General features: G+C 54.2%; 56 protein-coding genes, 1 tRNA gene and 3 pseudogenes. 34 read left to right on the top strand and 26 right to left on the bottom strand.

Features of this window, described 5'->3' with window-relative positions:
- Nucleotides 1–141: 141 nt before the first annotated feature.
- Nucleotides 142–1,059, bottom strand: a complete 918-nt coding sequence (locus QN378_RS21790) for an SGNH/GDSL hydrolase family protein (RefSeq protein ID WP_323550569.1) — start codon at nt 1,057–1,059, stop codon at nt 142–144.
- A gap of 431 nt (nt 1,060–1,490) precedes the next feature.
- On the opposite strand from QN378_RS21790, the pseudogene QN378_RS21785 reads away from it, so the two are divergent.
- Both QN378_RS21785 and gmd read left to right on the top strand, forming a co-directional pair.
- Nucleotides 1,491–1,895 (top strand): annotated as a pseudogene (locus QN378_RS21785) (IS66 family transposase); the annotation flags it as partial.
- A gap of 459 nt (nt 1,896–2,354) precedes the next feature.
- Nucleotides 2,355–3,401, top strand: coding sequence for a GDP-mannose 4,6-dehydratase (gmd, locus tag QN378_RS21780; protein WP_323550570.1), 1,047 nt, complete (start codon nt 2,355–2,357; stop codon nt 3,399–3,401).
- A gap of 13 nt (nt 3,402–3,414) precedes the next feature.
- Here the strand turns inward: gmd and QN378_RS21775 are convergent, their stop codons facing one another.
- On the bottom strand, nt 3,415–4,398 hold the full coding sequence (locus QN378_RS21775; RefSeq protein WP_322204948.1) for a GDP-mannose 4,6-dehydratase: 984 nt from the start codon (nt 4,396–4,398) through the stop codon (nt 3,415–3,417).
- A 217-nt stretch (nt 4,399–4,615) separates the two neighbouring features.
- Entirely contained in the window at nt 4,616–4,774 is a 159-nt protein-coding gene (locus tag QN378_RS21770) for a hypothetical protein (protein ID WP_322204947.1), read from the bottom strand.
- A 259-nt stretch (nt 4,775–5,033) separates the two neighbouring features.
- Here QN378_RS21770 and QN378_RS21765 point away from each other — a divergent pair, with 259 nt between their 5' ends.
- The 3 genes from QN378_RS21765 to fabF all read left to right on the top strand — a co-directional run bounded on the left by QN378_RS21765 (nt 5,034) and on the right by fabF (nt 7,692).
- On the top strand, nt 5,034–5,372 hold the full coding sequence (locus QN378_RS21765) for a helix-hairpin-helix domain-containing protein (RefSeq protein ID WP_323550571.1): 339 nt from the start codon (nt 5,034–5,036) through the stop codon (nt 5,370–5,372).
- A gap of 222 nt (nt 5,373–5,594) precedes the next feature.
- On the top strand, nt 5,595–6,392 hold the full coding sequence (locus tag QN378_RS21760) for an SDR family oxidoreductase (RefSeq protein ID WP_323550572.1): 798 nt from the start codon (nt 5,595–5,597) through the stop codon (nt 6,390–6,392).
- Between the two features lie 25 nt (nt 6,393–6,417).
- Nucleotides 6,418–7,692, top strand: coding sequence for a beta-ketoacyl-ACP synthase II (gene fabF, locus QN378_RS21755; RefSeq protein ID WP_323550573.1), 1,275 nt, complete (start codon nt 6,418–6,420; stop codon nt 7,690–7,692).
- Between the two features lie 73 nt (nt 7,693–7,765).
- On the opposite strand, the gene QN378_RS21750 is transcribed toward fabF, so the two are convergent.
- A complete protein-coding gene (locus QN378_RS21750) occupies nt 7,766–8,335 on the bottom strand; it encodes a TetR/AcrR family transcriptional regulator (RefSeq protein WP_323550574.1) in 570 nt (189 codons plus the stop codon).
- A gap of 156 nt (nt 8,336–8,491) precedes the next feature.
- Nucleotides 8,492–9,940, bottom strand: coding sequence for an NCS1 family nucleobase:cation symporter-1 (locus QN378_RS21745; RefSeq protein WP_323550576.1), 1,449 nt, complete (start codon nt 9,938–9,940; stop codon nt 8,492–8,494).
- A 337-nt stretch (nt 9,941–10,277) separates the two neighbouring features.
- Between QN378_RS21745 and QN378_RS21740 the strand changes: the two genes are divergently transcribed.
- The 3 genes from QN378_RS21740 (at nt 10,278) to QN378_RS21730 (ending at nt 13,432) form a co-directional block, all read left to right on the top strand.
- The gene (locus tag QN378_RS21740) at nt 10,278–11,009 is read left to right on the top strand and encodes an aspartate/glutamate racemase family protein (RefSeq protein ID WP_322204941.1); all 732 of its coding nucleotides are present in this window, start codon (nt 10,278–10,280) and stop codon (nt 11,007–11,009) included.
- A 120-nt stretch (nt 11,010–11,129) separates the two neighbouring features.
- Nucleotides 11,130–12,662, top strand: coding sequence for a catalase (locus tag QN378_RS21735; RefSeq protein ID WP_322204940.1), 1,533 nt, complete (start codon nt 11,130–11,132; stop codon nt 12,660–12,662).
- Between the two features lie 125 nt (nt 12,663–12,787).
- Complete coding sequence (locus QN378_RS21730; RefSeq protein WP_322204939.1) at nt 12,788–13,432, top strand: ankyrin repeat domain-containing protein; 645 nt, start codon at nt 12,788–12,790, stop codon at nt 13,430–13,432.
- Nucleotides 13,433–13,545: 113 nt separating this feature from the next.
- On the opposite strand, the gene QN378_RS21725 is transcribed toward QN378_RS21730, so the two are convergent.
- The 3 genes from QN378_RS21725 to QN378_RS21715 all read right to left on the bottom strand — a co-directional run bounded on the left by QN378_RS21725 (nt 13,546) and on the right by QN378_RS21715 (nt 15,872).
- Nucleotides 13,546–14,085 carry a PaaI family thioesterase gene (locus tag QN378_RS21725; RefSeq protein ID WP_322204938.1) on the bottom strand — a complete coding sequence of 180 codons (540 nt, stop codon included), beginning with the start codon at nt 14,083–14,085 and terminating at the stop codon, nt 13,546–13,548.
- 186 nt (nt 14,086–14,271) lie between these two features.
- Nucleotides 14,272–14,829, bottom strand: a complete 558-nt coding sequence (locus QN378_RS21720) for a DUF1003 domain-containing protein (RefSeq protein WP_322204937.1) — start codon at nt 14,827–14,829, stop codon at nt 14,272–14,274.
- Nucleotides 14,830–15,560: 731 nt separating this feature from the next.
- On the bottom strand, nt 15,561–15,872 hold the full coding sequence (locus tag QN378_RS21715) for a cupin (protein WP_322204936.1): 312 nt from the start codon (nt 15,870–15,872) through the stop codon (nt 15,561–15,563).
- A gap of 183 nt (nt 15,873–16,055) precedes the next feature.
- Between QN378_RS21715 and QN378_RS21710 the strand changes: the two genes are divergently transcribed.
- On the top strand, nt 16,056–17,429 hold the full coding sequence (locus QN378_RS21710; protein ID WP_323550577.1) for an IS1182 family transposase: 1,374 nt from the start codon (nt 16,056–16,058) through the stop codon (nt 17,427–17,429).
- Nucleotides 17,430–17,846: 417 nt separating this feature from the next.
- Here QN378_RS21710 and QN378_RS21705 read toward each other — a convergent pair whose 3' ends face one another.
- A complete protein-coding gene (locus QN378_RS21705) occupies nt 17,847–18,299 on the bottom strand; it encodes a helix-turn-helix domain-containing protein (protein ID WP_322204935.1) in 453 nt (150 codons plus the stop codon).
- Nucleotides 18,300–18,426: 127 nt separating this feature from the next.
- On the opposite strand from QN378_RS21705, the gene QN378_RS21700 reads away from it, so the two are divergent.
- From QN378_RS21700 to QN378_RS21680, 5 genes are all read left to right on the top strand, one after another.
- Nucleotides 18,427–18,669, top strand: coding sequence for an NAD(P)-binding domain-containing protein (locus QN378_RS21700; protein WP_322204934.1), 243 nt, complete (start codon nt 18,427–18,429; stop codon nt 18,667–18,669).
- A 61-nt stretch (nt 18,670–18,730) separates the two neighbouring features.
- On the top strand, nt 18,731–19,189 hold the full coding sequence (locus QN378_RS21695) for an NAD(P)H-binding protein (protein ID WP_322204933.1): 459 nt from the start codon (nt 18,731–18,733) through the stop codon (nt 19,187–19,189).
- Nucleotides 19,174–19,671: a hypothetical protein gene (locus QN378_RS21690; RefSeq protein WP_322204932.1), complete on the top strand. Its 498-nt coding sequence runs from the start codon at nt 19,174–19,176 to the stop codon at nt 19,669–19,671. Before QN378_RS21695 ends, QN378_RS21690 begins: the two co-directional genes overlap by 16 nt.
- A gap of 96 nt (nt 19,672–19,767) precedes the next feature.
- Nucleotides 19,768–20,271: an NADPH-dependent F420 reductase gene (locus tag QN378_RS21685; protein ID WP_322204931.1), complete on the top strand. Its 504-nt coding sequence runs from the start codon at nt 19,768–19,770 to the stop codon at nt 20,269–20,271.
- A 205-nt stretch (nt 20,272–20,476) separates the two neighbouring features.
- Nucleotides 20,477–20,728, top strand: a complete 252-nt coding sequence (locus QN378_RS21680; RefSeq protein ID WP_322204930.1) for a hypothetical protein — start codon at nt 20,477–20,479, stop codon at nt 20,726–20,728.
- Nucleotide 20,729: 1 nt separating this feature from the next.
- Here QN378_RS21680 and QN378_RS21675 read toward each other — a convergent pair whose 3' ends face one another.
- Nucleotides 20,730–21,650 (bottom strand): LysR family transcriptional regulator, encoded by a 921-nt coding sequence (locus tag QN378_RS21675; RefSeq protein ID WP_322204929.1) that lies wholly within the window; start codon nt 21,648–21,650, stop codon nt 20,730–20,732.
- A gap of 59 nt (nt 21,651–21,709) precedes the next feature.
- Between QN378_RS21675 and QN378_RS21670 the strand changes: the two genes are divergently transcribed.
- The 5 genes from QN378_RS21670 (at nt 21,710) to QN378_RS21650 (ending at nt 26,368) form a co-directional block, all read left to right on the top strand.
- On the top strand, nt 21,710–23,062 hold the full coding sequence (locus QN378_RS21670) for a serine hydrolase domain-containing protein (RefSeq protein ID WP_323550578.1): 1,353 nt from the start codon (nt 21,710–21,712) through the stop codon (nt 23,060–23,062).
- Nucleotides 23,063–23,093: 31 nt separating this feature from the next.
- Nucleotides 23,094–23,957: an NmrA family NAD(P)-binding protein gene (locus QN378_RS21665; protein ID WP_322204927.1), complete on the top strand. Its 864-nt coding sequence runs from the start codon at nt 23,094–23,096 to the stop codon at nt 23,955–23,957.
- 59 nt (nt 23,958–24,016) lie between these two features.
- Entirely contained in the window at nt 24,017–24,862 is an 846-nt protein-coding gene (gene lepB / locus QN378_RS21660) for a signal peptidase I (RefSeq protein WP_322204926.1), read from the top strand.
- Between the two features lie 47 nt (nt 24,863–24,909).
- Nucleotides 24,910–25,734 carry an aldo/keto reductase gene (locus QN378_RS21655; protein WP_322204925.1) on the top strand — a complete coding sequence of 275 codons (825 nt, stop codon included), beginning with the start codon at nt 24,910–24,912 and terminating at the stop codon, nt 25,732–25,734.
- 139 nt (nt 25,735–25,873) lie between these two features.
- Nucleotides 25,874–26,368: an SDR family NAD(P)-dependent oxidoreductase gene (locus tag QN378_RS21650; RefSeq protein ID WP_322204924.1), complete on the top strand. Its 495-nt coding sequence runs from the start codon at nt 25,874–25,876 to the stop codon at nt 26,366–26,368.
- A 186-nt stretch (nt 26,369–26,554) separates the two neighbouring features.
- Here the strand turns inward: QN378_RS21650 and QN378_RS21645 are convergent.
- Nucleotides 26,555–26,949 (bottom strand): annotated as a pseudogene (locus tag QN378_RS21645) (RidA family protein).
- 416 nt (nt 26,950–27,365) lie between these two features.
- Here QN378_RS21645 and QN378_RS21640 point away from each other — a divergent pair.
- Nucleotides 27,366–27,926 carry a LysE family translocator gene (locus QN378_RS21640; RefSeq protein WP_323550579.1) on the top strand — a complete coding sequence of 187 codons (561 nt, stop codon included), beginning with the start codon at nt 27,366–27,368 and terminating at the stop codon, nt 27,924–27,926.
- A gap of 83 nt (nt 27,927–28,009) precedes the next feature.
- Here the strand turns inward: QN378_RS21640 and QN378_RS21635 are convergent, their stop codons facing one another.
- Entirely contained in the window at nt 28,010–28,915 is a 906-nt protein-coding gene (locus tag QN378_RS21635; RefSeq protein ID WP_322204922.1) for an AraC family transcriptional regulator, read from the bottom strand.
- A gap of 99 nt (nt 28,916–29,014) precedes the next feature.
- Here QN378_RS21635 and QN378_RS21630 point away from each other — a divergent pair, with 99 nt between their 5' ends.
- The gene (locus QN378_RS21630; RefSeq protein ID WP_323550580.1) at nt 29,015–29,770 is read left to right on the top strand and encodes an SDR family oxidoreductase; all 756 of its coding nucleotides are present in this window, start codon (nt 29,015–29,017) and stop codon (nt 29,768–29,770) included.
- Between the two features lie 21 nt (nt 29,771–29,791).
- Here QN378_RS21630 and QN378_RS21625 read toward each other — a convergent pair whose 3' ends face one another.
- On the bottom strand, nt 29,792–30,238 hold the full coding sequence (locus QN378_RS21625) for a helix-turn-helix domain-containing protein (protein ID WP_322204920.1): 447 nt from the start codon (nt 30,236–30,238) through the stop codon (nt 29,792–29,794).
- A 131-nt stretch (nt 30,239–30,369) separates the two neighbouring features.
- Between QN378_RS21625 and QN378_RS21620 the strand changes: the two genes are divergently transcribed.
- The gene (locus QN378_RS21620; RefSeq protein WP_322204919.1) at nt 30,370–31,137 is read left to right on the top strand and encodes an SDR family oxidoreductase; all 768 of its coding nucleotides are present in this window, start codon (nt 30,370–30,372) and stop codon (nt 31,135–31,137) included.
- A gap of 110 nt (nt 31,138–31,247) precedes the next feature.
- Here the strand turns inward: QN378_RS21620 and QN378_RS21615 are convergent.
- From QN378_RS21615 to QN378_RS21600, 4 genes and pseudogenes are all read right to left on the bottom strand, one after another.
- A pseudogene (locus QN378_RS21615) lies at nt 31,248–31,391 on the bottom strand (GNAT family N-acetyltransferase); the annotation flags it as partial.
- Between the two features lie 6 nt (nt 31,392–31,397).
- On the bottom strand, nt 31,398–31,595 hold the full coding sequence (locus tag QN378_RS21610) for a hypothetical protein (RefSeq protein WP_299827741.1): 198 nt from the start codon (nt 31,593–31,595) through the stop codon (nt 31,398–31,400).
- Between the two features lie 132 nt (nt 31,596–31,727).
- Nucleotides 31,728–32,222, bottom strand: coding sequence for a transcription elongation factor GreAB (locus QN378_RS21605; protein WP_322204918.1), 495 nt, complete (start codon nt 32,220–32,222; stop codon nt 31,728–31,730).
- Nucleotides 32,223–32,228: 6 nt separating this feature from the next.
- On the bottom strand, nt 32,229–32,639 hold the full coding sequence (locus QN378_RS21600) for a hypothetical protein (protein ID WP_323550581.1): 411 nt from the start codon (nt 32,637–32,639) through the stop codon (nt 32,229–32,231).
- A 119-nt stretch (nt 32,640–32,758) separates the two neighbouring features.
- Between QN378_RS21600 and earP the strand changes: the two genes are divergently transcribed.
- On the top strand, nt 32,759–33,892 hold the full coding sequence (earP, locus tag QN378_RS21595; RefSeq protein ID WP_323550582.1) for an elongation factor P maturation arginine rhamnosyltransferase EarP: 1,134 nt from the start codon (nt 32,759–32,761) through the stop codon (nt 33,890–33,892).
- 47 nt (nt 33,893–33,939) lie between these two features.
- Nucleotides 33,940–34,509 (top strand): elongation factor P, encoded by a 570-nt coding sequence (locus tag QN378_RS21590; RefSeq protein ID WP_322204915.1) that lies wholly within the window; start codon nt 33,940–33,942, stop codon nt 34,507–34,509.
- A gap of 93 nt (nt 34,510–34,602) precedes the next feature.
- Here QN378_RS21590 and QN378_RS21585 read toward each other — a convergent pair whose 3' ends face one another.
- Nucleotides 34,603–35,022, bottom strand: a complete 420-nt coding sequence (locus tag QN378_RS21585; RefSeq protein WP_322204914.1) for an organic hydroperoxide resistance protein — start codon at nt 35,020–35,022, stop codon at nt 34,603–34,605.
- A gap of 277 nt (nt 35,023–35,299) precedes the next feature.
- A complete protein-coding gene (locus tag QN378_RS21580; protein ID WP_322204913.1) occupies nt 35,300–35,785 on the bottom strand; it encodes a MarR family transcriptional regulator in 486 nt (161 codons plus the stop codon).
- A 224-nt stretch (nt 35,786–36,009) separates the two neighbouring features.
- Here QN378_RS21580 and QN378_RS21575 point away from each other — a divergent pair, with 224 nt between their 5' ends.
- Nucleotides 36,010–36,741 carry a sulfite exporter TauE/SafE family protein gene (locus QN378_RS21575; protein WP_407074111.1) on the top strand — a complete coding sequence of 244 codons (732 nt, stop codon included), beginning with the start codon at nt 36,010–36,012 and terminating at the stop codon, nt 36,739–36,741.
- 38 nt (nt 36,742–36,779) lie between these two features.
- Nucleotides 36,780–37,997, top strand: coding sequence for a winged helix-turn-helix domain-containing protein (locus QN378_RS21570; protein WP_322204912.1), 1,218 nt, complete (start codon nt 36,780–36,782; stop codon nt 37,995–37,997).
- 86 nt (nt 37,998–38,083) lie between these two features.
- Here QN378_RS21570 and QN378_RS21565 read toward each other — a convergent pair whose 3' ends face one another.
- Entirely contained in the window at nt 38,084–39,433 is a 1,350-nt protein-coding gene (locus QN378_RS21565) for a class II 3-deoxy-7-phosphoheptulonate synthase (RefSeq protein WP_323550583.1), read from the bottom strand.
- A 130-nt stretch (nt 39,434–39,563) separates the two neighbouring features.
- Between QN378_RS21565 and QN378_RS21560 the strand changes: the two genes are divergently transcribed.
- Nucleotides 39,564–40,319, top strand: coding sequence for a spermidine synthase (locus QN378_RS21560; RefSeq protein ID WP_322204911.1), 756 nt, complete (start codon nt 39,564–39,566; stop codon nt 40,317–40,319).
- Between the two features lie 415 nt (nt 40,320–40,734).
- Complete coding sequence (locus tag QN378_RS21555) at nt 40,735–42,450, top strand: DEAD/DEAH box helicase (RefSeq protein WP_322204910.1); 1,716 nt, start codon at nt 40,735–40,737, stop codon at nt 42,448–42,450.
- Between the two features lie 196 nt (nt 42,451–42,646).
- On the opposite strand, the gene QN378_RS21550 is transcribed toward QN378_RS21555, so the two are convergent.
- Nucleotides 42,647–43,414 carry a class III extradiol ring-cleavage dioxygenase gene (locus QN378_RS21550; RefSeq protein WP_322204909.1) on the bottom strand — a complete coding sequence of 256 codons (768 nt, stop codon included), beginning with the start codon at nt 43,412–43,414 and terminating at the stop codon, nt 42,647–42,649.
- A 103-nt stretch (nt 43,415–43,517) separates the two neighbouring features.
- On the opposite strand from QN378_RS21550, the gene QN378_RS21545 reads away from it, so the two are divergent.
- Nucleotides 43,518–44,183, top strand: coding sequence for a thiopurine S-methyltransferase (locus QN378_RS21545; RefSeq protein WP_323550584.1), 666 nt, complete (start codon nt 43,518–43,520; stop codon nt 44,181–44,183).
- On the opposite strand, the gene QN378_RS21540 is transcribed toward QN378_RS21545, so the two are convergent.
- From QN378_RS21540 to QN378_RS21530, 3 genes are all read right to left on the bottom strand, one after another.
- Nucleotides 44,160–44,810 (bottom strand): DUF2959 domain-containing protein, encoded by a 651-nt coding sequence (locus QN378_RS21540; protein WP_323550585.1) that lies wholly within the window; start codon nt 44,808–44,810, stop codon nt 44,160–44,162. The two genes, QN378_RS21545 and QN378_RS21540, sit on opposite strands and share 24 nt — an antisense overlap.
- 71 nt (nt 44,811–44,881) lie before the next feature.
- Nucleotides 44,882–45,769 (bottom strand): protease HtpX, encoded by an 888-nt coding sequence (htpX, locus tag QN378_RS21535; protein WP_322204906.1) that lies wholly within the window; start codon nt 45,767–45,769, stop codon nt 44,882–44,884.
- 226 nt (nt 45,770–45,995) lie between these two features.
- Nucleotides 45,996–47,207, bottom strand: a complete 1,212-nt coding sequence (locus QN378_RS21530; RefSeq protein WP_322204905.1) for a pyridoxal phosphate-dependent aminotransferase — start codon at nt 47,205–47,207, stop codon at nt 45,996–45,998.
- Between the two features lie 192 nt (nt 47,208–47,399).
- On the opposite strand from QN378_RS21530, the gene msrB reads away from it, so the two are divergent.
- Complete coding sequence (gene msrB / locus QN378_RS21525) at nt 47,400–47,795, top strand: peptide-methionine (R)-S-oxide reductase MsrB (RefSeq protein WP_323550586.1); 396 nt, start codon at nt 47,400–47,402, stop codon at nt 47,793–47,795.
- A 114-nt stretch (nt 47,796–47,909) separates the two neighbouring features.
- A complete protein-coding gene (locus tag QN378_RS21520; RefSeq protein WP_322204903.1) occupies nt 47,910–48,395 on the top strand; it encodes a glutathione peroxidase in 486 nt (161 codons plus the stop codon).
- 37 nt (nt 48,396–48,432) lie between these two features.
- Here the strand turns inward: QN378_RS21520 and QN378_RS21515 are convergent, their stop codons facing one another.
- Nucleotides 48,433–50,751, bottom strand: coding sequence for a response regulator (locus QN378_RS21515; RefSeq protein ID WP_323550587.1), 2,319 nt, complete (start codon nt 50,749–50,751; stop codon nt 48,433–48,435).
- 84 nt (nt 50,752–50,835) lie between these two features.
- Here QN378_RS21515 and QN378_RS21510 point away from each other — a divergent pair, with 84 nt between their 5' ends.
- On the top strand, nt 50,836–51,726 hold the full coding sequence (locus QN378_RS21510) for an ATP-binding protein (RefSeq protein ID WP_323550588.1): 891 nt from the start codon (nt 50,836–50,838) through the stop codon (nt 51,724–51,726).
- A complete protein-coding gene (locus tag QN378_RS21505; protein ID WP_322204900.1) occupies nt 51,723–52,208 on the top strand; it encodes a GAF domain-containing protein in 486 nt (161 codons plus the stop codon). Before QN378_RS21510 ends, QN378_RS21505 begins: the two co-directional genes overlap by 4 nt.
- A 51-nt stretch (nt 52,209–52,259) precedes the next feature.
- Here QN378_RS21505 and QN378_RS21500 read toward each other — a convergent pair whose 3' ends face one another.
- On the bottom strand, nt 52,260–53,030 hold the full coding sequence (locus QN378_RS21500) for a hypothetical protein (RefSeq protein ID WP_322204899.1): 771 nt from the start codon (nt 53,028–53,030) through the stop codon (nt 52,260–52,262).
- 265 nt (nt 53,031–53,295) lie between these two features.
- Here QN378_RS21500 and QN378_RS21495 point away from each other — a divergent pair.
- Nucleotides 53,296–53,371 (top strand) — tRNA-Glu (locus QN378_RS21495).
- The last annotated feature ends 2 nt before the right edge of the window (nt 53,372–53,373 follow it).

Below are 53,373 nucleotides of genomic sequence, written 5' to 3'. Positions count from 1 at the left end.
GGAGCCGTATGCGGTAGTTCCGCACGTACGGATCTGGGCGGGGGGCGGCAGGCAACTGCCGTCCCTACCGCGACCAATACAACGAGCCCGCGAGGCAATGGCGGTCGCAGGCATGATGGATATTATTTCTGAGACAGCACACTAGTTGATGTCTTGGCGGATGCGGGGAGCGAGTATTTCAGTTATTTTTTGATAGCCTTCGATATTGGGGTGAAGTCCAGTATCCCAAAAATATTTATGTTGGTCTGGTAACTTACGAAATTCTTTGTCCAAGTCTATCACTTTGCAATTACAGCCTTTACCATTCCACGCTAAGATTGCCTTATTAACTTTTTCGTTCCGTGCGTCGTGCTTGTCGAGCCGTGGCAAAAGAGTAGAAATAAGGACTTTCCCGCCTCTCTTACTAAGAGTTTTGGCAATAAGCTTGAGATTATTAATCGTGATCTCTGGAGTTGCGAATATCCAGTCGTTTGTTCCGGCAAGTATGAAGTAATAATCAGTAGGCTTGATTTTATTCAGGCGATCAATTATGTTCTTTGTAGTATTACCGCCTTCCCCGGCATGCCCATAACCGAAAGGATCGGTATGTGGTCCTACGAATTGAACACCCGGTAACTCTGGAGCGAGCATGCACCGGAAATACCGACCGTAGCTCCACCATGTAATAGAGTCTCCTATCATTGCAAGCGTTTTAGAAGCCTTCAATGGCGCTGTTTTAAGGACGTAAAACTTGTATGGGCCGGGCATGTTTAAAACCTTTCCTGATTCCCATTCAATGTTGCCTAGATAGGAGAACCCTTTTGTTAAGAAAGTCTCGCCAATCCTGAATCGTGCCGATGACGTCGTGGAGTCCATTTCATATAGCGCATCAAAGTCGAATACGGAATTTTTACCGGTGATATTTCCGGTGTTTCGCGAAAATTTAATGCTGCTAGGAGTAATAGCTGCTACGTCAAACAAATTAATAAGCTGCTTGCTAACTATTTTCGCTGGCTGAAGCTCACATGAAGCGTTCGCTGTCGAGGTACACAGCACGAATAAGAGGAGGAGTTTCAACATTGCGGATTGAATTCTTAATAGGGCCCATAGTGCAGCAAGTCTACAGTCAATCGCCCGTAATGTCAGGATGACATGCGCTTGTCAGGGGAACTGATGATCAAGACGTTCATCGCGAAGTTTTTTGGCATCACGAATACTATTTGCATATACGGATAGCGATGCCTTGACATTTTTTCAGACATGGCTAAGGCGCAACCGTGGCAAGCCGATTCCGACGCAGGCGCTGCAGAAAGATCAGGCAGTATGCGGCGATGTGCATTTTCGCAATCAGCACCGCGAGGCTCTGGGCATGAATTCAAGCGTGGCCTTTTGATTACGTCGGCGCCATCCATAGGCTCTAGGGAGGTTTGAAGTAATGCCTCTTTTTCCGTCAGGCGAGTCTCAGCGCCCAGAAAAGAAAGCACATCACTAAAATTCAAAAATATTGACACCGTCAGGAAAAGAACCTGCCGATTCTGGCGAAGTTTAAAAATTGCTGGAGAAAACGTAGCCTCAAAAGCTACTGCAAAGCGTGCTGGGTAACGCGGTTAATTATCTGGCCAATAATTTGGAGCCGACAGGAACATTGCGTAGAAGCCGGTTTTTACCCATAGACAACAACATGGCCGAGCGCGCAGTAAAACCGTTTGTCAGGTCGCAAGGCATGGCTGTTCAGCGACCTGCCCAAAGGCGCAGCGGCCAGCGCTCAACATTACAGCCTGGTCGAGACGGCAAAGGTCGAAGGCCAAGAGTCCTATACGTGGTTGCGCCAAGTATATGAGCGTTTGCCGCATGCGCAGACGGTAGAAGACTGTGAAGCCTTACTGCCGTGGAACTGTTCACCGGAAATGCCACGTAAACCGTTACCCCATACTGAAGTAGATGGGGTTCATGGATCGCATACGATGCCGTTATCCGAAGCGGAAGGCGATGTGTGCATTACGATAATCTCAAGCCATGTTTCACGCCCGCGCGGTCTTAAACTCTGCGCATGCTGGGAAATCAACTGGACGGAAGCTGAGAGTTCTCATTCGTGTCTGGTTGTGACGCGCCAGAGGTCCGCCAATGATTTAAAGCCTCACCTTAGTCGCACATTTACGTTGTCCGGCAACGGAAAACGGGCCACGGCACCATTAGTTTGATCTAATCGGCACGCCTAGCCGCCGTATAATCATCATGCTCACTGGAAGGAAGTGCTCACGCGTCTATCTAGGCATTAGGTGGGTGAGGCTTTAGAGTTGCTGCCGCAAAAATGTCAACAGGTTTACTTGCGCAACACGGGATCTGCAGACGCATACGGAGCGGAAAGCCAACCAATGAATACGCACCTCAAAACAGCAGTCGTCACCGGCGTCACAGGCCAAGACGGCGCCTACCTCACCCAACTGCTCCTCGAAAAGGGCTACAGGGTTTTTGGCGCCTACCGACGCACCAGCTCAGGCAGCTTTTGGCGCCTCGAAGAGTTGGGCGTCGCGAACCACGAAAATCTGGAGTTGGTCGAACATGACCTCACAGATTTGGGCGCTAGCATTCGGTTGCTGCAAAAAGCCGGACCGTCGGAGGTTTACAATCTGGCGGCTCAGAGCTTTGTCAGCGTGTCGTTTGATCAGCCACTGACCACCGCTCAAATTACCGGGGTGGGAGTTGTTGTGTTGCTCGAAGCGATCAGAATCGTTAACCCCATGATCCGCTTTTATCAGGCGTCCACGTCGGAGATGTTCGGTAAGGTCCAGCAGGTTCCTCAAACGGAGGAGACGCCATTCTATCCACGCAGTCCTTATGGCGTAGCCAAGTTGTATGGGCACTGGATGACAATCAACTACCGCGAGTCTTATGGGATTTTTGGTGTCAGCGGCATCCTGTTCAATCACGAGTCGCCGTTGCGTGGCAAAGAGTTCGTGACGCGTAAGATTACCGACGCCGTGGCGCGAATCTCCATGGGCTTGCTCGACTGTCTGGAGCTGGGCAATCTTGACGCGAAGCGCGACTGGGGTTTTGCCAAGGAGTATGTCGAAGGCATGTGGCGGATGCTTCAAGCTGACGTTGCAGACTCGTTTGTGTTGGCGACTAACCGCAGCGAAACGGTTCGGGAGTTCGTCAATATTGCGTTCAAAGCGGTGGATATCACCTTGGAGTGGAAGGGTGTTCAAGAAAATGAATACGGTATTGACGTCGCTACCGGCAAGACTATTGTCCGGGTTAACCCTCAGTTCCGTCGCCCCACTGAAGTCGAACTATTGGTCGGTTCAGCGAAGAAAGCCCGTGATGTTCTGGGTTGGAAGTCAACGACAAGCCTGGAAACACTTTGTCAATTGATGGTAGCAAGGGATATTGAGCGGGTTAAAAGCGGCAAGTTGTTTTAATGTAATGAAAGCGTTAACGGGCATTAATTCTGGGCTGACGGTTCGTTGTCGAACTTACCTGTAAGCGCCAGTAATCCAATAAGTCGTGCAGGGTTTGCTCCAGCGCAATCACGGGTTTCCATCCAGTAGCTTCTCTGAGACGCTGGTTGTCGCCTGCAGCTATCTGAATGTCCGATGGGCGCAGCTTTTCTGAATCAACTTCAACCCTGATTTTCGCAGTGCTTAAAGAGAGCAACAAACCCAACACATCGCTAATTTTATGCGGCTGTCCACTGGCTATATTCATGCAGCGTGGGTAGTCGCGGCTGCCGGCTAACGTCAATACGGCGAGATAGGCGCTACAGACATCCTGAACGTCGAGAAAGTCTCGGCTTGCTTCGAGATTACCCACCTTAAGCACTGGTACTTGCTGGCCTGATTCGATCAAGGCGATCTGTCGAGCAAAGGATGCAGTGACGAAGTCTGGCGATTGTTGCGCACCAATGTGATTGAACGGGCGGGCGATTACGCCTTTGATGCCTTGACGAAAATACTCTTGGAATGCGCTTTCTGCGGCCAACTTACTCGCCGCGTAAGGATTTAGTGGTTCGCAGCGAGTTTGTTCGTCAACTGGCTGGCCCGACTTGAAGGCCGCGCCGTAGACTTCCGAGGAACTCGCGAATAGGACGAACGCGTCGGGCACATGCAATCGGATGGCTTCGAGCAAATTCATGCTGCCCATCACATTGGTCTGCCAAGTCCGCAACGGCTCGCGGAAGCTGGTAGGCACATGGGAAATCGCTGCCAAATGTACGATATGAGTAGGTTGAGCTTGGGCAACGGCTCGTGCGAGGTCTTGGGGATCTCGTATGTCAGCGGTGATCTGCTCATCGGCGGCGATCTCAGCAAGCGGTGAGTGACCGGTGAGGGCGATAACCTGGTGGCCGGCCCTTCGCGCTCGGTCTATTAAAAACTTACCAACGAAGCCGTTAGCGCCGGTCAACAGCAAGCGAGGCATGGGTATCTTCTCCATCAGCGAGACTACGCAGGTCAGCGGCAATTATGATCTGTTCTTTCTGGCGTGCGGTTAACCAATAGATCGATTGCCACTTGAGTTGATGGCGTTCAGTTCACGAGTCAGTAGGCAAAGAAAGATACCGAAGGTTTAATACTGTTACGGATGATTGTCGAATGACAGCTAATGCCTAGCTGAATGGAACAACCATCGCCATCAGCTATTTAATCGGTGCCGTCTGAGCATCGGCATGGGCGCGCTGGGCATCCGCATCCGCATCCGCTTTACGACTATTACGTTTTCCACTTTGGATCAGGCTTAACGCAATAAATGTTCCTATTACTGAAATAATGCCCCACCACAGAAAAAAATTCAGCATAGTGACTCCAGAAATTCCCTACCGCTCTGGTCGATTTCGCGCAGATATAAGGCATCGCGCACGGTAATGCTCTGCGTAAATTTAGCCTTAAAATTCAGTAGTTCAAGTTATATATTCAAAAACGGCTAAGCGAATAATTATTTCAAGGCTGTTTAATATTTGGTAACCCATCCCCTTTTGACGTTCCGCTCCCCTCGACTACCTTTGAAAAGCAGCCTCGGAATGCTGTTTCTCACTTTAACTGTATGGAGCGTCACCTATGCGCAGTGCTTTTCTCTCATCCATTCTGTTTGCATTCTTCACTACCGCCTCAGTGGCTGTCAGTGCGGCGCCGGTTGCACAACCGGCGCCGATGCCGCCGACGTCGGTCAATGCCGTTGCCACGCAGGCCGAGCCTTCCGCCAAAATCAATCTCAACACCGCAGATGCAGAAACCCTACAAAAGGAGCTCAGTGGAATCGGCAGTGCGAAGGCCAACGCGATTGTCGCTTACCGTGAAGCGAACGGCGAGTTCGCCTCGGTCGATGAGCTGCTAGAGGTGAAAGGCATCGGTAAAGCGATTCTGGACAAAAACCGTGAGAAGCTGGGCATCAATTAAATATCAAGGTTCACACAATGGCTGGTCATCGCGACCGGCCATTTTTTTGTCTGTCATAACGCATTTGCTCTGCACTGGTGACGCTGCTCAGACGGTCTATGCTTCTATGTCGAATATCCGTTCAGCTCGGGCTTCTTGACACGCTTCATGGCGGCCATCATATTATCTGGCTTGATTATGATCGTAATATAAATCGTCTAATTTCCCGCAGGAGTCTTCACTATGACCACCTCCAACCCTAAAGGCACCGCCCTCATCACAGGCGCCTCTTCCGGCATTGGCTTCACTTATGCTGATCGTTTGGCCAAGCGCGGTTTCGATTTGTTATTGGTTGCTCGCGATCAGGAGCGCCTGGAGACCATGGCCTTCCGGTTGCGTGAGGAAACCGGTGTAACGGTCGAAGTGCTCAAAGCCGACTTGATCGACAGAGCTGATCTGCAAAAAGTTGAACAGCGCCTGCGCACCGATACGTCGATTTCGCTGTTGCTTAACAATGCCGGTGTGGCTTCGGTCGGTACGCTGGCGGAGTCCGACCTGAGTGGTCTGGATCGAATGATCCAACTCAACGTGGTCGCGCTGACCCACTTGGCGTCAGCCGCAGCGGACGGTTTTTCCAGAGCCGGGCGTGGTTCGATCATCAATATTGCATCGGTTGTGCCGCTTGCACCGGAGATGTTTAACGCCACCTATACCGCAACCAAGGCCTATGTATTGAGCCTGACACAATCATTGAATGCTGAGCTCAAAGAATCGGGCGTGCGCGTGCAGGCGGTCATGCCGGGCGCTACACGCACCGAAATTTTTGATCGCAGCGGTATGGATTTGAGCCAGTTTCCAGCCGAGTGGGTGATGGACGTTGGTGAAATGGTCGACGCCGCATTGGCCGGTTTTGATCAGGGTGAATTAGCGACTATCCCGTCGTTGCCGAACGCAGCCGATTGGGATGCCTTTATGACCGCCCGAGCTGCGCTGACACCTAATATGTCCTTAAGCAGCGCAGCGTCTCGTTTCAAGGCTTGAGATCTTTTACGTGGAGGTTTATTACATGAGTAAACGCCGGGTTGTTGTTACAGGTATGGGCCTGGTCTCGCCATTGGGCACCGGCGTGGAAGCTGTGTGGAAGCGTTTATTGGCGGGTCGATCTGGATTAATTCGGTTGTCTGAAGACGTTGTAGGCGATTTGCCGGGCAAGGTCGGTGGAGTTGTTCCGCTATTGGCCGATGATGTTGAGGCCGGGTTCGATCCAGATACCGCTGTTGCGCCTAAAGAACAGAAAAAGATGGACCGTTTTATCATGTACGCGCTGGTTGCAGCCAAGGAAGCAGTGGCTCAAGCCGGTTGGGTCGCCAACACCGCGGACGCTCAAGAGCGAACGGCGACCATTATTGGATCGGGCATCGGTGGGTTTGGTGCTATTGCCGATGCTGTACGTACTACTGACGCTCGCGGTCCGCGGCGTTTGTCGCCGTTTACGATCCCGTCGTTTTTAGTAAATCTGGCGGCGGGACATGTGTCGATTCAACACGGCTTCAAAGGTCCGTTGGGTGCCCCGGTAACTGCCTGCGCTGCGGGGGTGCAGGCGATTGGCGATGCCGCGCGGTTGATTCGTTGCGGCGAAGCGGACATCGCTATCTGTGGAGGGGCCGAAGCTGCCATCGATAAAGTCAGTCTTGGCGGCTTCGCAGCGGCCAGGGCATTGTCCAGTGCATTCAATGACACACCGCAAAAGGCTTCGCGTCCGTTTGACCGTGATCGTGATGGATTTGTCATGGGGGAGGGCGCGGGTATTTTGGTGATTGAATCACTTGAACACGCGTTGGCACGCGGGGCAAAACCTATTGTTGAATTGGTAGGTTACGGCACCAGCGCCGACGCTTATCACCTCACTGCGGGTCCGGAAGACGGCAGCGGGGCGCGACGTTCCATGCAAGCAGCCCTAAGTCAGGCTGGCATTCAGCCGTTCCAGATCCAGCACCTCAATGCGCACGCTACGTCCACGCCCGTGGGTGATAAAGGCGAGATGGCGGCGATCAAGTCGCTGTTTGGAGATCAAAAATCAATCGCAGTGAGTTCGACCAAATCAGCCACCGGGCACTTGCTCGGAGCGGCCGGCGGAATTGAAGCAATCTTCACGGTGCTGGCGATTAGAGACCAAATCGCGCCTGCCACTCTTAACTTTGAAAACCCCGACGAAGCGGCGCAGGGGCTGGATATCGTCCATGGTACTGCTCGGCCGATGAAGATCGAATACGCTTTATCTAACGGGTTCGGTTTTGGCGGGGTCAATGCCAGCGTGTTGTTTAAGCGCTATCAGGATTGATTGGCGGCAGATATAGCTTCCCGAAGCTATTCGGGAAGCTGTGCGTCAGGCACCCCGCGTCATTCCTGTTGTTCTAGCTTTTCGTCTGCTGCTTCAACCACTCACGAGTGTCTTCAAGAATCCGGTCGGACAACTCGGGGTCCAGTGCGCTGCGCGACAGCACCAGTGCACCTACAAGTGCCGATAACATGACGGTGCTCAGTTCTGGCGCATTCGTGTGAGCGACGGATAGACCACGCTGGATGGATTTCAAGCGGTTTTTGATCACCTCGTCGGTGATCATGCTGGCTTGACCGCGCTGGCCTAGCTCAGCCGACATGGTCGGTAGCGGGCAACCTTCTGCGGGAGATGCGCGATGTGCCGCTGACAGGTAATGATCAACAAAAGCCGCCAGCGGGTTGTCGGCTTTTTCGAACAATGCATTGCAATGAGCGGACAGGCTGTCGGCTGCCTGGCGTAACGATTTTTCTACCAGTTCATCTTTGGATTTGAAGTGTGCATAAAAGCCGCCGTGGGTCAGCCCCAGGGACTTCATCAGCGGTTGTAGACCGGTAGCGCCAATGCCATCGCGGCGAAAGCGCGCTGACGCCTCGTTGATAATTCGTTGGTGGGTTTGAGCTTTATGGTCTTCCGAATAACGCATTGCCGGAGCTCCCGAGCGTGGCTCTATAAAATGCTGACTATAATTTTGTCATGGATCCACATACCCCGGCAGCACTCATTTGCGGTTCGACCTGCCGTCGGTCAGATCAAATGAGTGTTGCCCGATAGTCAACAGAACTTAAGGATGCGCAGCGATCTACGCTGCCTCTCTGCTACCCGTCGCTGCAAACACCGCTGGCGAGCGCTGTTCCAGTAGGTAATAAAACCCACCGCCGAGTATGCAGCCGGTGAACCAGGCAAAGTTGGCGATTGGCTGGAACCACGGCACGAAGCTGAAACACAGACCGATGAGGCCCGCTGCCACTAGCGCTTTGATAGCTGTCCAGTTGAAGCCGTTTCTGTACCAATATCGGCCAGCGGGTGTGTCATCGAACAACGCGTCGACATCGATCTGCTGACGTTTCACCAAGTAATAGTCCACTAACAAGATGCCAAACAAGGGGCCGATGCAGGCAGCCAGCACGTCTAGGGTGTAGTGGATCACTGCAGGGTTATTGAACAGATTCCAAGGCGTGATAAATACCGAGAGCACGGCGGCGATCATGCCGCCCAGGCGCCAGCTGATTTTGCTCGGTGCCAGGTTGGCGAAATCGAACGCCGGCGAGACGAAGTTGGCGACGATGTTGATGCCAATGGTCGCGGTGACAAAGGCGAAGGCGCCTAACAATACGGCGGTGGTGTTATCGATGCGGGCGACGGTCGCGATAGGGTCGTGGATCATTTCCCCAAAGATTGGCAACGTCCCGGACACAATTACCACAGTGACCAGTGAGAAGGCCAAAAAGTTAACCGGCAAACCCCAGAAATTGCCGCGACGTACGTCCGCCATGCTCCGTGCATAACGGCTGAAGTCGCCGAAATTCAGCGTCGGGCCTGAGAAGTAAGACACTACCAGGGCCGTTGCCATCACTGTTTGGCCAAAAGCTTCCCAGCCCGACAGTTGCTTTTCAGCCAAGGCAAAACTGATATTGCTCCAACCGGCGCGCCAAACAATCCAGGCAGCCAGCAGTAACATCACTGCATACACTGCAGGGCCGGCCCAATCGATAAAGCGTCGGATCGAATCCATGCCGGTCCAGAACACTACCGCCTGCAAAACCCATAACGTCAGAAAACCGAACCATCCCAAGTAAGAAAGTCCTGCGAACGTCACCTGCTGGTAAGCCGCCAATTGCGGGAAGAATCGCAGTACCACGATGATCAGTGCGCTGGATGCGAGGTAGGTTTGGATCCCATACCAAGCCACAGCAATCAAGCCGCGAATCACCGCCGGGATGTTTGCACCAAACACGCCGAACGCCATTCGGCAGATAACAGGATAGGGTACTGCCGCTTGCTGGCTAGGTTTAGCCACCAAATTAGCGATGACCTGAATGATGCAGATGCCCACCAGCAGCGCGATCAACACTTCCCAACTCGCCAAACCTAAAGCAAACAAGCTAGACGCAAACACATAGCCGCCGACGCTATGCACATCGCTCATCCAGAAAGCGAATATGTTGTACCAATTCCACGTTTGCGGCAGTGGACCGAGATCTTTGTTATAGAGGCGTGGGCTGTAACCCATCGGACGTTGCTCGCTCATGACACGTTGCTCCTTGTAGGCCTGCCTGCACTGACATCGCGTACGAGACTTGGCATTGTTGTATACGATTATGTACGCACAATATGTGCCAAATGCATTGATCAAGAGCTTTTGAGCCTTTCATGCGGTGGGCTGCAGCAAGGAGGTAACTGGAGTTTTTTTTTGCGAGATATCCGAATGTGAGCGTCATGCCCAATCGCGGTGCGCCCGCGCAGATGCGGTGCAGCGTCAACGGATTTTCCAGGTATGGACAATTAGCGCTAGATTGCTGTTTAACCGCTGATTTATAGTTGTATACAATTATTAAATATAATTACGCAAAAAATGAGGTGTGTTGATGCGTATTCAAGTAATTAACCCCAATACTAGCCAGGCCATGACTCACAAGATTGGCATTGCGGCGCAAGCAGTGGCTCGCGCCGGGACAGAGATTTTTGCTTGCTGCCCCGAAGATGGTCCTGAGTCGATCGAAGGTCACTTCGATGAGGCGATTGCTGCCGTGGGCATGCTCGAAGAAATTCAGAAGGGTGTGGCTCAAGGTTATGACGCGCATATAATTGCCTGTTTCGGCGACCCCGGCTTATTGGCTGCTCGGGAGTTGGCCATTGGTCCTGTGATCGGCATTGCCGAGGCGGCATTTCATGTTGCCAGTCTGGTCGCTACGCGTTTCGCCGTGATCACCACCCTGGGCCGGACGCGGATTATTGCTGAGCATTTGCTGCAACGGTATGGCATGCACGACCTTTGTACGTCGGTCAGTTGCCTTGAAATCCCCGTGCTAGCGTTGGAAAGCTGCAACGACGCTCTGATCGAGCGAATTGCTGCCGAGGGGCGTCGATTAAGGGATGAAGACGGTGCCGGCGCGATTGTGCTGGGATGTGGCGGCATGGCAGATCTGCGCCACGTGCTGAGCGAAGCGATTGGAATACCGGTCGTCGAGGGCGTCAGCGCTGCCGTGAAACTGTCAGAGTCATTGGTTGAGCTGGGTTTGGGCACGTCGAAACAGGGTGATTTGGCCTACCCGTTGAGTAAGCGTTTTATCGGCCGCTACGCGCATTTGAGCCGATAGGTTTTAGCCAAAAATACGACGCCATAAAAATTCACTATCGAACTGATTAGTTCTAGAAGCTGTTTCATCCCTGCAACAGTGACCATCCTTTGAGCACGTTTCTGCCCATTGGAGTTCCTGATGTCCACTAAAACTATAATATTGCGCCTGACCGTATTGGCCACTTTGGTCAGCGGCCAGGCATTCGCTGCTCAAGCTGAGCAACTGACCCGTGATTCCGGTGCGCCAGTTGGCGATAACGAGAATTCACAAACCGCAGGCCCTGCGGGCCCGGTGCTTCTTCAAGACGCGTCCCTCATCGAAAAGCTTCAGCGCTTTGACCGCGAACGTATCCCGGAGCGCGTGGTGCATGCCCGTGGTACTGGTGCTTTCGGTGAGTTCGTGCCGTCTACCGATATTCATGACCTGACCGTCGCCGACGTATTTAAACCGGGCACCAAGACCCCGGTGTTTGTGCGTTTCAGTACTGTCATGGGCTATCGCGGCTCGCCTGAGCAGGCCCGCGACCCTCGGGGTTTTGCGGTCAAGTTCTATACCGATCAAGGCAACTGGGACATGGTTGGCATCAACTGGCCGATCTTCTTTATTCGTGATGCGATCAAGTTTCCCGACTTCGTTCATGCGAACAAGCCAAGTGCTGTGACCGGAGTACAAGACCCGGATCTAGCGTTTGATTTCTTTGCCCACACTCCAGAAGCCACTCACATGCTGACCCGTCTTTACACGGTTGAAGGCATGCCTGACTCCTATCGTCATATGAACGGATCGGCGGTTCATGCCTTTAAGTTTGTCAACGCCGACGGCAAAGTGCACTACGTGAAGTTTGCGTGGAGAAGCCAGCAAGGCGTGCACGGTTTAAAGCCGGATGACATCGCCAAATCGTTAGGCAACGACTGGAACATGATGTCCAACGACTTATACGCCGCTATCAATAAAGGCGATTTTCCAAAGTGGGATCTTTACGTCCAGGTGCTTACGCCAGGCGAGCTGGGTAAATTCAACTTCGATGCGCTGGATGACACTAAGGTCTGGACCGGTGTACCCGAAAAGAAAATCGGCACCATGACGCTGAACCGCATGCCTGATAACTACTTCGAATCCGTAGAAGAATCAGCGTTCGCTCCGTCGCGCCTGGTTCCCGGCATTGAAGCTTCGGAAGACCGGATGCTGCAAGGCCGTTTATTCGCGTATGCAGACACTCAGATGTATCGTTTGGGCGCCAACTATCAGCAACTGCCGATCAATCGTCCGCTGACCCCTGTGAATAACAACAGCCAAGATGGCGCAATGAACGCCAGCGGTCGCAAGGGCAACATCAACTTTGAACCATCGGGCGTGCATGAGCTTGCTCAAGACCCTAAATACAAATACTCGGCGACGCCGCTCAGCGGTGCCACACAACAATTGGCAATTCACAAACCAAACAACTTCGCGCAAGCGGGGGAGTACTACCGTGGGCTGTCCGACGCTGACAAAGGCTACTTGATCGACGCACTGGGCGGTGACTTGAGCAAGGTCACTAACGACAGCAATAAGTACGCAATGCTCTCTTATTTCTACAAGGCCGATGCCGATTACGGCACCCGGTTGGCCAAAGCCACCCACAGTGAAGTTAGTCGGGTTAAAACCGCAGCAGGCTTATTGAAGGACTGACGGCAGCAAATACCCCCTGTAAGAGCTACCGAAGGCTAGTAGGTCCGAAGGCTCATTGCGTTGAAGGACAATCGCAGCCTAGGTAACTTGCTCTTACAGGGGGAATTCTTTAACGAGGATCTCCCATGAATTTCAGGCTGCGCATTTGGTTTACGGTGGCAGGCGTCGTTTTATGTCTACTAGCAATTGTCAGCTACCGCGTTGCCCACGTGATATATCCCAATGCTTGGCTACCGAAAAGCGCCGATCAATTTCAGGTCAGGCCAGGCATCAAACGTGTTGATCCCCATACTTACGACACTGAATGGTTTGATGCGGCACGGGCAGGGCGTCAGGACATCAGTCAGGCTCTATTGCACGCCGGTTACCCCGTTAACCTGCAAGGTAACTCGGGCTATACCGCGCTGATACTGGCGACTTACCATGGCCAGTCAGGTGAAGTCTCTATGCTTTTACAGGCAGGTGCTGATCCTTGTTTGGCCGACCACAATGGCAATACCGCGTTAATGGGCGCGCTGTTCAAAGGCGAGGAGCGGGTTGCGAGTCAGTTGCTGGCGCTTTGCCCGGTGGACCAAGTAAACAACAGCGGTCAGACGGCTTTGTCATTTGCAGCACTGTTCGGGCGGCTGGACATAATTGCCCGTTTAGTAGCCATCGGAGCAAACCCTGACCACCTCGATATGAAGGGCAATAGCGCGCTGGCTATCGTCGAACAACAGGGCAACCTACAAGCCGCCGCCGCATTGCGTGCAGTGGGCGCGCAGGACTAACTCCGCACAAATCCCGTAGACGCAGCTCGTCGGTGAGAAGCCTTACCGGGTGGTCCGTAAATCGCCTCGTCAACAAGCTGGCTTTAAAACTGTTGGCATCTGCAACCCAAAGGTTATTGGGTCATGTCGAAAATCATGCAGGTAGTGGTGCCGGTGGCGTACAATCTGTCATCCACATCGTACAGACGCCCTTCGGCTAGCGCGGTAGAACGACCCAGATGAATGACTTTGCCTTCAGCTCGAACCGGGCCGGTATGGCTGCCCATTGCACGAACAAAACTCACGCGTAAATCAAGCGTGGTATAGCCCTGACCCTTTTTCAACTGGGTATGGATCGCACAGCCCATGCACGAGTCCAGCAACGTCGCGGCATACCCTCCATGCACTGTGCCCAGCGGGTTGTAGTGACGCACACTCGGCGTGCCTTGAAAAACAAAACGCCCGAGCGACCATTCTATTGGGATGAAATCGACCAGCTCGCCAAACGGCGGGCAGGGCAGCTCACCGTTGCCGATACCGTTGAAAAATTCGGCTGGAGTCAGTGCGCTGACATCGGCCAGGCTGGTGGTGCCGGGGTTAGCAAGACGAGTCCTGGAGGCGTGCTCCTCTGCCAGCCATTGGGCGGTTTTTTCTTCGCGAGAGAGGATTTGCATGGAGAGGTACTCCGGTCATTGCATCATCGGCTGATGGGATGACAGATATAATCCATACATTTTATTACGCTCGCAATATAAATTTTAGCAGGGCTATATGCTCTGCTGGCAGTTGCGCTGGGCCTGTAATCAGATCGCCCGCGGCTTAGACCTGCTTTCGGTTTTTTACAGATGGTTTCGAATGAATCACTGCGCTGCTGGTTTTTTAACAAAATGCTGGTGCATATCGAGCGTCAGGGTTTCGATGCGCTCAGTCAGGGTTTTTGTCAGCTCAGTCATGCGCGTGTTTTGCTCCAGCAGCTCAAGCAGCAACGCCGAGTTTTGCGCTGCGCTGGCCAGCCGTTGTTCATTGGCGACGGCCAATGCCTCGCGATGTTGTGCATCTGCATCCGCATTGGCTTTGTCACGTGCAGCTTGGCGGGTTTGTGCCAGCAAAATCAGGGGTGCGGCGTAGGCGGCCTGCAAGCTGAACGCTAGGTTGAGCAAAATGAACGGGTAAATATCAAAATGGGTCAGCCCGGCGATATTGGCGCCGATCCACAAAATCACGATTAGGGTTTGTGCGCTCAGAAAGGTAGGTGTGCCAAAGAATCGCGCAAATGCCTCAGCCTTTAGCGCAAAGGCGTCATTGCCAAATGTAGCTGCCAAGTGAGCATGAGCCTTATGGAAGCGCAAATGATCCACTGGCAATTCTTTCGGCGTACCGGGTTGGACTGCAGAATTCTCGGACGTGACGGGGTTCATGACAACTTCCTGATGTTCGGTTGAATACGAGAGGGCTCTCATGGCCCCTGCATTACTATAGGTGACCATTAGCAGCCACGATATGTTCGCCGAATATTGTCCCTGTACATGGCCTGAACACAGTCCAGTTTGACAGCATGCGGTTGATTAATAAGCCTTTCAGAGACTGAAAATCTCGGCAGTATCCAGAAGTGAAACGAAATAGAACCCGAAGAATTCATCGATGTAAAGGAAAGATGTCAACCCATGGACATCGATTTGGATGAATATTTGTGAGGGTTTAAATTAGGTCTTCGATGTCCATAGACAATACACATTTTTCACAGAAATGGATCACGTGGTGTTCATGGCAAATACGCGAATTTTGTGGCGACGAAAGCTAGCGTGATCAAGATGAGCCCGAAATCGCGGTTGTGGCCACGAGCCATTGAAGGCCCTCTGTAGGGATCTATAGGCAGTGGCCGTCGTTAGTGCCAGAGTGGAAGGGTTCAGATAGCTGCCGGAGGCTTCTAACCAGAACCAGTTCTCCATGAACGTCAGAAGCCTCGAATGCGATCATCGGAGGCAGGCTGCTTCTGGCCGAGTGCAGCCGGTCACTACCGGCAGCTCTCGACCCAAAGCTGCCGCTGGCGACCAGCAGAAATCGGAAAAAGCGGCCTGCCTCCGATGCCGCTATCGATCCTGAACGATCTGTCGGAGCACTGGTAACGATTAGCGAAAGCCTAAGCAACTCAAACGCTGCCCTCACGTTCGATCACCAGAATCCGCGCTTCTCCACGAGGATGCGCAACATGCTCACATCCAACCCCTGCGAAAAACACGTCGCCAACCACCAATGTCACGACGCGTTCGATGCCTGACTCGCGATAATGCATATCTACCGCGCCGTCTAGGACTGCGAATACCTCTTCACCATCATTGATATGCCACTTGTATGGCTGGTCGGTCCAGTGGAGGCGGACGGTGGTTCCGTCCATGTTAGCTATGTCGTCAGCACCCCAAGCGCGAGTGGCGGTGAAATCCTTGCTACGAATAACTCTCATTGATCGTGGTTCTCGAACATATAGTGAATTGGTAGCAATTTATCAGAGTCGTTGGCCGTCCACTACTGACCGAAAATAAGACCTGGACTGAACGCCCGCTTGTGGCCGATTCTGTTGAAAAAGTAGACCTTCAACTCGGCCTGCGGCAAAATATGGACATCAGCCGGCGGGAGGATTCGCAGCATGATGGGACAATTATCGAGTGGACAGGAACGGCTGTTTTACTCGTTCAACATTGAAGATCACATCCCACCAAATCACCTCCTGCGCAACATTGATCGGTGTCTCGATCTTAGCGACCTGCGCCATTACCTCGCCGATTTCTACAGCCCAATCGGGCGTCCTTCGATTGATCCTGAACTGATGATTCGTATGCTGGTTGTGGGCTATTGCTACGGCATTCGCTCGGAGCGGCGCTTGTGCGAAGAGACCCATTTGAACTTGGCGTATCGCTGGTTTTGTCGGTTGAGCCTTGAAGATGAGGTCCCCAATCACTCTACTTTTTCGAAGAATCGGCACGGCCGTTTTCGCGACAGCTCGCTTTTCCGATGGCTGTTCAACGAGGTGCTGCGTCGCTGCATGGACGCGGGTCTGGTCAAGGGAGAAGGTTTTGCTGTGGACGCCAGCGTCATCAAGGCGGATGCCAGTCGGCAAAGAGGCGTACCCGGCAACGAAGAGGTCAACTGGAGCGATCCGTCACTCAGTACCCGCGCCGTCCGTGAGTACCTGGAAGCGCTGGATGAAGAAGCTTTGGCTGAAGCACTGCCCAAGCGCCTGTCGCTGACCGATCCACTTGCACGTTGGACCGCAGCGCCAGGAGGTCCGGCGTTCTTTGCTTATTCGACGAACTACCTGATTGATGTAGAGCATGGCGTGATCATGGATGTGGAGCCGACACCAGCTCATCGCACCGCCGAGGTCGAGAGCACCAAGACCATGATTGAGCGGGTCGAAGAACAGTTCGATATCAAGCCGAATCGGCTCATCGGCGACACCGCTTATGGAACCGCACCGATGCTGGCCTGGATGGTCGACGAAAAAGATATCGAGCCACATGTGCCGGTTTGGGACAAAACCGAGCGCAAGAACGACAGCCTCTCGATCAGCGACTTTCAATGGAATGAAGAGGCGCAGGAATATCGTTGCCCCACCGGACACGCGTTGCGTAGCGAGTGGCGAGCCTTCAAGAACCAGCGCTCGCATGTCACGAAAGCCGACACCATCATCTTTCGATCCCGGCAAACCGACTGTGCTAAATGCTCAATGAAAGAGCGCTGCTGCCCGAGCACTTCGTTTAGAAAAATCGCACGCAGCGTCCATGAAGCGGCGCGCGATGTGGCGCGGCGCATCGCAAAGACACCTCAATACGTGTGCTCTCGCCACGAACGCAAGAAGGTCGAGATGTTGTTCGCTCACCTCAAACGAATCCTGAAACTGGATCGATTGCGACTACGCGGCATGACCGGTGCGAACGATGAATTCACGATGGCGGCAGCAGTACAGAATCTCCGGAAACTGGCCAAACTTACCTCTCAAGGGCCGCCAACGACGGGATAGGTGCGCCCGAAGTAAGCAAAAAACCTCAAATCAACCCACTAACCAAGCTGCAACGGCCAACGCAGAACCGAAAAGCCATTCAACGTGGCGAATAGGTTCTGAAGAGACAGCCAACCTCAACGTGTTCCAGTCTGAAATTTCGACTTTTTCAACAGAATCGGCCGATAGGAGCCACTCATCGCTGACCGCTTTCGCCCCGTTACTACCTCGCCAACGACCGCTTTGGGGAAAGGTAGTAGCGTTCTGGCCCCCCCCATTGAGCTCTGGAAGGCGCACGCACAGCTGCGAGGACGCCGAGCAAGACGCTATTCAACTGGTTTTGATTTCTATCAGTCCCAGTCGACCGGGTGGCTCGGACAAGACCATTTCGGTTGCGAGGTTCCTGACCTCGTTTTTGCTTTTTGCTTACCGTCCGGTTCAGTCCTTGATCTCGGGAAACATACATCCGCCATTGCGGACCAGCACCTTCACCTCTTCGCTGACCTGCGTGGGGCATTGATTTAAGCGAGTGACGAACTCCTCGAGGTCCCGTACGTACGACTTCGAATCGTGCTTCGCGCTCCAAAGGACGATGTTGAGCACGATGGGAATAAGGTCCAGGCCCTTCTCTGTCAGCGTGTAGAAATCCTTGCGCCTGTCGTCAGGGCTGGGGGCCTTCGAGAGAATTCCTTGTTCCTCAAGAAAGGCAAGGCGGGAAGCAAGGACATTGGTCGCGATCCCCTCTTCCGATTTCAGGAACTGGCCATACGTCTTCTTACCAACAAAAACGATGTCGCGAATGATCAAGAGCGACCACCGGTCGCCGAAAATCTCCACGCCATAGTTCACTGCGCAATGGGACCGAACGTCTTCTTTAGATGGTGTTTTCATGGCTAGATCTTAACATCGCTTGCATAGCGCAAGTAAATTTATGTGCATCGCTTTCTTTTTTGCAAGTGAGTCGGCCAGCATGGGCTTACGTTGAGCGTGGTCGCCGAATAGCAACGGCAGCCCATGAATGATCAGCCCCATATCTGTAAGGGAACTGCACATGAGCACTATCAGCATCATCGGCTCAGGTGGCATGGCCGCAGCGATCGGCGGCCTTGCCGCCAAGGCCGGACACACCGTCGAGGTTATGAGTCGTGACGCCGCCAAGGCGCGGGCACTGGCCAAGCAGGTCGGCGCCGGCGCGACGACAGGAACGTTCGGCGCCGCCCCAGTCGGGGATATCGTCATCTTGGCGGTTCGCGTCATCTGACCAGGCTGCGCGCACACCCTTCACTACCTCTCTTATCACACTGCTTAGAAGGCCCAATAACATGCACGTTTTTGTTACTGGCGGCACCGGTCACTCCGGTCCGTACATCATCTCTGACCTTATCGCCGCCGGCCATGAGGTTACTGCCCTGGCTCGGTCTGATAAGGCCGCGGCGCAGTTTGCTGCGCTCGGCGCCAAGGTACGTCGCGGCAATCTCGAAGATCTCGACGGGCTCAAAGAGGCGGCCGCAGCTTCGGACGGCGTCATCCACGTCGCGCACCGGCAGGACCTGGTTCCAACTGGCGGGATAAACGCCGTTGCGGCCGCAGAGCTTGCGATCATGCTCGCCTATGGCGAAGCGCTGGCTGGAAGCGGAAAGCCGTTGGTCGTGTCTGGAAGTGTCGGCTCGCTTGGTGGGAGGGTCTTGGCCGGGCGGCCACCGAAGAGGATCTGCCCCTACCCGGCGGCGATCCGTACAAGAATACCCTGCGGGTTCGAAACATCGTGGAAACCACGGTGATCGGTCTTGCCGAAAAGGGCATTCGGTCTTCAGTCGTGCGGATACCCGAGATTATGCACAGCTCCACCGATAACGCCGGCTTTCTTCCACTGCTGATCGGGCTGGCTAAGGAAAAGGGGATCGTCGGCTATCCTGGGGAAGGTACCAACCGCTGGGGAGCCGTACATGCTCGGGACATCGCCGCTGTGTTTCGCCTGGCGCTGGAGAAAGGCGCACCGGGCAGAAGCTGGCATGCAATCGCCGACGAGGCTGTCCCGTACCGCCAGATCGCCGAAGCCATTGCTAGCCGGTTGAATCTGCCGGCCGTGCCAATTCCAGCGGACGTGCTGATGCTGCCTGGCCACTTCGGGTTCTTGGCGAATCTGGTCACGCTGGACACCCCGACATCGAACACCATCACGCGCCGGCTTCTTGGCTGGGAACCGACTCAGCCCGGGCTCTTCGCCGATCTTGATAACGGTCACTACTTCCCGGCCGACTAATCAGCTCAACGCACCCCGCCGGCTCGCAGTGCACCCGGCGGCGGGTAACCCGTCCAGAAAAAACAGAAATACCTGATTTAGAAACGGAGACTGCACATGAGCACGATCAGCATCATTAGCTCGGGTGGCATGGCTGCGGCTATTTCCAGCCGTATCGCCAAGGCCGGACACACCGTCGAGGTGATCAGCCGCGACCCCGCCAACGCGCAAGCGCTTGCCAATAAGGTCGCATCCGGAACGATCACAGGGACTTACGGCGCCACTCCTGCGGGCGACATCGTCATTCTCGCCGTGCCTTACACCAGTGCGGTGGCGGTACTGGCCGACTTTGGTAAAGCACTCGACGGTAAGGTGATCGTCGATATCACCAACCCGGTCGCTCCCGATCTCTTGGGCCTCGCTACCCCCACGGCAGTTCCGGCGCGCAGGAGATCGCCAAGGGCGCCCCAGCCAGCTCGCATGTCGTCAAGGCGTTCAATACCCTCTTTGGCCACGTACTTGCCAAAGATGAAAGCCTGGATGCGTTCATCGCGGCGGACGACGCAGACGCCAAGGCGCGCGTCTCGGTTTTTCTCGAGAGTCTCGGGCTGCGTCCGTTAGATGTCGGCGGCCTGCAGATGGCCCAGACGCTCGAGTGGCTCGGTCTGATGATGATCGGATTGGCTAAAAATGGCGCCGGAACCTGGGACATCGCCATGAAAGTCGATATCGGCTGAGTCATCGAAACGACGTCCTCATCAACAGGCTTACAACGTGTCCGATTGAATCGGACACGTTTCTGAGTAAAGGAAATGGAGGAATTTCGATGAGCACACAAGAGAATCTCCAGACTGTGAAGCGTTTTTTTGTAGCCATGGGCCGCGTTCAGGCGCTCAACGATTTTGTAGTGTTTGGTGCAATGGTTTTAGGTTCTTTTGCGTCGGGTGGCCTGTTGAACCGGTATGGATGGAAAGTTATTTGTGGCCTGGCGTTTCTGCCTTTGGTTCTTGGCTTGGGCACACTGCTGATAGACAAGTACCGACTCAGATACGGCGCCCGATTATCGTCATCGCAGTGAGTTAATTTGAAAGAGGCGCATCTTCTTGCAAAAACTCACTCACGAAATCAATGAACGCTCTGACCTTGGCGGGCGGTAAGTGCCGTGAAGGATAGAGGGCATATAGAGAAAATTTCTCACCTGCCCAGCCTTGGAGTAATTCAACAAGCTGACCATCGACGATAAGGTCTTTCACTCCACTGGCCTTGATACGAGCAATGCCAACGCCGGCCAGGCACGCGCCTATCAAAGTGCCTGATTCGTTGACCAATAATCTGCTGGTGGTCTTAATCGGTACCGTCGTATTGCCCAATGTGTATTCCCACTCCATAGGCAACCCGGTCATGGTGCTTTTCATCTGAATACAGGAATGGTGAATCAGATCAGAGGGTGTTTTAGGAGACCCGTGTTTACTCAAGTAATCAGGCGAAGCGACAGTGACCGTACTGGTTTCCAGCAATTTGCGTGCGATCAAGGTAGACGACGGTGGTTGGCCGAAGCGGATCGCAATGTCGAATCCTTCGCCGACCAGATCACCCAACTGGTCGCGGACGAGGAGTTCAAGGGAAATCTCTGGGTACAGCGTCAAGAACCTGGCCAGGTGGGGCGCCATCATCCGGCGGGAAAAGTACGTGTCAACGTTAACCCTCAGTCGGCCCCGCACTGCTGTGGATGCGCCGGAGGTCAAGTTGACCGCATCACCTATCCCTGCCAACAACGGACTGATCTCTCCGTAGAGCATGCGTCCTTCGTCCGTTAGCGTCACTGACCGTGTCGTTCTATCGAACAGTCGAACGCCGATGCTTGTCTCCAGGCGTCCAACAGCGCGGCTGATGCCAGAGGGCGACATGCTCAATGCTTCAGCCGCCCGCGCGAAGCTGCCACTGTGGACGATAGCGGCCAAAACGCTGATGTTGGAAAGCAGGCGACCGTCAAAACTCATATCGTTATCCACTCGTGCGTAAAAGTCACTAAAGATGTGACTGATTGGGCATTCTGTCAATGATCGAGCGTCGCTACTCTGGCCCTGTATTCAAATTCAGGTCCTTATTCATGTCATACGATCTCACTCGCCGGAACATGCTCAAAGGTGCATCGGGTCTTCTCGTCGCTTCAGCCTTTGCGGGGTTACCCGAGGCCAAGGCATCAACCCATCCGACTTGGTCTACACCCAAGCCGGATGCTTCATTCACGTCCATCGACCAGGCCCTTGATGCAGCCGTTCGAAATGGCACAGAGGCTGGGGTGGTGGCGATCGGTGCGACGAAACGAGGTGTGGTTTACGAAAAAGCGTACGGCAGCGGTAATTTGGAGTCGGGAACGGCGATTTCATCACAATCGGTGTTCTGGTTGCTGTCGATGACTAAAGCAATCACTGCAACCGCGTGCATGCAATTGATTGAGCAAGGGAAAATGTCGCTTGACCAACCAGCAAGCGAAATTCTTCCGGAATTAGCTTCACCTCACGTGCTTGAAGGGTTTGATGCATCGGGACAGCCTCGATTGCGCGCGGCTGTTCGGCCCATCACCGTGCGACACCTCTTGACCCATACCTCTGGATTTACCTACAGCGTATGGAGCGAAGCGTTGGGCGAATATGAAAAAGTTACGGGTATGCCTGATATCGCCACGTCCAAAAATGGCGCCTTCACGGCGCCACTGGAGTTTGATCCGGGAGACCGCTGGGAATACGGCATCAGCCTGGATTGGGTTGGGAAACTGGTCGAGGCGGTGAGTGGCCAGTCATTGGAGATCTACTTCAAGGAAAACATTTTTTCACCACTGGGCATGACCGATACGGGCTTTCTTATCAGTAGCGCTCAAAAGCATCGGGTGCCCACTCTTCATATGCGCCAGCAGGATGGATCGTTGAAGACGGGCCCGTTCGAGATGCCCCAGCGTCCTGAGTTTTTCAGCGGAGGCGGCGGTTTGTTCAGCACACCTCGGGACTATTTGAAGTTTCTTCAAATGCATCTGCACGGTGGCGTGTTCAACGGTTCGACCCTTTTGAAACCAGAAACTGTCGCGACGATGTTCGTCAACCATATCGGCGACCTGAACGTGGTCGAGATGAAATCAGCACAACCTGCGTATTCAGAAAGCTTTAATCAATTTCCTGATGCCCCGCACAAATGGGGGCTGTCCTTTGACATCAACAGCCAACCGGGCCCCAACGGTCGAAGTGCGGGTAGCGGAAGTTGGGCCGGGTTGCCGAATTGTTATTTCTGGCTAGACCCGGTCAAGCAGGTGACCGGTGCGATATTTACCCAGACGCTGCCGTTTTATGACCCAGCAGTAGTAAAGCTTTATGGACAGTTCGAGCATGGGCTTTACGCTGGTTTGAATAAGGCTTGATGTACTCCTAACACCTAAAGGAAACACAACTATGTATGTCATCACAGGTATCACCGGAAAAGTCGGCGGCGCAGTGGCACGTGCGCTTCTCAATAATCGTCAAGCCGTTCGCGCGGTAGTAAGAGACCCGGCAAAGGGCGCGTATTGGGAAGCACTGGGTTGTGAGGTCGTCATTGCCAATATGGATGATGCGCCGGCACTTACCCGCGCATTTGAGGGCGCGAGTGGTGTTTTCATTCTTCCGCCCTCCGAGTTCGATCCTGCACCGGGATTTCCGGAGGCGCGTTCTGTCATTGATGCCGTGTCACAGGCAATCGACTCTGCCCGGCCAGATAAAGTGGTATGCATATCCACGATTGGCGCCCAAGCGACTCAAATCAATTTGCTAACCCAGCGTACATTAATGGAAAAGGCGCTGAGCATCCTCCCGGTGCCGGTCACATTCCTGCGTCCGGGCTGGTTCATGGACAATGCGGCGTTTGATATCGCATCCGTTCTTGAGCAGGACATGATCAATAGCTTTCTTCATCCGCTCGATAAACAGGTGCCGATGATCGCGTCGGCTGACGTCGGTGAAGTCGCTGCTGGATTGCTTCAAGAGCAATGGACGGGTACGCGAATAGTCGAACTGGAAGGCCAATGGATCTCGCCAAACGACATGGCGAAGGTCTTCGGTGAGATTCTGGGCAGAACTATTTCCGTTGAAGCAGTCCCGCGCGAAAGCTGGGAGCCGATGTTTCGTGCTCAGGGTGCCTTAAATCCGTTGCCCAGGATGCAAATGCTAGACGGTTTCAATGAAGGGTGGATTGAATTCGAGCGCAGCGCTGATGTTCGGATGAAAGGGAAAACCACGCTTGAAACGGTTCTTAAAGGTCTTCTTTTTCAGTCGAAATAAGCTCACGTGGCTTGCCTTTCATCGGGCACGGCGCGGCTAACGAATTGGGTAGAAGTCAGATGGATTTGGATTTTTCGTTGGTACTCTGCGCTGTGCTGACGGTGACCGGCATTGCGAAGATTCTTGAGTTCGCAGTCATTAGTAAAATGCCCAGTATTGAGGCGCTGGCCGTCATATCAGATGCGGCTAATAACGGGGTCGGCCGTGTGTTAAGTTGGGCAGTGTACGGTGTGCGATTTTTATTCAGTCTGTTTGCAGTCATCCTGGTGGTCTTCATTATCCGGTCGTTCATCGTGGAGCCGTTCAGGATTCCGTCTGACTCGATGCTGCCGACCTTGGAATCGGGCGACTTCATCCTGGTGAACAAGTTTGCTTATGGACTTCGCGTCCCTGTCATGGGAACAAAAATATTGAGTTATGGCATTCCTGAGCGGGGCGACGTCATTGTTTTCCGCTACCCACAGGATCCCCGTACACACTATATAAAACGCATCGTGGGTCTGCCGGGTGACACCGTCGCGTATAGGGATAACCAGCTTTTTGTAAATGGCGTAAAGAATGCCGTCGACTTGGTGCCTGGCCGGCTGGACACGCCAGCGGGTCTATCCGCCAACAGATACAGTGAAACGTTGGCTATTCACACCCATGATATTTACGTCAATCCAAGAGGCGACCATAACTTTTATCCAATCTGGAAATTTCCTCATATAGAAAACTGCGTTTATGGGGCATCAGAGGTCAGCTGTCAGGTTCCCGCAGGCTACTACTTCGGAATGGGTGATAACCGCGACAATAGCGCCGATAGCCGCTATTGGGGATTTGTGCCGGAAGCTAATATCGAAGGCAACGCTTTTGCAGTCTGGCTGAACTTACGGAAACTTGAAAAAATTGGTCTTATTGATTAATTCGCTACGGTCTTCATCACTAAATTATATAGATTAAAGGTGATTTGATGAAAAGCTTGATCTCTAAAAGTTTGACTATTCCCCGTTTAGGTTTTGGTACGTTCCGTATGCCCGGTGACGGCTGCCAAGCGGTAGTCGAAAGTGCTATCGAAGTCGGTTATCGGCATATTGATACTGCGGCTATGTACGACAATGAGGCGTCGGTAGGTCGTGCACTAGCCGCATCAGGTATAGCGCGCAGCGAACTGTTTGTTACGACAAAAGTGTGGCACGACCAGCTCGAGCCAACCGCTTTGTTGAAATCGTTCGATACGAGCCTGTCAAAGCTTGGGTTGGAATACGTCGATCTTTACATGGTTCATTGGCCTTCGGCATCCATGGACATGGCTGCCCTGATGAAGACACTTGGTTCTTTGCGTGATAGCGGACGAATTCGGGAACTGGGGGTTTGTAATTTCAATATGCCGATGCTTCGTACAGCGATCGATGAGTTGGGTGCATCCGTTGCAGCGGTTCAGGTCGAATACCATCCATTCCTTGATCAGACTCGTCTTTTAACCTTCCTCAGGGAGAGAAATATTCCATTGGTCGCGTACGCGCCTCTGGCTCAGGGTAGAGCAGCGAGTGATCCGACGTTGATGCAAATAGGCGCTAAGCATGACGTCTCGGCAGCTCAGGTCGCCATCGCGTGGCTACTTGATCAAGACGGTGTGATCGCAATTCCGAAAGCGCAGCGCGCCGAAAGTCAAAAAGCGAACTTGGAAGCCCTTGCGGTGAAACTGGACGATGAGGATCGGCAGGCGATCGCATCTCTCGCTAAAGATCAGCGCTTTGTCCAGCCTCCGTTTGCGCCTGATTGGGATGCAAAGTGATCTGGTAACTAATCGATTAGGAAAGTTATTCAGACGTTTCAATAAATGTCTCTGAATCGATTGCAGCCCCTCATGCAAGGCTGCAATCGACCGAATCTGTGCGTTGTGGAGAGCGTCGTTTTACCCAGAGGAAATTACAATGAAACTGGATGGTTGCATTGCATTGGTCACAGGCGCTAACCGCGGCTTGGGCCGTGAGATTACCGAAGCGCTCCTTCGCGCCGGTGCGCAGAAAGTCTATGCCGTTGCCCGCAATGGCGGCGGTGCAATTGCCAATATGCTATCGGTCGTAAGTTGGTATGCGTATCCATTCAACGCCACCTATTGCGCTTCCAAGCACGCGGCACTGGCACTTGCCGATGGCATGCGTATACAGTTACGTAGCAAGGGTACAGTCGTCACCGGTGTATACGCCGGGTTTATTGATACTGATATGGCTGCTGAGGTCAGCGCTGAGAAAGTAGCCCCAAGCGAAGTCGCAAACAGGCTTTTGGAGGGCATTGAGGATGGTGCCGCCCACGTGTGTGCCGACGAATATTCAAAAGCATTGTTTGCAACCCTGTTTGCGAATCCCGCGAGCGTAGAGCGTGAAATGCAGATAGCGTGGGACAGCGACAACGCTTGGTCTAATTAATTAATCAACCTTGCAGACGGCAGGCAAACCCATTGCGTTGTTTCACGTCCTTTGGGTACGTAGGTCCGGAACGTCACGTTGGTGAGCAACTGTCTCTGTTTCACGGATTAATGCCTGCGCAATTTTTTGGACCTCGAAAGGCTCAAGCAAGCCTGGCAATTTAACGTAGCCAAGGGTCTTGAGAAATTACCGCTGCACGGCGATGCATTTGATCTCTACGAGGAGGCCCGGATGAGCCAACTCACTGACGCCTATGCATGTCCATGCACAAGTGCTTCTAGGAAAGACTTCATCCTTCACGCGTCTGAAGACGGGCATGTGGCGGTGCATATCCACGTGATAAGTCGTCATCCCGACGACATCTTCAAATTCGCAGCCCCCGGCTGCCAAAAGACAAGCCGAAGATTGTCCCACGCCGCCAAAAACTGCTGCTCAGGGTCTTCGATAACTAATAATTCCGGCGTCCGGCCTACTTGACCAGCGCAGTAGACAGTTTTTCCTACCTTTACAGCTGGCGCGTAACCAGCACGATCGCAAAGCATTCTCATACTGTCTGGAACGATGGTTTGACGGTCAGTCATGGTCTTAGAGTCCAAAATTTAAACGGACACGAAGCTATCCCGGATGCGCTGATCAGACCTTGGCCCAGGCAGTCCACCCAAACGTAAGCTCCTAAACAAAGAATGTGAGATTCGGCGCCAACGTGCGCAGTATTCATGAATTCTTGCTCCGTGAGTGGATCTGGATTATCCGGTCTGCACGCGCGGGATACGCTCCGTTTATTGCTTCGTCGCGTTGACCGGGCACCGTCAACCTCTGTGCGCAGTCCTCTAACTCCGGTTCGGCGTACGTCGATTACTCCATCAAAACAGACGTCCCACCTGCTGCTACGCTCTCAACGCAGACTTGCATAACGTGGGGCAGCCGTGGCACTGCATCATTGGGTTATGTTTTTCTCACCTACCTTGCGACTACCCTGTCGCCGGGACCGAACATTATGCTCAGCGTTGGCAACACCCTGCGTTACGGGGCTGCCGCGATGGCGGCGACGCTTGCTGGCAACCTGACAGCGCAAATGCTGCTCACCAGCGCGGTGACACTGGGGGTGGGAGCAATATTGACGACGGTGCCGATGCCCTTTATGGCGATCAAGGTATTAGGAGCCGGGGCGCTTATTTACCTGGGCGTGCGCCAATTGTTTGCGCCAGTGGCAGCAGCCGAGGCCATCGGCCAACTTCCGGCAAACGGCCCCACCTCGAAATGGAGAATTGCGAGCCAGGCTTTTTTAGTCTCAGGGAGTAATCCAAATACGCTGATGTTTCTTTGTGTGTTCCTGCCGCAATTCATCGAAAAAGGGCAGGCTATGACTCGTCCTTTTCTGATCATGATCGTTACCATGGCAAGTACGGTAACAGTGGTGCATTCGCTTTATTGCACAGCCGCGCATTACTTCAGTAAACGCCTGCGCGCGGCCCGCTGGGCTGGACGGATCAAGCGCATTTGCGGCGTTATTTTTATCGGTGTAAGCGTGCATCTGTTGGACGCACGAATACTTTGACGGCATCAAGCTGGCAGACCCGACAGCGTTCCGGTGCTGTGCATATAGATATCTCGCAATACATTAGTTAGCCCTTTGCCCATTCAAACTACGATGGCTTCTCGCGAATAGCGTGCAGGTGCCAGCCCCGTGTAGCGGCTAAACGCAACGCTGAAAGCACTCGCTGAACTGTATCCGACACGCTGGGCTATCTCGTTGATACTGCCGTCTTTACGACGCAACAGGTTTTTCGCCAACGCCATACGCCACCCGAGCAGGTAAGCCATGGGAGCCATGCCCAACGCTTGGGTGAAGCGTTCGAAAAAAGTCGAGCGAGAAAGGGCTGCTTCCTTGGCAAGTTGCACCACCGTCCAGGGCCGGTTTGGATATTCGTGCATTTGACGTATTGCCACGGCCAGGCGCTCGTCGCCGAGGCCACGCAGCAGGCCGGGCGATGTGCCTACGTTCGCGGTTGAGCGCAGGGCTTCGATAAACATCACCTCCAACAGATGTGCCAGGATCACGTCTCGTGCCGGTCGTTGTGCGCGCGCCTCATCGGTCACCAGCTCAACCAGCATTGCCAGTCGGCGCTCACTGCGTATGTGCACCAGTTGCGGTAGAAGTGACACCAGCAGCGCAGCATCCGGTGAACCAAATGCACAGTGGCCTATCAGCAATTGAACATCGGCCGGAGAGTCCGGCGTACCGACACGAATGTCCCGTGGGCGCACTTCAACAGGCACGGTATCGGCGTCTTCGTCAGTCATCGGTTCCAGACTCGTCATGCTGAAATCGTAGGCGGCCGGGATCAGCACAAAGTCATTGGTCTGCAAGGTTATCGGCGACTGTCCTGACACTGACAGCCGGCATCCGCCCGCGAGAATCGCACAGTAAAAGGGTTGGCCAGTGTCTGTGCGGCGCACGCGCCAGGCACCCGCGCCGCTGACGACCTTGGACATGGTGGCGCTTGGTTGCAACAGGGTGACCACCTCGGCGAGCGGATCTAGCATCTCGGACTCCTGCGAAAGATAGGCGGACTGCTGATTATTTAAAATCCGGGTACGACAGCCTATCTTTATAGTTCCTCCAATGACCAATGGATACAACCCATGCAAACTGTGCTGATTACTGGATGCTCTTCAGGCTTTGGTCTGTCCACCGCCCGATATTTTCTTGAGCGAAACTGGAAGGTCATCGCGACAATGCGCACTCCAGACGCGAGCGTCTTTGCGCCATCCGAGCATCTGCGCGTGCTTGCTCTGGACGTGACCGATCCGAACAGTATTCAACAGGCGATAGAGGCCGCAGGGCCAATCGATGTATTGGTCAATAACGCCGGTATCGGTTTTTTGGGCGCCCTCGAAGGCAGCTCGATGCAAGCGATCCGTGACATCTTTGAAACCAACACCTTTGGAACCATGGCGGTGACTCAAGCGGAGCTCCCGCAGTTTCGCCAACGCAAAACTGGAGTTGTTATCAACGTCACCTCAACCGTAACGGTGAAATCATTGCCGTTGCTAAGCGTGTATACCGCAAGCAAAGCTGCGGTAAATGCGTTCACCGAGTCACTGGCGTTGGAGCTTGAGCCGTTCAATATTCGGGTGCGTCTGGTGCTGCCGGGCCGTGCTCCTGACACCGACTTCGGTAAAAATGCCCAGGCTCGTATGCAAGGCACTATTCCAGAGGCCTACAACGATCTGGCGCAGCAGGTTTTTGCTGAATGGTCGCAATCTACCTTGGTCACTGAAGCTCAGGACGTGGCCGAGGCGGTATGGCGTGCGGCGAACGACCCAACCTCGCCAATGCGAATGGCTGCCGGGGCAGACGCGATTGTGTGGATGCGGGAGCAGACTTCACACGCATGAAAGATTGATAATTAACGCCGGTCAAATCTCCGGTGCGCCGTTCAGCACCGCCTGTAAATCAACCTGTGCCTGGTAGGCTCTTCGTGAGGACTCTATGCTCTGGCGATGCCGCTCAGCCCATAACCATACGCCGCAAAATGCCTCACCCAGGCTCATGCCCATTTCAGTCAGTCGGTATTCAACCTTGGGTGGCACTTGCGGGTAGACCGTTCGCACGAGCAGCCCATCGGCTTCCATCTGGCGCACGGTTTTGGTCAGCATTTTCTGGCTGACATCCCCGACCTTTGCTGCAAGTTGCGTGAACCGCAGGCAACCGTGTTCGGCGAGGGCCTCGATCACTAACATTGTCCATTTGTCAGCAATGCGACCGATGATTTCCCGCACCAGTGTTTCCAGTTCCGGGTCCCTCGCATCACTGCCATGGGGCCATTGCGGGGGGCGATTAACGGGTTGCAATGGATCATTCATCGGCTATGGTTTCCAGCAGGTAAGTACGGCACTTTTTGGCGCCTACTTCCCGACAGCGCCTGTTGACTCTATGGTAGATCGAATCGCCCCATACGGGGCGCAACATCTTTGCGACATGACTGGAGACAGCTATGCAAACTACAGGTAATACCCTTTTGGTCACCGGTGGCGGCAGCGGAATTGGTCGTGCGCTGGCTGAAGCTTTTCTGGCCTTGGGCAATGAAGTGATCATTGCCGGGCGCCGTGAGTCAGTACTCAAGCAAGTTGTTCAGGCTAATCCGGGCCTGCACTACGCAGTGCTCGACACCACCGACTCTGCCGATACCCAGCGAGTCGCTGAGCAACTGATTGCCAGCTATCCGAAGCTGAACGCGGTGATTCACTGCGCAGGCATCATGCGCGGTGAATCCCTGCGCGCTGGCGCTACCGAGCTTGAGGCCACGGTCGCCACTAATCTGTTGGGGCCGATTCGTCTGGACGGGCTGCTGTTGCCGCACTTTCTCAAGCAGCCCCACGCGGCAATTGTCACCGTGTCGTCAGGCCTAGCCTTCGTGCCACTGGCGCTTACACCCAGCTATTGTGCGACCAAGGCGGCGGTGCATTCCTACACCCAGTCGCTGCGTTACCAGCTTAAGGACACGGCAGTAAACGTTCACGAACTGGTGCCGCCCTATGTGCAGACCGAATTGATGGGCGATCGTCAGGCAAACGATCCCCATGCCATGCCGCTGAAGGATTTTATCGATGAAGTCATGGGGATATTCCAGCATTCGCCCGATGCCGATGAGATTCTGGTGGAGCGGGTCAAACCATTGCGCTTTGCTGAGGTGAATGGTGGCTATGAGCAGTTCTTCAAGAACTTCAACGACCAGATGGCGGCGGCGCGGGCGGGGGAGTAGGGGCGTGGCTATTTGATCAAGAGTTGATTGCTCTCAGGCCCGCAAGAGCGGGCCTAGGCATAGGTCTAAAGCGAACAGATCCAGTTTGATCTCGTCTCACCTTGAGCGCTTTAAAGCACTTTTTGCCAGAATATCGCCTTGCCCATCTCCGGGTCCAGTTCATACCCTGCGAAACCTAGCTTGCGATAAGCCGCCTGGGCCGTGGCGTTGCCTTCCAACACTTCTAGGGTCAGTTTGCAGCACCCACGCTGGCGTGTGCTTCAGTCAGGATGCAATGGCTTGGACGCCTGCATAATGTGCGCGTATTCGTAAATGTATTGCCGACCGGCATGGCTGGTCACGCGAAGCTCCTCAATCAGCAGGCGCTCTTTTTTGCTCAGGTATAACAACCCAGGATGATCATTGGACTTGAGGCGATCACGTTCATGGGCGTCTGGAAAACTAACGACGTTCGACATGAAAAATCTCCTTTTAATGAGTCCATGCACCTGGAGATATCAGTTAGAGATATCCGTCCAGGGACACTGATGGCGATGCTGCGTCACCTTACCCAGAATAAGTTGAGGTGATCAACCCTCCAAACGAATAGATTACTGTACTTCTTTCACTTCAAACGATTGTCGCTCGTGGTTGATAACTATTTCCACAATATCGCCTTGTGCCCTGCCGATAAGGTTTTTCCCCAACGGAGCATGGGGGGTGATAACGGTAATTGATTTATTGCCCTGCTGTATTTTCAGACCGGCGGCGCCAGGCCCGATGAACAGCTGCTGCTGGCCGCCCCTGTTGGCTTCTAGGTTTACCAAATCTCCGATCTGAATCCCGCGCAGCCTATCGAACGGCCGCAGCTTGAGGTTTTGAAGCGCTCCCAATGAGTGACGGATTTCTTCAACGCGCCGGGCTTGGCCAGTTGCCAAATACGACGCCTCTAGACCCAGAGTGTCGTATTTATTCTCGGCGATGTTTTCTTCATGGGTTGCCGTCTCGTAGGCGGTCTGTGCCGCCCGTTGAAGCACATCCAGATCGATCTTGAGCTTGGCAATGATCAATTGCAGGACAGTGTATTTATCGTAAGACTCAGGCATCGGGGCTCAACCACAAAACAGATTGACGTTGGCGCGGGTTTTTTCGCTGGGAGCAGTCTGGTCCTGCTGCTGCCAGAACTGGCATTTCGGGCCGCTAATGCGTTTTTCCCTGGCTGTTTTGACTTGGTCATCGTCTTGCCGCGCCTGGGTGTCCTGTAGGTTCTGTTTGTACTTCTCGAACATCGAGTTGTTTGACTCCAGCTCTGGCGCCTGCTCGGGTTCGGAGGTCGACTCGTACGCTGCCGACCCTTTGTGTGGAATGTGGAGCTTAATCTGGTTGACGGCAGCGCTCACGGCGGTGACCTTGCCGCCGATCAATGAGTCGTAAGCGAACATACCAGTCGCCGCTACAGCGACACACCCGAGCCAAACGCCCAGCGCGATGCACAAAATCAGTTTCAACGGATGAGTAAGCATTGCGAGTTCCTGGCGTGGACAGTCGATGCCAACGATTGTCGCACGGCGTTTACCCGAAGCTGGAGCTTGCAGACCGTTATGGCAGACAATCATAGTCTTTAGTGGTTAGAGAGCTGGGCATGAGAGCCTCCTGGGATATTTTCTGTAGCGTTGTGGATAACTACGGCGACATCGGCGTGACATGGCGCTTGGCTCGGCAATTGGCGGCTGAGCACGGTTTCGCGGTTCGGCTGTGGGTGGACGATCTGCAACCCTTTACCCGTCTGTGTCCCGGAGCGGATACAGCGGCGGCTCAACAATGGCAGGATGGGGTGAGCATCTGTCACTGGAGTAAAGATTGGCAGCCGACCGAAGTAGCGGACGTGGTGATTGAAGCCTTTGCCTGCCGTCTGCCGCCGGCTTACTTCGACGCGATGCCTCAGCGCTCGCGACCACCGCTGTGGTTGAATCTGGAATATTTGAGCGCCGAGGAATGGGTCTCCGGTTGCCATGCATTGCCGTCGCCGCAACCCAATGGCTTGCGTAAGATTTTCTTCTTTCCCGGTTTTCGATCAGACACCGGGGGCTTATTGCGAGAGGCGGGCCTGCTAGACCGGCGGGACGCGTTCCAGCTCGATGCAGCGGCGCGGTACGGTTTTCTGCAAGGACTGGGGGTAGAACCCGTAAGCAATGCGCGGCTGATTTCGCTGTTCGCGTACGAGAACTCAGGGTTGGCTAGTTGGTTGGACGCATTGGCTACAGATATTCGACCAACTTGCCTGTTGGTGCCAGAGGGGCGGATTGTGGGTGATATAGGACGGTGGCTCGACGTTGATGGCCTCCGCGCGGGGGCACGGGCACAGCGCGGCGCCCTAACGGTGCAGATTTTACCTTTCGTTGGACAAGACGATTACGATCGCTTGCTATGGAGCTGCGATTTCAATGCCGTGCGCGGTGAAGACTCATTCGTCCGTGCGCAGTGGGCTGGTCGACCGTTGCTTTGGCACATCTATGAACAGGACGATGACGCGCATTGGGTCAAGCTTGATGCTTTTCTTGAGCTTTACCTGAAAGGGCTGTCGCCAAGCGCGAGCCAGGCGTTAAAGAGTGTGTGGCAGGCGTGGAACAGTGCTAATGAAATGGGGCCGCACTGGTCTGAACTGCTACTACACTGGCCTGAGGTTACTGAACACGCAGAGCACTGGTGTCTGGAACAGGCTTCCCAGGCCGATCTAACTGCGGCGCTAGTACAGTTTTATGTAAATTGGCTATGATACGCGGCCTAGATTTTTGTAAATCCATCCAAATTCGGATATTCGTAATGAAAACTGGTAAAGAACTCAAGCCCGGCACAGTGATTAAGCTCGAAAATGACCCTTGGTTGGTTCAGAAAGCTGAATTCACCAAGTCTGGTCGTAACAGCGCAATCATGAAGACCAAGTTGAAGAACCTGTTGACCGGTTACAAGACCGAAATCGTATACAGCGCCGACGACAAACTGGAAGACGTGATCCTGGACCGTAAGGAAGCGTCTCTGTCATTCATCAGCGGTGACACCTACACGTTCATGGACACCACTGATTACACTATGTACGAGCTGAACGCTGAAGACCTGGAAGCCGTTCTTCCGTTCATCGAAGAAGGCATGACTGACGTCTGCGAAGCCATTTTCTTTGAAGATCGCCTGGTGTCGGTTGAGTTGCCAACTACGATCATCCGAGAAGTTGACTACACCGAAGGTTCAGCTCGTGGCGACACGTCGGGCAAAGTAATGAAGCCAGCCAAGCTGAAAAACGGCACTGAGCTGAGCGTTGCTGACTTCGTGAACATCGGTGACAGGATCGAAATTGATACCCGTGACGGCGGTTCGTACAAAGGTCGCGCTAAATAAGCGCAGTCTTTTACCGTAGCAAGCAAAAAACCCGACCTTAGCGTCGGGTTTTTTTATTTGCTCTTCATGCCGTTCTGCATGCAAACCAAAGCGTTAAACGGTTACGTGCAGCCTTACGTCAACGTTGCCACGTGTGGCGTTTGAGTAAGGGCAAACCAGATGCGCAGCATCAACCAGTGTTTGTGCAGCGGATTGTTCAAGGCCGGGCAGGCTGATGTGTAGATCGATGTCCAGACCGAAACCGCCGGGGATCTGACCTATGCCAACATGGGCAGTGATCGAAGCGTCTGCCGGGATTGAAGCTTTGGATTGGCCGGCGACGAATTTCAACGCGCCGATAAAGCACGCAGAGTAACCGGCAGCAAACAGCTGCTCGGGGTTGGTCGCTGCGCCACCAGCACCGCCCAGTTCTTTCGGGGTGGCGAGTTTGACGTCGAGGATGTTGTCGCTGGAAACGGCACGGCCATCACGGCCACCGGTAGCGGTTGCAACTGCGGTGTAGAGAGTTTCCATGGTTAAAGCCTCATATCAACGATTATATTTTTGCGCTAAATAATTGCGCGCTAACTAAGCCCGAGTAAATGTATCGCGCAAATATTTAGCGCGCAATATAAATTTTAAGAAAAGCGTTCGTGGACAATATTCGGTAAGGCTTGAGGGGAGATATTAGCGCTGGGAACGTGGATTTTTAAGGCGTTGCGTTGGGGGTGACCGTTGGTCGGAGGTTGCTGGCTGGGGCTACCGAAGGTTGCTTTGAGACCAGCCAGCTAATCGCAGCCTTCGGCAGCTTTTACGAGGTTCGTTCGCTAATACTGCCGTGCAGATGCCCGCGCAGCGCGATAAGGTCGGTTTGCATCAGTTTCAGTTCCGCTATCGTCTTACCGGACGCACCGAGGATGCAGGAAGGAATGTTTTTGGCTTTCTCGCTCAGTTCACGGCCCTGCTTGGTCAAGTGCAGCAGCACAACGCGTTCATCTTCCTTGCTCCGGGTTCGGCTCAGCAGCCCTTCTACTTCCAAGCGTTTTAGTAGCGGCGTCAGTGAACCAGGGTCGGTCAATAGCCGAGAGCTGACGTCGCCTACGGTCATGCCGTCGTGTTCCCATAACACCATCATCGCCAAGTACTGCGGATACGTCAGCCCCAACGCCTGTAGCAGTGGCTTGTAAACCTTAGTCATCATTAAGGAGGTCGAGTACAGGGCGAAGCACAATTGACTGTCGAGCAGCAGTTGATCGTAGGCCCCTGCATCGGTAGTTGAGTGGTCGTCAGTGCTCATTTGAAATCCTCTGTATCAGTTGTACTTTAATTTAGTACCACATTGTTTAATGCGCTAGATAAATTATCGGCTGCCAGACCCAGTTCCGCAGTCGTTCATGTGTTGTGAAAGCGGTGTTCAGCAAATGCGAAGCGTTTAATGCCTGCTTTGCATTTCCTGTCTGAGACGCACTGCGTAGCATGCGCGTATCAGTTCGTTGGGGTGTGGGCGTGATCGAAATCGTGATGTTTGTGTTGTTCGGCGCAGCGATGGGGACGTTAGGTGGGTTGTTTGGCATCGGCGGCGGCTTGGTGGCCATCCCCGTGCTTGGGGTGTTGTTCGGCCTTGATCAGCAATTGGCTCAAGGCACCGCGTTGCTCATGGTGTTGCCCAACGTACTGTTGGCATTATGGCGCTATAACCAGCGCAACCGGATTTCCCTTCGTAATGCACTGATGCTGATTATTCCAAGCTTTTGCCTGGCTTGGATTACTTCGTTGTGGGCGGTACGGCTAGACCCTCACACAATGCGCCTAGCCTTTGTGGGCTTTTTGATCGTGCTGACGGTGTTCAACCTGATCCAGATGTTTTGGCATAACGGTACTGCCAGCACTGAGCTGCGTCACGCAAAATGGCTGTGGGTGTTGGGCACAGGTTCAGGGGTAACCGGCGGTTTGTTTGGCGTTGGAGGCGGAGTCATTGCAACGCCGATACTGACCGGGGTTTTTGGCGCGACCCAAGTCGTTGCTCAAGGGTTGGCGCTGGCATTGGCGACTCCCAGCACCACGATCACCTTAGTCACCTACGCAGTGCACGGACACGTCAATTGGCAAATGGGCATCCCCTTGGCCATTGGCGGTCTGGCTAGCATCAGTTGGGGTGTAAAGCTTGCGCACACGCTGCCGGAAAGACTGCTGAGGACGTTGTTCTGCGGTTTTCTGGTTATCTGTGCGGTGGTGCTTGGGTTTAAAGTTTGAAGCTTTAGCAGATTTATTTCTACAACCGGGAGGCCTGAATGTCCGCAGAACTTTCGCTTAAAGGCGCACGTCGTCTGGCGCTTGCAGCTCAAGGGTTCACTGGGCGCCAGCCGCCAGCGTTGATTAAGGCGGCCCACGTCAATCGGTTGATAGACCGCCTTGGCATTTTGCAGATTGATTCAGTTAACGCCTTGGTGCGTTCGCATTACTTGCCGCTGTTTTCTCGCCTGGGCATCTATGCTCAGCCACTGTTGGACCGGGCAGCTTGGGGTCTGGGTCGTCAGCGCAAGTTGTTCGAGTATTGGGGGCATGAAGCGTCGTTACTGCCGTTCAGCTTGTACCCCCTATTGCGATGGCGCATGCGCCGGGCGTCGCAAGGTGTCGGTATCTATCAGGGCTTGGCGAAATTTGGTCATGAGCAGCAAGCGACCATTGTTCGAGTGTTGCAGTCGGTTCGCGAGCAGGGGGCGCTGGGTGCGGGCAGTCTGAGTACCCGCCAGGAGCGGGCGGGGCCTTGGTGGGATTGGAGCGCGGAGAAGCAGGCGCTGGAATGGCTGTTTGCCGCTGGGGAGGTGACGGTATCCGGTCGTCGCGGATTCGAGCGTCTATACGACCTGCCTGAACGCGTGTTACCTGCCGTCATTCTTGATCACCCAGAGTTGAGTGAAGCTCAAGCGCAACGCGGATTGTTATTGCACGCGGCGACAGCATTGGGTGTGGGCACCGATAAGGATTTGCGCGACTATTTTCGACTATCTCCAGCGCAAAGCGGTTCGGGTTTGGCAGAACTGGTTGAGGCTGGTTCGTTGCAGGTGGTTCAAGTCGAAAGTTGGCGTGTGCCCGCCTATTGCCTTCCTGAGCCTAAGCTGCCGCGCAAGGTTTCGGCCAGCGCTTTACTTTCGCCCTTCGATTCGCTGATTTGGGAGCGAAGTCGCACTGAACGGCTGTTCGACTTTCGCTACCGTCTGGAGATCTATACCCCGCAAGACAAGCGCGTGTACGGCTACTACGTGCTGCCGTTTTTGCACAATGAACGAATCGCCGCCCGTATCGATTTGCGGGCCGAGCGTGCCTTGGGACGATTGGCGGTGCATGCAGTGCACGAAGAAGATAAGGGTCTGAACGAGGAGGGGATGCAGGCCTTGGCTCGAAACCTGCGGCAGATGGCTGACTGGCTGGGTCTGGCTCACGTGCAGATTAACTGCCAGCGCGCCAGTGCAGCGCGCTTGCGGGCGGCTTTTTTACGGTTGGACTAAACACAGCGCGCCTCTCTTCCCGATATGAATTTCATACCAGGTTGTGATCCGCGATTCCCTGCAGAGCCGCACTATTCGGAAAGGGCTTAACGCGGTCTAACCTGCTTCAACGTCTCGGCGATTAAAAACGCCAGTTCCAATGACTGATCGGCGTTCATCCGTGGGTCGCAGTGGGTGTGATAACGATCCGACAATCCGTCTTCGGTGATCGGCCGCGCGCCACCAATGCATTCAGTGACGTTTTGCCCGGTCATTTCAATATGAATGCCACCGGCGTAGGTGCCCTCAGCCTGATGCACCTGGAAGAACTGTTTAACCTCATTGAGAATTTGAGCGAAGTCACGGGTTTTGTAGCCACTGCTGGCCTTGATCGTGTTGCCGTGCATCGGATCGCTACTCCACAGCACTTTGCGGCCCTCGCGCTCCACGGCGCGAATCAATTGCGGCAAGTGATCGCCTACCTTGTTAGCGCCCATGCGCGCAATAAGGTTCAGGCGGCCAGGGTCGTTGCTCGGATTAAGCGTGTCGATCAGGCGAATCAGGTCTTCGGGGTCCATGGTTGGGCCGACTTTAACCCCGATAGGGTTGTTCACGCCGCGCAAAAATTCGACATGAGCCCCGTCCAGTTGCCGCGTGCGGTCGCCGATCCAAAGCATGTGCGCCGAGCAGTCGTAGTAATCGTTGGTCAAGCTGTCGCGGCGCACGAAAGCTTGTTCGAAGTTCAATAACAACGCTTCGTGGGCGGTGAAAAAACTGGTTTCGCGCAATTGCGGTGAGGTATCCAGTCCGCACGCGCGCATGAAGGCCAAGGTTTCATCAATGCGCCCGGCCAACTGGCTGTATTTTTCTGCCAGCGCTGAGTTAGCGATGAAGTCCAGGTTCCACTGATGCACCTGATGCAGATCAGCGAAGCCGCCTTGAGCGAATGCGCGCAGCAGGTTCAAGGTAGCGGTCGACTGGTGATAAGCCTGCAACAGGCGATCGGGGTCCGGCACTCGACTTTTTTCATCGAAACCAATGCCGTTGACGATGTCGCCACGATAGGCCGGAAGCGACACGCCGCCGATAGTCTCGTCGTTGGCCGAGCGCGGCTTGGCAAATTGACCCGCCATGCGCCCGACCTTGACCACCGGGCAACCCGCCGCAAAGGTCATGACGATTGCCATCTGCAGCAACACTTTGAACGTATCGCGAATCTTCGCCGCCGAGAATTCGACAAAGCTTTCCGCGCAATCGCCGCCTTGCAGCAAAAACGCTCGACCCTGGGTGACCTCGGAAAACTGCCGACGCAACTCCCGTGCTTCTCCGGCGAACACTAGGGGCGGGTAACCCGCCAATGTTTGTTCGACCCGCAACAAATGCGCGGCGTCCGGGTACTGAGGTTGTTGTTGAACAGGCAGTGCCCGCCAGCTGTCGGGGCTCCAGGGTTGGCTCATGATTGAAAATCCAGGTCAATGCAGTCGGACCGCCATCTTAACAGTCCCTGTGTGAGCAGGCTTGCTTGCCAATGGCAGCACAGACGACAATCCGCGCTTCCCGCTTGCCACCATGCCATTAGGAGAAGCAATGACTGAGGAGCGCGTCGAGCGTTTACTGGCTGAAGTACACGATGCTTTCGGCATGATTCGTGTGTTGGAAGTGGACGAGTATCGGTTCCTGGAGTTCGGCGATGCCATCGAGCAAAGCTGTACGTTCACTGCCGACCCAAGCTGGCTGGAATACGACTATACCCGCGCTATGTTTATTGCCGCACTGTGCCACGATGCACCAGAAAGCGCTTTGTTTCTGGGGCTCGGCGCCGGGACACTGACGCAAGCTTGCCTCAAATTCCTGCCCCTTGAGGACGTCGAAGCCATCGAGCTACGGCCTGATGTTCCGCGTCTGGCCATCGAGTTTCTAGGTCTGGACGATGATCCTCGGCTGTACATTCGTATCGGCGATGCGCTGGAGTTGCTTGACAGCGCTGAGTCCGCCGATCTGATCTTCGTCGACTTGTATACCGATGTCGGCCCGGGTGTCGGGCACCTGGCCTGGAAGTTTCTGGAAAACTGTCAGAAACATCTGAATCCGGGCGGCTGGCTGGTGATCAACCAATGGGCGGCCGATGACGGAAAACCGCTAGGCGCAGCGCTTTTACGTGGACTCTACCATCGGCACTATTGGGAGTTGCCGGTGAAAGAGGGCAACGTCATCCTGATAGTGCCAGCAGACCTTGAACAGGTTTTGGATCTGCAAGCACTGACCGAGCGTGCCGAAGTTCTGGCTCCGCGTCTGGGTTATTCACTGCTGCCCTTGATCAAGGTTATCCGCCCGGCAACCTGACCAACGCGAGTCTCTTTGCGTATAGGGGAGGATATAGAGAGGTCCTGTCACGCTGGGGTAGGCAAAAGACCGCCAATCGAAGTAGATGAAACGATGTAGCAGTACAGCCTTAGAATTTGGGACTTTGCAAAATAAACACAGATGTGGGTTCGCGCAAAGCCTGTAACAGAGAGCGGGACGGTCGTGGTTTTCCGAAAATAACCCTCACTTTTGTCAGTAATTCCGGTATAGTACGCGCCGGCCTTTAACCTGGCCCTCGTACAGGTATTGCAATCCCCCGAAGCCAGCTTCGGCTGCTTGTCCGCTCTGCGGGCTATCCTTGACGATTCATTCATTCAAACGTTTTCGCAAATCCCCGCCGACAAAGCAGCCAGGGCGACTCTAGGGTCTTACACGGCACGCGCAGCTTTGGAACATGGGTCTTTGCGGATGCACTAGAGGCAGACCCATGACCCAGGAATTCGGCGGCTTCGCCGCTTTTGAACTTCATCCAAATATTCTCGCAGCCGTTATTGCAACCGGCTACGAAGAGCCTTCGGCCATTCAGCAGCAATCGATCCCGATCATCATGGAAGGCCATGACATGATTGGCCAGGCGCAAACCGGTACGGGTAAAACCGCTGCGTTCGCACTGCCAATCCTGCATCGTATCGATCCAGCCAAGCGCGAACCTCAAGCACTGATCCTCGCGCCAACTCGCGAATTGGCCCTGCAAGTAGCCACCGCTTTCGAAACCTACGCCAAGCAAATGCCAGGTGTAACGGTAGTAGCGGTCTACGGCGGTGCGCCGATGGGCCCGCAGTTGAAAGCAATCCGTAATGGCGCGCAGATCGTTGTCGCCACGCCGGGTCGTCTGTGCGATCACCTTCGCCGCGACGAAAAAGTACTCGCTACCGTGAACCACCTGGTTCTCGACGAAGCAGACGAAATGTTGAAGCTGGGCTTCATGGATGACCTGGAAGTTATCTTCAAGGCGTTGCCAGCTACTCGTCAGACCGTTCTGTTCTCTGCGACCTTGCCTCAATCGATCCGTGCCATCGCTGAACGCCACCTGCGCGATCCGAAGCACGTGAAGATTCAGACCAAGACCCAAACCGTTACCGCGATCGAACAGGCTCACCTGTTGGTTCACGCTGACCAGAAAACCTCGGCTGTGCTGAGCCTGCTGGAAGTCGAAGACTTCGACGCACTGATCATGTTCGTGCGCACCAAGCAAGCGACCCTGGATCTGGCCAGCGCTCTTGAAGCGAAAGGTTACAAGGCTGCCGCGCTGAACGGCGACATCGCTCAAAACCAACGTGAACGCGTCATTGAGTCGCTCAAGGATGGCCGTCTGGACATCGTTGTAGCCACCGACGTTGCTGCACGTGGTCTCGACGTTCCGCGTATCACCCACGTATTCAACGTGGACATGCCTTACGATCCAGAGTCCTACGTTCACCGTATTGGCCGTACTGGCCGTGCCGGTCGCGAAGGTCGTGCGTTGCTGCTGGTGACTCCTCGTGAGCGCCGCATGCTGCAAGTGATCGAGCGTGTTACGGGTCAGAAGGTTGCTGAAGTCCGCCTTCCGGATGCTCAAGCTGTTCTCGATGCTCGCATCAAGAAACTGACTAACAGCCTGACTCCGCTGGTTGCCGACGCTGAATCGACCCACGGTGATCTGCTTGATCGCCTGATCGCCGATATCGGCTGCAGCCCGCGTGCCCTCGCTGCTGCTCTGTTGCGCAAAGCTACCAACGGTCAAGCATTGACCCTGGCCGCCATCGAGCGTGATCGCCCACTGGTTCCAACCAGCGCGCCACGTGAGCGCAGCGATCGTTCGTCTTCGAGCGAGCGTCCTGAGCGCAGCGGTGCTGATCGCGAGCGTCGTGCTCCGGTTCCATTGGCTGAAGGTCGTGCTCGTTGCCGTACCGCGCTGGGCGCGCGTGATGGTATTGCTGCTAAAAACCTGTTGGGTGCAATCCTCAACGAAGGCGGCCTGGCCCGCGAAGCGATCGGCCGCATTCAAGTGCGCGATAGCTTCAGCCTGGTTGAGCTGCCGGAAGACGGCCTTGAGCGTCTATTGACCAAGCTCAAGGACACCCGAGTTGCAGGCAAGCAGTTGAAGCTGCGTCGCTATCGCGAAGACTGATCTGCTCTTGAGCTGATCGAGTCTGAATAAAAAATCCCCGACTGGTTCGGGGATTTTTTTGTTTTGGATTTTCTGTAGAAGATGCCCGAGCGTCTGCTGCGGGTCAGCTAATTTTTGTCCAGGTTTTTGGGGTCAGTTCAATCTGTGGGACCGAATTTATTCGGGAAGCAGGCGACACTATTTATCTGGCGAACGCTCAACCAAACCGATAAATGTCCATTCCCAACGCGCCCATCGTGAATCCCTGATGCGCGATGCTGAACTCGCCGCCTGCGCCGCGTGCAAAATAAAGCGGCAGCAGATGCTCGTCACTGGGATGGTTGCGTACCGCATTCGGTTCCAGACGCCGATAGTCATGCAACGCTGCTTCGTCATTGCTCGTCAGCTTGTCAACGATCCAGTCACGAAACGCCAGCGCCCAAGGCTCAATACTTTCTGGTCCGGCATGCCAATCCAGCTCCCGCAGGTTATGGGTGATGCTCCCGGAGCCAATCATCAGAACGCCTTCTTCACGCAAACTCGCCAGCGCACGGCCAACCCGAGTTTGCAGCGCTGGGCCAAGACGGCTGGGCAGCGAAACCTGCACTACTGGAATGTCAGCCTGCGGGTACATCAACGACAGCGGCACCCAGACGCCGTGGTCAAACGGACGCTGGGAGTCGATACGGGCCGGCAGTCCATCGGCGCTGAGCAGTTCAACCACTTTCTTCGTCAGCTCGGGCAAGCCCGGCGCTGGGTACTGCACAGCAAACAGGTCGGGCGGAAAACCACCGAAGTCGTGCCAGGTTTCTGGCTGTGGATTGCCATTGACTAAAAGCTCCTGACTTTCCCAGTGCGCCGAGACAATCACGATGGCTCTTGGCTTGGGCATCTCGGCCGCGAGACGTGCCAGCGCCGGGCCACTCGCGCCAGGTTCCAGAGCGAGCATTGGCGAGCCATGGGAGATAAACAAGCTAGGGAACATAGTCGGAGTCCTGAGCGTTAAGATGGCACCATCTTCAGGCAAAAGATTGATCTAAATCTAATATAAGTTTTAGCCTGATTTGATCGAATTATCAGGAGTCAGTATGGAACCAGATTTTTGGCAAAAACGTTGGGCACTCAACCAAATAGGCTTTCATCTCCCGCAGGTCAACCCTCATCTACAGCAATTCTGGTCTGGGCTTGGGCTGGCGCCGGGTACTCAGGTGTTGGTGCCGCTGTGTGGCAAAAGCCTTGATCTGGCATGGTTGGCGGGGCACGGGTTTGAGGTGATGGGCATCGAGCTGACGCAAAAGGCGGTGGAAGACTTCTTTAGCGAGCAGCAACTGGTAGCGACAGTCACCCAGCGCGGTCCCTTCAAGGTTTATAGCGCTGAATCAATTGAGCTGTGGTGTGGCGATTTTTTTGCCCTGACAGCTGAGGATGTGGTCGACTGTGCCGCGTTGTACGACCGTGCGGCGCTGATCGCGTTGCCGCCCGAGATGCGCAAATCCTATACCGCACATCTGGCGCAGATACTCCCGCCCATCTGCCAAGGGCTGTTGATTACTTTGGATTACGACCAATCGAAAATAGAGGGCCCGCCGTTTGCGGTGCCAGATGCCGAGGTGCAGCAACGGCTGGCAGCCGATTGGCGGATTCAACTCCTGGAAATCTGCGATGTGCTAGGCACGAGCAGCAGATTCCTTAACGGGGGTGTTACGCGGCTGGAAGAGCGTGTCTATTATTTACGGCGCGGTCCTGCTTTGTAGGTGGCGCAAGAACGCATCGGAGCTGTCTATGGAGCGCTGCATGTCTTTGAGCAATTGATAGACGTTGTTTTGCACAGTGCCGCTTTCGTCTTTGAGCACCCCAATTGCTTGGGCGTTGAGGTTATGTTTGAGAAACAGCACTTGATCATGCAGTACGTTGAGGACCGGCGGGATAAGGCTTTCAGCGGTTTTCATTGTGGCTAACAGGGTGCGGTATTCGGTTTGGGTACGATCCAATTCCTTCGCGCTGGCCGCCCGCAGGTCTTGGCGAGTGTATTGATCAAGTTCGGCGTTCCATTCGTCAAACAACGCATTGGCGACGTTTTCAACGGAATCGATTCGTTGATGAATGGCGTCAGCACTTTTAACGCTGGCTTGATAATCGTCATTTAGCACGTCGTAGCGCTTCTCAAGATCGCCGCCGTCGAAATGCACCACCCGCCGATAGCTTTCCAGCGCGCTGGATAAGTGCTTACTGGTGTCCTTCTGCGCCTCGCGCGCGTCCTCGATTCGGCCAGCCAACATTTGGCGTTTTGGAATGCCAGCTTTATCCATTGCAGCGAAATATGCACTTTGGCAGCCGCTTAAAGCGATAAGGGTGATGCAGCCTAGGGCGAAGTGGCGCATGGGTTATTCCTTCAGCCAGATAAGCAAAAGGGCGACTTGCGTCGCCCTTTCGTCACACGTTGTGAAGCTTATCAGGCGAGACGACGAAGCGCCTCAATGCGATCTTCCAGGGCCGGATGGCTCATGAACAAACCGGCCAAGCCGTGCTTGAGGCCGCCATTGATGCCAAAGGCGGTTAGGCTATCCGGCATTTGTACCGGCACGCCTTGCTCCGAGCGCAGACGTTGCAGGGCGCCAATCATCGCGTTCTTGCCTGCCAAACGGGCGCCAGCCTCGTCAGCACGGTATTCGCGTTTGCGCGAAAACCACATGACGATGGAGCTGGCGAGAAAGCCCAGTACCAGTTCGGCAAAAATGGTCGCAATGTAATAAGCCATACCTTGGCCCTCTTCGTTTTTGAAGATCACCTTGTCGACAAAGTTGCCGATGATCCGCGCGAAGAACATGACGAAGGTGTTCACCACGCCTTGCACCAGAGCCAGTGTCACCATGTCGCCGTTGGAAACGTGGCCTATTTCGTGGGCCAACACCGCTTTCACTTCATCCGGCGAAAAACGTTCCAGCAAGCCTTGGCTGACGGCGACCAGTGCATCGTTCTTATTCCAGCCCGTGGCAAAGGCGTTGGCCTCGTACGCGGGAAAGATGCCGACTTCGGGCATTTTGATTCCAGCATCACGGGATAATTGCTCAACGGTCTGCAGTAGCCATTGTTCATGACGAGTACGCGGCTGAGAAATGACCTGGGTGCCGGTACTCATCTTCGCCATCCACTTGGAGATGAACAGCGAAAAAAGCGAACCGGCGAAGCCGAAAACAGCACAGAAAATCAGCAACTGATTGAGGTTCAGATCAACCCCATTGGCCGCCATTATTCCATTAAAGCCAAAAAGGCTCAGGGTAATGCTGGCTATGAGCACTACCGCCAAGTTTGTGGCTAAAAACAGCAAGATGCGCATCATGGTCGAAACGGTCTCCTCATGGAAATATGTAACGTGATGCGGGGTATATAAGGCGATGCCCGTCGCGATTCAACCGAGGGACTATTTCAAACTGTGTCGTTTGCCTGTCATCGACCGAAAATTCGCGTGTCAGCGTACTTCGCAAATCGGAGCATTACGTAGCCAATTGAGGTTAGGCGGCATGCTGTGGGGTCTTCTCAAGCCGCCCATGTTTAGAGGAGTTCGCTTACTGACGATAAGTCTTGAGAAAATTTCCGATTCGACCGATTGCCATATCCAGGTCATCGACGCGCGGTAGGGTCACTACGCGGAAGTGATCCGGCCAAGGCCAGTTAAAGGCGGTGCCTTGTACCACTAGCAGCTTTTCCGATAAAAGCAGGTCAAGGACGAACTTTTCGTCATTGTGGATCGGGCAAATTTTCGGGTCGATACGCGGGAACGCGTACAGCGCGCCCATGGGTTTTACGCAACTGACGCCAGGAATGTCATTAAGCAGTTCCCATGTACGGTTGCGTTGTTCCAGCAAGCGGCCAGCGGGCAGCACCAGATCGTTGATACTTTGATAGCCACCCAGAGCGGTCTGGATCGCGTGTTGACTCGGTACGTTGGCACACAGGCGCATGTTGGCCAGTATGTCGATGCCCTCAATGTAGCTTTTGGCATTGTGTTTCGGGCCGGAAATAACCACCCAGCCGGAGCGGAAGCCCGCGACCCGGTAGGATTTTGACAGACCATTGAAGGTCAGGCAGAGCAGGTCCGGGGCCAATGACGCGGTGGCGATATGAACCGCATCATCGTAGAGAATCTTGTCGTAGATTTCGTCAGAGAACACCACCAGATTGTGCTGGCGGGCCAACTCCAGCATGCCCAACAATACTTCCTTGGGATAGACCGCACCTGTCGGGTTATTGGGGTTGATGATGACCATTGCCTTGGTATTGGGCGTGATCTTGGCCTTAATGTCTTGCAGGTCCGGCCACCAGTACGCTTGTTCGTCGCACAGGTAATGCACTGGACTGCCGCCGGCCAAGCTCACTGCTGCGGTCCAAAGGGGGTAGTCCGGGGCAGGAATAAGCACTTCGTCGCCATTGTTGAGCAGCGCCTGCATCGACATCACGATCAGTTCGGAGACGCCGTTGCCCAAGTAGATGTCTTCGATGCCGACACCTTCTACCTGCTTCTGCTGGTAATACTGCATGACTGCCTTGCGTGCGCTGAACAGGCCTTTCGAATCGCTGTAGCCCTGCGCCATCGGCAGATTGCGGATCACGTCCTGCAAAATTTCGTCCGGCGCTTCGAAACCAAACGGCGCCGGGTTGCCGATATTCAGCTTGAGGATACGATGACCTTCCTCCTCCAGGCGTTTGGCGTGCTTGAGCACTGGCCCGCGTATGTCATAACAGACGTTGGCGAGCTTGTTCGATTTGCTGACCTGCATGGTGATTGATCCCAAGAGTGGACGGTCCAGTGCGTGAGCATCACCTGGATCGCCGAGCAGAACGCCATGAAAATGGGTTTGTATGCGTGAAACGTGGATGACAGACTGGCGTCTAACCAGGCGCAATCATACGTGCCGCCCGATCCTTGGAAAAGATACAGATTGGGCTTTTTAAGTTGTGGAGGGGTACCCATGGAAAAGCTGGAAAAAACTCGCGAAGAATGGCAGTCGATGCTTGATCCGGAGCAGTACAACGTTTGTCGCCTCAAAGCAACCGAGCGGCCGTTTTCCGGCAAGTACAACGGCACCAAAACAGCGGGCGTTTATCACTGCGTTTGCTGCAACGAGCCGTTGTTCGATTCTGAAACGAAATTCGACTCCGGCTGCGGTTGGCCGAGTTTCTACGCTCCGCTCGAAGGCAGTGCCGTGATTGAAATTCGTGACATGACACACGGCATGATTCGCACGGAAGTAGTGTGTGCCAAATGCGACGCTCACTTGGGCCACGTCTTTCCCGATGGCCCTGCGCCCACCGGGCTGCGCTATTGCATTAACTCGGTGTGTCTGGACTTGGTTCCGCGCGAGTAGCCAGTCGTGGTCTACCCTGTTATGGCTTGATATTGATGGGATGAATTAAATTGTGCGCAAGTCAATTGCGCACTATGTTTTCTACACATTCCACTCTTTTTTGAAGGTGTTGCCATGAGCGAAAATCTGCTGACCATCCCGTGCACGACTATTAAAGGTGAGCAGAAAACCCTGGCGGATTTTGCTGGCAAAGCGGTTTTAGTGGTTAACACCGCTAGCAAGTGTGGCTTCACCCCGCAGTACAAAGGCCTTGAGAAGCTTTGGCAGACCTACAAGGATCAAGGCTTGGTGGTGCTGGGTTTTCCATGCAATCAGTTCGGTCATCAGGAACCGGGCAATGAAAGCGCGATTTCCGATTTTTGCGAATTAAATTTCGGGGTCAGTTTTCCTCTGTTCAAAAAAATTGATGTTAACGGCAGTGAGGCCCATCCACTGTTCGTCCAGCTGAAAAAGCAGGCGCCTGGAGTGTTGGGGTCGGAGCGTATCAAGTGGAATTTCACTAAATTTCTAATAGGTAAAGACGGTAAATTGGTCAAACGCTTCGCACCGTTGACTAAGCCGCAAGACCTGGCCAGCGAAATCGAAGCGCTGTTGAAGTAATGATTGACGCACTCCAACCGAGTATTGCGCCGAGGACTCAGGGGCCTAGCGGCTTTAACCACAGATCCAGCAAGCTGATCAGTTCTTCACGACGAAAGGGTTTGGCCAGATAGTCGCTCATGCCGGCGGCGCGGCAATGTTCGCGTTCTTCAGGCATCGCGTTGGCGGTAAGGGCGATGATCGGTAGCTGCGGCCAGCGTCCGCTTTGGCGAATCTGACGACTGGCTTCGTAGCCATCCATTACTGGCATATTGCAGTCCATCAACACCAGATCGAAGTCCTGCTCCTCAAGTTGCTCAAGGGCTTGGGCGCCGTGTCCACTGACAACAACTTCGCAGCCCAGTTTGCTCAACATACCCTTGGCCACCAGTTGGTTCACCGGATTATCTTCCACCAGCAAAATTCGCGCACGGTGGGTGGGTGCCTTTTCTCGCAACAGCCGTTCCCGCGAGAGCTGTTCTTCAGGCAGCAGCGTGCGGCGCAATATTTGGTACAACGCATTCCGGGCCAGCGGGCGGGCCTGTTGATGCAGCGGTGAGAGGGCGATCACCTCCTCGCTGGGCATAAAGTTGCCATAAGCCGTTACTAACAGGATGGGCGCGATAATGGCAGGGCGCAGTCCAAATAAGCACTCTGGGCAATCGGTAATCAACAGGTCTGCATTCAAGCCATACAAGCTGTCGCCGATACTGCGCTGCTGATAATCAATTCCCCAGCCAGGTAGCAGGCTGGCCAATAGTTCGGCCAGACCACTTCCCGCCGGGGTCACAGCAATTACGCGCCCTTTGAGTTCTCCCAGTACAGGCGCAGGCGTATGGGAGATCAACGGCAGATCCACACTGAAGCAACTGCCAAAATCGACCTTAGACTCCACACTCAACCGGCCTTCCATTGCGCCACACAAATTATGCGTCAGTGCCAAGCCGAGGCCGGTGCCTCCGTACTGACGAGTGATACCGGCCGCTGCTTGAGTAAACGGTTGAAAAATTTTTGCCTGATCGTTTACCGCAATCCCAATGCCGGTGTCGCTGACGTCGATTCTAATACCGTTGCCGTGTGTGCTCAGACGAACGTCGACTCGGCCAAAACGCGTGAATTTCAAGGCGTTTGACAACAGGTTGCTGACGATCTGCCGGACTCGAGTCGGGTCGCCCATGACCAATGCTGGAAACAGCGGGTCGATCAAACATGCCAGTTCAACACTGGGCGCCGCGTTTTGCGACAGCAGATTGGCCGTATCTTCTACCAGTGCACCCAGGTCGAAAGGAATATTTTCCAGCTCTAGTTGACCTGCATCGAACTTAGACAGGTCAAGAATATCGTTGAGTAACTCCACCAATACCTTGCCCGAGTCATGGGCGATTGACAGTTGTTGGCGCTGCTCTGCATTAAGCGGACTGTCCAGTGACAGCGAAAGCATGCCCAGTAAACCGTTAAGCGGTGTGCGTATCTCATGGCTCATATTTGCCAGGAAAGCTGCGCGCGCATGCGCCATGTCTAAGGCTGTGCTGCGCGCCACGAGCAGCTCGTCGTTGGATAGGCTGAGACGACTGTTGGTGGCTTTGAGTTCGGTGGTGCGCGCAGAGACGATGTTTTCCAACTCATCCAAATGGTCGTTGAGTTGGTTTTCAGCAATCCGACGCCGAGCAAACTCACTGGCAACTGTTCTGAACTGCTGATTGGCGACCTGCACCAGCACCCCGATCTCGTCTTTCTCATGCTCAGGTGGACAGGGCAATGGCGGCTGGTCCAACCGGCGCGGGTCGCTTTCACTGAGTGCGCGTATTACTTCTACTAGCGGCTTGGTCAGGGTGATGTAGAACAGCAATAACAGAATGACGCTTAACAGCAAGCTGCGGGCAAAACCATTGACCAAGGTGATTTCGGCGCGCTGCAAGAAGTGGCCGCCAAAAGCGAAAGTGTCCACCGTCAGGTGCAGCGTACCCATGGGCTCAAGCGGCATGTGATCCAGATGCAGCGAGTCTTCGAATTCACGGCTTGCACCAAAAAGGAAATCGCTGACGATCCGGTAGCGGCTTTGAACCGGCGGGCGCTCGACGCTGGCGAGGGTTATGTTGTTATTGTCGCTTAACCGAACACCTACGACAGCAGGGGAGTGCAATAACCCGAGGGTTAACTCCTGAGCTAGTTCCGCGTCGATGTTGTAGGCGATCCGCGATGCCGGATTGTGACTGATTTCCAGCAAGGAACGAATTTCGCGATCGATCGATGCATCTTCGCTGGCATAATCGAGGGCGATTTGAACCATGCTAAGCAGGGTTCCTAAAATGAAGCCGACCAATACTGTCAAACGCGCTTGCTTGAACGACAGGCGGTGGGTGAACGATATATCCATGGGCAGCGCCATTCCTCGTTTGCCATCGCGAAGTAGCATAGCTGATCGCGGCTTGCGTTTAATCAGTTTAATTAAGGAGACATTGTGGACTCTCGGTTAATAACATTTCTCGAGCGGGCCGACGCCGTTTTAGCTCGATTGGAGCCTATGTTGCCGGCCCTGCGTACGCCCGTAGACTGGACCCATAGTCTGGCTGCACGCTGGGTGCAGGAAGGTCGTTCTGGTTATTTAATGCCGCTGGCGGTAAGCCTTGACATGCGCTTGTCCGATTTGATTGGTGTTGATCGCCAGCGCGATCAGCTCGCACGTAACACTCGCCAGTTCATCGACGGCTTGCCCGCCAACCATGCGTTGCTCTGGGGATCGCGCGGCACTGGAAAATCGTCGCTGGTGCGGGCACTGCTGGCTGAGAACCACAAAGATGGTCTGCGTCTGATTGAGATTGAGCGCGATCATTTGGGTGACTTGCCGCGTGTTGTAGAGCAATTGCAAACCTTGCCCCAGCGGTTTGTGCTGTTTTGCGATGACCTGTCGTTTGAAGCAGGGGAAAGTGATTATCGAGTATTAAAAAGTGTTTTGGACGGTTCGCTGGAGCAAGCACCCGACAACGTATTGCTGTATGCCACGTCCAATCGCCGTCATTTGGTCCCCGAAAAAGCCAGTGACAACGAGAACTGGAAGCAAGTAGATGGTGAGATTCACCCAAGCGAAGGTGTAGAAGACAAGATTGCCTTATCCGACCGGTTTGGCTTGTGGCTGTCGTTCTATCCGTTTACTCAAGAGCACTTCCTTAGTGTGGTCGAACACTGGATCAGTGAATTGGCCTCGAAATCGGGTCTGGCGTGGCGGCGCGATGAAGAATTGGACATCGCTGCGGTGCGCTGGGCCACCGGCCGTGGCAATCGTAACGGCCGTTGCGCTTACCAGTTCGCGCGTTACTGGGTGGGTCTTAAATTGTTGGAGCAGCAAGCATGATTGATTTGCAAAGTAGCGGCGTCGGCCTCAACGGCTATACCTTGCTGACGGCACAGTTGGAATCATTGTTGGCAAACGAGCGTGATTTTATTGCCAATGCCGCACAGTTTTCGGCGTTCTTGTTCAGCCAGCTCGACGATTTAAATTGGGCTGGATTCTATCTCGCACGGGACGAAGAGTTAGTGCTAGGGCCATTTCAGGGTCAGATTGCTTGCGTACGAATCCCTTTTGGCCGCGGGGTATGCGGCACTGCGGCGGCCAGTCGGAACACTCAGCGGGTCAGGGACGTCAATGAATTTGACGGGCACATTGCCTGTGACAGCGCCTCCGCTAGCGAACTGGTGGTGCCATTAATCAAAGACGGCCGGTTGATTGGCGTGCTGGATCTGGATAGCCCGAATATCGGACGCTTCTCGGAGGTTGATCAGGCGGGGATTGAACAGTTGGTGGCAATATTTTTGAAGCTTACGACGTGCGAGTAAATCTGATGAGAGCAGGCACGCCCAAGCGTGTCTGCCGCACGTATTAATGCATCAGTCGTAGACGGCTTTCTTTTTCCATTCTGCGTTTGCATCGTCAGTCTTCAGGCCGTCGGTCAATTCGTTTTCCTCGCCTTCAACCGCCGCAGTCACCGCTAACACCATTGAATTGCAACGCGCCAAAAGCTTTTCCAGATAAATAAGCTGCTCATGATAAACCGCCGGCTCAGGCTGTTTGCGCAGATATTGCACGCCGCGCTCAAATGCCAATCGTGCTTGTCCCGGCTGTTCATGAGCCAAGGCGTGTTGCCCAAGGTTGTTAAAAAATTCGATATGAAGCACCACCATGATGTGGCGTATCTGTTTTATCCATTGCTTGGCTTCGTTGTTCGGCAAAAAACCGTCATGGGCGGCCCGAGTGACCTGACCATGTAATGCTTCCAATAGAAAGCGCACGTCCTTGGCTTTGGCTTCGGTTTGAATCGGACTAGGGGGATTATTGACCGGAATCTTGTCACCCAGGTTAATCAGCGCTGTCAGCTCGGCAATACGCTCCCGAATTGCGCTATTGCTTCTGTCAAGTGTAAGCAGCCGGGTGTTGACGTTGAGTTCCAGTCGCGTGAGCAGCAGCTTGAGATCCGGCGTCATTAACTGGCCTGGAAACGTTTCGGTAATCTCGCCGCAACGGCGTAATCGATCAGTAAGCTCTATCTTGAGGCGCGCACGCTCCAGCTTCTTGTTTTCGGCTACATGATTGAGAAAACCGATGGCAATCAGAATTGCAATGCCGGCAACAACCAGGAGGGTGATTATGAGTGGTGTCACCGTGGAAACCTCGTTCGGGTATTTGTCGGCTGAGTGTAGTGTTTAACCCAGTGGGCCGATAGTGCAATGCATTTCTGTCAAACTAACGGCGCTGATAAACAGGCGCCCGTTTGGTGACCAGCATACATAAACCATAGGGAAGTCATTGATTTAGATAAATTTATAGATGGGGGTTGACGACCTGCCCCCGCATCCATAGAATGCGCGCCACTTACAGCGTAAAGCACACAGCAAAGCGCAAATAAGTAGTGAATGTTGTACGCGTGTCCCCTTCGTCTAGTGGCCTAGGACACCGCCCTTTCACGGCGGTAACAGGGGTTCGAGTCCCCTAGGGGACGCCATT

This window comes from Pseudomonas sp. 10S5 (assembly GCF_035019745.1).
Taxonomy (GTDB): Bacteria; Pseudomonadota; Gammaproteobacteria; order Pseudomonadales; family Pseudomonadaceae; genus Aquipseudomonas.
The sequence above is the reverse complement of the archived record's forward strand: the minus strand, read 5'-3'. Positions and strand labels throughout refer to the sequence as shown.

Bases quoted from the DNA above. Each gene is read 5' to 3' on its own strand.
- QN378_RS21790 (WP_323550569.1), bottom strand. From the start codon at position 1,059: ATGTTGAAACTCCTCCTCTTATTCGTGCTGTGTACCTCGACAGCGAAC.
- gmd (WP_323550570.1), top strand. From the start codon at position 2,355: ATGAATACGCACCTCAAAACAGCAGTCGTCACCGGCGTCACAGGCCAA.
- QN378_RS21775 (WP_322204948.1), bottom strand. From the start codon at position 4,398: ATGCCTCGCTTGCTGTTGACCGGCGCTAACGGCTTCGTTGGTAAGTTT.
- QN378_RS21770 (WP_322204947.1), bottom strand. From the start codon at position 4,774: ATGCTGAATTTTTTTCTGTGGTGGGGCATTATTTCAGTAATAGGAACA.
- QN378_RS21765 (WP_323550571.1), top strand. From the start codon at position 5,034: ATGCGCAGTGCTTTTCTCTCATCCATTCTGTTTGCATTCTTCACTACC.
- QN378_RS21760 (WP_323550572.1), top strand. From the start codon at position 5,595: ATGACCACCTCCAACCCTAAAGGCACCGCCCTCATCACAGGCGCCTCT.
- fabF (WP_323550573.1), top strand. From the start codon at position 6,418: ATGAGTAAACGCCGGGTTGTTGTTACAGGTATGGGCCTGGTCTCGCCA.
- QN378_RS21750 (WP_323550574.1), bottom strand. From the start codon at position 8,335: ATGCGTTATTCGGAAGACCATAAAGCTCAAACCCACCAACGAATTATC.
- QN378_RS21745 (WP_323550576.1), bottom strand. From the start codon at position 9,940: ATGAGCGAGCAACGTCCGATGGGTTACAGCCCACGCCTCTATAACAAA.
- QN378_RS21740 (WP_322204941.1), top strand. From the start codon at position 10,278: ATGCGTATTCAAGTAATTAACCCCAATACTAGCCAGGCCATGACTCAC.
- QN378_RS21735 (WP_322204940.1), top strand. From the start codon at position 11,130: ATGTCCACTAAAACTATAATATTGCGCCTGACCGTATTGGCCACTTTG.
- QN378_RS21730 (WP_322204939.1), top strand. From the start codon at position 12,788: ATGAATTTCAGGCTGCGCATTTGGTTTACGGTGGCAGGCGTCGTTTTA.
- QN378_RS21725 (WP_322204938.1), bottom strand. From the start codon at position 14,085: ATGCAAATCCTCTCTCGCGAAGAAAAAACCGCCCAATGGCTGGCAGAG.
- QN378_RS21720 (WP_322204937.1), bottom strand. From the start codon at position 14,829: ATGAACCCCGTCACGTCCGAGAATTCTGCAGTCCAACCCGGTACGCCG.
- QN378_RS21715 (WP_322204936.1), bottom strand. From the start codon at position 15,872: ATGAGAGTTATTCGTAGCAAGGATTTCACCGCCACTCGCGCTTGGGGT.
- QN378_RS21710 (WP_323550577.1), top strand. From the start codon at position 16,056: ATGATGGGACAATTATCGAGTGGACAGGAACGGCTGTTTTACTCGTTC.
- QN378_RS21705 (WP_322204935.1), bottom strand. From the start codon at position 18,299: ATGAAAACACCATCTAAAGAAGACGTTCGGTCCCATTGCGCAGTGAAC.
- QN378_RS21700 (WP_322204934.1), top strand. From the start codon at position 18,427: ATGATCAGCCCCATATCTGTAAGGGAACTGCACATGAGCACTATCAGC.
- QN378_RS21695 (WP_322204933.1), top strand. From the start codon at position 18,731: ATGCACGTTTTTGTTACTGGCGGCACCGGTCACTCCGGTCCGTACATC.
- QN378_RS21685 (WP_322204931.1), top strand. From the start codon at position 19,768: ATGAGCACGATCAGCATCATTAGCTCGGGTGGCATGGCTGCGGCTATT.
- QN378_RS21680 (WP_322204930.1), top strand. From the start codon at position 20,477: ATGAGCACACAAGAGAATCTCCAGACTGTGAAGCGTTTTTTTGTAGCC.
- QN378_RS21675 (WP_322204929.1), bottom strand. From the start codon at position 21,650: ATGAGTTTTGACGGTCGCCTGCTTTCCAACATCAGCGTTTTGGCCGCT.
- QN378_RS21670 (WP_323550578.1), top strand. From the start codon at position 21,710: ATGATCGAGCGTCGCTACTCTGGCCCTGTATTCAAATTCAGGTCCTTA.
- QN378_RS21665 (WP_322204927.1), top strand. From the start codon at position 23,094: ATGTATGTCATCACAGGTATCACCGGAAAAGTCGGCGGCGCAGTGGCA.
- lepB (WP_322204926.1), top strand. From the start codon at position 24,017: ATGGATTTGGATTTTTCGTTGGTACTCTGCGCTGTGCTGACGGTGACC.
- QN378_RS21655 (WP_322204925.1), top strand. From the start codon at position 24,910: ATGAAAAGCTTGATCTCTAAAAGTTTGACTATTCCCCGTTTAGGTTTT.
- QN378_RS21650 (WP_322204924.1), top strand. From the start codon at position 25,874: ATGAAACTGGATGGTTGCATTGCATTGGTCACAGGCGCTAACCGCGGC.
- QN378_RS21640 (WP_323550579.1), top strand. From the start codon at position 27,366: ATGCTCAGCGTTGGCAACACCCTGCGTTACGGGGCTGCCGCGATGGCG.
- QN378_RS21635 (WP_322204922.1), bottom strand. From the start codon at position 28,915: ATGCTAGATCCGCTCGCCGAGGTGGTCACCCTGTTGCAACCAAGCGCC.
- QN378_RS21630 (WP_323550580.1), top strand. From the start codon at position 29,015: ATGCAAACTGTGCTGATTACTGGATGCTCTTCAGGCTTTGGTCTGTCC.
- QN378_RS21625 (WP_322204920.1), bottom strand. From the start codon at position 30,238: ATGAATGATCCATTGCAACCCGTTAATCGCCCCCCGCAATGGCCCCAT.
- QN378_RS21620 (WP_322204919.1), top strand. From the start codon at position 30,370: ATGCAAACTACAGGTAATACCCTTTTGGTCACCGGTGGCGGCAGCGGA.
- QN378_RS21610 (WP_299827741.1), bottom strand. From the start codon at position 31,595: ATGTCGAACGTCGTTAGTTTTCCAGACGCCCATGAACGTGATCGCCTC.
- QN378_RS21605 (WP_322204918.1), bottom strand. From the start codon at position 32,222: ATGCCTGAGTCTTACGATAAATACACTGTCCTGCAATTGATCATTGCC.
- QN378_RS21600 (WP_323550581.1), bottom strand. From the start codon at position 32,639: ATGCTTACTCATCCGTTGAAACTGATTTTGTGCATCGCGCTGGGCGTT.
- earP (WP_323550582.1), top strand. From the start codon at position 32,759: ATGAGAGCCTCCTGGGATATTTTCTGTAGCGTTGTGGATAACTACGGC.
- QN378_RS21590 (WP_322204915.1), top strand. From the start codon at position 33,940: ATGAAAACTGGTAAAGAACTCAAGCCCGGCACAGTGATTAAGCTCGAA.
- QN378_RS21585 (WP_322204914.1), bottom strand. From the start codon at position 35,022: ATGGAAACTCTCTACACCGCAGTTGCAACCGCTACCGGTGGCCGTGAT.
- QN378_RS21580 (WP_322204913.1), bottom strand. From the start codon at position 35,785: ATGAGCACTGACGACCACTCAACTACCGATGCAGGGGCCTACGATCAA.
- QN378_RS21575 (WP_407074111.1), top strand. From the start codon at position 36,010: ATGTTTGTGTTGTTCGGCGCAGCGATGGGGACGTTAGGTGGGTTGTTT.
- QN378_RS21570 (WP_322204912.1), top strand. From the start codon at position 36,780: ATGTCCGCAGAACTTTCGCTTAAAGGCGCACGTCGTCTGGCGCTTGCA.
- QN378_RS21565 (WP_323550583.1), bottom strand. From the start codon at position 39,433: ATGAGCCAACCCTGGAGCCCCGACAGCTGGCGGGCACTGCCTGTTCAA.
- QN378_RS21560 (WP_322204911.1), top strand. From the start codon at position 39,564: ATGACTGAGGAGCGCGTCGAGCGTTTACTGGCTGAAGTACACGATGCT.
- QN378_RS21555 (WP_322204910.1), top strand. From the start codon at position 40,735: ATGGGTCTTTGCGGATGCACTAGAGGCAGACCCATGACCCAGGAATTC.
- QN378_RS21550 (WP_322204909.1), bottom strand. From the start codon at position 43,414: ATGTTCCCTAGCTTGTTTATCTCCCATGGCTCGCCAATGCTCGCTCTG.
- QN378_RS21545 (WP_323550584.1), top strand. From the start codon at position 43,518: ATGGAACCAGATTTTTGGCAAAAACGTTGGGCACTCAACCAAATAGGC.
- QN378_RS21540 (WP_323550585.1), bottom strand. From the start codon at position 44,810: ATGCGCCACTTCGCCCTAGGCTGCATCACCCTTATCGCTTTAAGCGGC.
- htpX (WP_322204906.1), bottom strand. From the start codon at position 45,769: ATGATGCGCATCTTGCTGTTTTTAGCCACAAACTTGGCGGTAGTGCTC.
- QN378_RS21530 (WP_322204905.1), bottom strand. From the start codon at position 47,207: ATGCAGGTCAGCAAATCGAACAAGCTCGCCAACGTCTGTTATGACATA.
- msrB (WP_323550586.1), top strand. From the start codon at position 47,400: ATGGAAAAGCTGGAAAAAACTCGCGAAGAATGGCAGTCGATGCTTGAT.
- QN378_RS21520 (WP_322204903.1), top strand. From the start codon at position 47,910: ATGAGCGAAAATCTGCTGACCATCCCGTGCACGACTATTAAAGGTGAG.
- QN378_RS21515 (WP_323550587.1), bottom strand. From the start codon at position 50,751: ATGGATATATCGTTCACCCACCGCCTGTCGTTCAAGCAAGCGCGTTTG.
- QN378_RS21505 (WP_322204900.1), top strand. From the start codon at position 51,723: ATGATTGATTTGCAAAGTAGCGGCGTCGGCCTCAACGGCTATACCTTG.